The organism is Leifsonia sp. A12D58 (assembly GCF_047530025.1).
Classification (GTDB): domain Bacteria; phylum Actinomycetota; class Actinomycetes; order Actinomycetales; family Microbacteriaceae; genus Cryobacterium.
On the sequence record NZ_JBLJAT010000001.1, the window covers coordinates 1146578 to 1202452 of the forward strand.

The window sequence follows — 55875 nt, forward strand, 5'->3', positions numbered from 1 at the left end:
GGAGATCTGGTTGCTGTCGTAGATGGCAATCAGGTTGCCCAGCTGCTGGTGGCCCGCGAGCGATGATGCCTCGCTGGTGACGCCTTCCTGCAGGTCGCCGTCGCCGGCGATCACGTAGGTGAAGTGGTCGAACGGGCTGGTGCCTGCCGGTGCTTCAGGGTCGAACAGGCCACGCTCGAAGCGTGCGGCGTATGCGAAGCCAACGGCGGAGGCGAGGCCCTGGCCGAGAGGACCAGTCGTGATCTCAACACCGTCGGTGTGGCCGTACTCCGGGTGTCCAGGAGTCTTGGAGCCCCACGTGCGGAGCGCCTTGAGGTCGTCGAGTTCGAGGCCGTAACCGCCGAAGTAGAGCTGGACGTACTGGGTGAGCGAGCTGTGTCCGACGGACAGGATGAAGCGGTCGCGACCGATCCACTCGTTGTCGGCCGGGTCGCGACGCATGACCTTCTGGAAGAGGAGGTACGCGGCGGGTGCGAGGCTCATGGCTGTGCCAGGGTGCCCATTTCCGACCTTCTCAACTGCGTCAGCCGCGAGAATGCGCGCCGTGTCTACTGCTTTGTTGTCAATGGAATCCCACTGCAATGCTGCCACTTGAAATTGACCCTTCTGAGTGCAAAGAGGGCAGGTCGTCTATAACCCGCTCTCTGAATAGAGGTATAGCGCGCCGGTAGACATCTTCGGCATATCAGCGACGCCGCAGAGTGCGCACGAGGGCGCAGCGATCCAGCCGCATGATTGGCGAGCATCTTCAGTATAGGGATCACCGATCATCCAGTGTCGGAATCTGACGAACCGTTGTGGTTCAGCTCTTGTGTGAGAGCGAACACCCAACGGGCTTCCATGGCCTAGAATTAGGGAAACTGCAACGCGTAAGAGGAGCAATGGACGTCGCCGTAGAGCCCCGGACCACAATCGGATCGACAAGTTTCCGGAACACCCTCAAGGCATATCTGTCTTTGACTAAACCGCGGGTCGTTGAACTTCTTCTCGTGGTCACCGCGCCGACGATGATTCTTGCCGAGCGCGGCATCCCTAACCTCTGGCTGGTGCTTGCCACCCTGATCGGCGGAGCGTTCAGCGCAGGTTCGGCCGGCGCCTTCAACTGCTACATCGATCGTGACATCGACCGCATCATGAAGCGCACCAAGGACCGCCCGCTGGTCACGGGTGAGCTGACCGACCGTCAGGCTCTGGTGTTCGCCTGGGCGCTCGGAATCGCTTCAATTCTCTGGCTTCTGGTCTTCACGAACTGGCTCGCAGCAGCCCTCTCGCTGGCTGCCATCCTGCTGTATGTCGTCTTCTACACGATCATCCTCAAGCGTCGTACCGCCCAGAACATCATCTGGGGTGGCGTCGCAGGCTGCATGCCCGTACTCATCGGTTGGGCTGCCGTGACCGGCGACCTGTCGTGGCCGCCATTCATCCTGTTCGCCATCATCTTCCTCTGGACGCCGCCGCACTACTGGCCACTGTCAATGAAGTACCGCGATGACTACCAGGCTGCAGGTGTGCCGATGCTTTCAGTCGTCCGTGGCCGTACCCAGATCGGTCTGCAGGTCATCCTGTACGCCTGGGCAACCGTCGCCTGCTCGCTTCTGCTGATTCCTGTCGCTGACATGGGCCTGCTCTACAGCTTCGTTGCGCTGGTCACCGGTGGCTGGTTCATCTACGAGACGCACCGCCTGTACAACCTGGCAATCCGTCACGAGCACGTGTCGCCGATGCGCGTCTTCCACGGTTCGATCGCGTACCTCACGTTGCTGTTCGTCGCCGTGGGCGTCGACCCGCTCCTGCCGTTCTAATCGGCGCCGCTTCGACAGCAGCTCACTTGTGAATGACTCCCGCACACTGTGCGGGAGTCATTTTTTTGACTCCAGCCACTGGATGCCGCCCAACCGCGGCCGCACTGGTCTGCATAACTCCTGCTCGTTACGGCGTGGGCAGCCCACAGTCGGTGCGTCGCGGCGTGTGCGGTGCGACCAGCAGGAGTTATGCATCAATCACGGTTGTCGTGTCGCAGAGACCGATTGAGCTGGGGTGAACTCGAAGCACAGAAAAGGGCTGGGTCCCGGTGGATGCCGGAGCCCAGCCCTGTGTACGTCTGACGCTGCTAGGCGCGGCTTGACGTCGATTCGATGTTGTATCCGACGCTGCCCGCGGCATCCGTCGCAGTTGCCGTCTGCTTGAGGTTCAGGATCACGGCGACCATCGCTGCAACCAACGTGCAGGCCAGCACCATATGAATGCCGACCAGGAAGGCGGGGAGGCCGAGATTTGCCTGGATCAGGCCAACGGCGATCTGTACGAGTTCGACGGCGAGGAGCAGAGACACCCAGAGGCGCGTCGGCAGCTGCAGCCGGAACGCAGCAACGACCAAAACGAGGGTGAGCGCAAACGTCGTGTATGCGGGCCACGCGTGGATGTGCTGCAGCAGTTCGGAGTCGAGACCGTTGCGCGGCGCGTCAGCATCGCCGGCGTGCGGGCCAGATCCAGTTGTCATGATGCCGACGAGCACGGTGATCGCGACGACAAAACTCGTGAGGTGGGTGACGATGCGGTACCAGCGGGGGACTGCTGAAACCCGCGGCCCCGGTGTGGCGTAGGTGCGCTGGACGAAGGCAGTGCACAGGCCGACCAGAACCGTCGACACGACGAAGTGCAAGCCGACGACGTACGGGTTGAGCTGGGTCAGCACGCTGATGCCGCCGATGACGGCCTGAGCCGGGATGCCGAGGCCGGCGAGCAGAGTCAGCCAGAACAGGTCGGGGCGGGTCTTCCGCACCCGCAGGATGGCGATGAACGCGGCGATCGCGACCAAGCCAAGTGCGACACCCAGCAGGCGGTTACCGAACTCGATGATTCCGTGAATGCCCATCTCCGGGGTGTTCACCAGTGAATCGTCTGTGCATTTGGGCCAGGTGGGGCAGCCAAGGCCAGAACTCGTCAATCTGACAAGCCCGCCGGTTCCCACCAACAGGATCTGGGCAGCGAGGTAGATCCACGCGATTACGCGAAGTCGCACATCAACCCGATCGGGCAGTATCGCCCATAACCTCTTCAACCGTTCCAACTCCTTGTGCTTGAGACATGTGAAATCGCCGTGTGACCACTACTAAACCCTGATCGAACCTGTAGAATTAGGTGTTTCATGGATCGTGCGCGTGATGAGCCTCTTGGGCAACGCGCGACGTAAGTCCTTGAACATCTTAGGTACGCAATGTAGCCGTCCACACAATCCGTTCCCTGACTGGGTCTCCGCATGGAGCCGTGTCCGGGAATGACCGGACTGATATCCGGGTTGTTGTGGATAGGAGAAGAGGTAAGTATGTCGGATGTCCTGCTTGACCGCCCCGAACTCGAAGGGCTGGGTACCTACGAGTTTGGTTGGTCAGACCCTGACGCGGCCGGTGCATCAGCCCGCCGCGGAATTTCACCGGAGGTCGTCGCAGACATTTCGGCGCTTAAGAGCGAACCGGAATGGATGCTGAACCGCCGCCAGAAGGCGCTGCAGCTCTTTGAGCGCAAGCCGATGCCGACCTGGGGTGCAGACCTTTCAGAGATCGACTTCGACAACATTAAGTACTTCGTTCGGTCGACAGAGAAGCAGGCCCAGACCTGGGACGACCTGCCAGACGACATCAAGAACACCTACGAGAAGCTCGGGATCCCCGAAGCTGAGCGCCAGCGCCTCGTCTCGGGCGTCGCAGCCCAGTACGAGTCTGAGGTTGTCTACCACCAGATCAACGAAGAGCTCGAAGCTCAGGGCGTTATCTTCATGGACACCGACACGGCGCTCAAGCAGCACCCGGAGTTCTTCGAGGAGTACTTCGGTACTGTCATCCCCTCTGGCGACAACAAGTTCGCTGCGCTCAACACCGCTGTGTGGTCAGGTGGATCATTCGTCTACGTGCCGCCAGGCGTGCACGTCGAGATTCCGCTTCAGGCCTACTTCCGTATCAACACGGAGAACATGGGCCAGTTCGAGCGCACCCTGATCATCGCTGACGAGGGCAGCTACGTTCACTACATCGAGGGCTGCACCGCCCCGATCTACAAGTCGGACTCGCTGCACTCGGCAGTCGTCGAGATCATCGTGAAGAAGAACGCCCGCGTTCGCTACACGACGATCCAGAACTGGTCGAACAACGTCTACAACCTGGTCACCAAGCGTGCGACGGCTGCTGAAGGCGCAACCATGGAGTGGATCGACGGCAACATCGGTTCCAAGGTCACCATGAAGTACCCGTCCATCTACCTGATGGGCGAGCACGCCAAGGGTGAGACCCTCTCCGTCGCATTCGCGGGCCCCGGCCAGCACCAGGATGCCGGCGCCAAGATGATCCACATGGCTCCGTACACGCAGTCGTCCATCGTCTCCAAGTCGATCGCCCGTGGCGGCGGCCGTGCAGGTTACCGCGGTGAAGTACGAGTGGATGCCGCTGCGCACCACTCGGCAAACACCGTTCGTTGCGACGCGCTGCTTGTCGACACCCAGTCGCGCTCAGACACCTACCCGGCCATCGACATCCGCGTCGACGACGTGCAGCTCGGCCACGAGGCGACAGTGTCGCGCGTGAGCGAAGAGCAGCTCTTCTACCTGATGAGCCGTGGCATGCCTGAAGACGAGGCCATGGCCATGATCGTGCGCGGCTTTATCGAGCCCATCGCCCGGGAGCTCCCGATGGAGTACGCCCTTGAACTCAACAAGCTCATCGAAATGGGCATGGAAGGATCCGTCGGCTAAATGACCGCCGCCTCTGCACCCCTGAAAAACGCTTCTGAAGCAATGCCCACATCTGAACAGCACGGAATCAAGGAGCACTCTGACGGTCGCTTCGGGTTCGTGCCCGTTCAGACTCGCTCCGCACGGTTCAAGAGCACCGACGTCAATGATTTCGAGGCCGTCACCGGTCGCGAAGCAGTCTGGAAGCTCTCGCCCGTCGGTAAATTCACCGATCTGACCGGGGGAGAGCTTGACGGCTCCGCGTACCCGATCCAGTCAACCGACGTCGACGGCATCACCGTCGAGTGGGTGGGCCGCGACGACAAGCGGATCGGCACCGCGGGTGCGCCTGAAGAGCGCGCAGCAGCCAACGCCTGGACCAACTTCGAGCAGGCCATGGCCATCACCGTCAGCGGTGAAGAGGCCAAGGAGATCATGATCGTCCGTGCCGAACTCGGCACAGGCGCCCGCGCTGCCCACACCATTATCGAGGCCAAACCGTTCAGTCGGGGTGTTGTCATCCTGCAGAACAATGGTTCGGCACGCCTGAGCGAGAACGTCGAGATCATCCTCGGCGAATCGGCGAACCTCACTGTCGTTACGCTTCAGGAATGGGACGACACCGCTGTTCAGCTGGCTAACCATTTCGCTTCTGTCGGCCGCGATGCCAGGCTTAAGCACGTTGTCGTGTCGCTCGGCGGCAGCATCGTGCGGGTCAACCCGTCAATCCACCTCGCGGGCTCTGGCTCGGACATCGAGGCACTCGGCCTCTACTTCGCGGATGCCGGCCAGCACCTCGAGCAGCAGGTATACGTCAACCACGACGCACCGCACAGCCGCAGCCGTGTGACGTACAAGGGTGCGCTGCAGGGCGAGGGCGCACGCACCGTCTGGATCGGTGACGTTCTCATCGGCAACAGCGCTCCGGGCACCGACAGCTATGAGCAGAACCGCAACCTGGTTCTGACCGAGGGCACGCGTGCCGACTCGATCCCAAACCTTGAGATCGAGACCGGTGACATCCTCGGTGCAGGCCACGCCAGTGCGACCGGCCGTTTCGATGACGAGCAGCTCTTCTACCTGCAGTCACGCGGAATCACGGAAGACGAAGCCAGGCGCCTCGTCGTGCGTGGCTTCCTCACCGAGATCGTGCAGCAGATCGGTTCACCGGAACTCGAAGCGCGCCTGCAGGACGCAATCGAAGCTGAACTCGTCGGAACGGATGTGAAGTAATCATGGCATCCGTCAAAATCTGTGCACTCGAAGACCTGACGCCCAACGAAGCGGTCAAGGTTGAGATCGATGGTCTGTCGATTGCGGTCGTCCGCGATTCGGCCGGCGACGTCTTCGCTATCGGTGACACCTGTACCCACGGTGACATCTCGCTCTCAGAGGGTTTCGTCGAAGACGACACCCTGGAGTGCTGGGCTCACGGTTCGAAGTTCGCACTGCGCACCGGCAAGCCGATCACCCTCCCGGCGTACGAGCCGGTACCCGTGTACGAGGTTTCGCTTGTCGATGGCGATGTCTACATTGACCCGGCAGTAACGCTGGCTGTCTAGCCCTTCCCCCACTCCTGCGCTTGCGCACCGGCGTCCAGACGCCAATCTTTATACGAAGAAAGTGAATTTCATGTCTGTTCTTGAGATCAAAGACCTGCACGTCAGTGTCGAGACCGACCAGGGCACCAAGCAGATCCTGCGGGGCGTCAACCTGACCATCAACCAGGGCGAGATCCACGCGATCATGGGCCCGAACGGCTCGGGCAAGTCAACGCTTGCGTACACAATCGCCGGACACCCCAAGTACAAGGTCGAGGGCGGTTCAATCCTGCTCGATGGTGAAGATGTACTCGCGATGACTGTTGACGAGCGCGCTCGTGCCGGTGTGTTCCTCGCAATGCAGTACCCGGTTGAGATCCCGGGTGTGTCTGTCACGAACTTCCTGCGCACCGCGAAGACTGCTATCGACGGCGAGGCGCCCCCGATCCGCCACTGGATCAAGGAGGTTCGCGAGTCGATGGCCAACCTGCGTATGGACAAGAGCTTCGCTGAGCGCAACGTGAACGAGGGCTTCTCCGGTGGAGAGAAGAAGCGTCATGAGATCCTGCAGCTCGAGCTCCTGAAGCCCAAGTTCGCTGTGCTCGACGAGACCGACTCCGGCCTCGACGTCGACGCGCTGAAGATCGTGTCAGAGGGTGTCAACCGTGCGAAGGCAAACTCCGACCTCGGTGTGCTGCTCATCACGCACTACACGCGCATCCTGCGCTACATCAAGCCCGACTTCGTGCACGTGTTCGTCAACGGACGCGTCGCTGAGCAGGGTGGCCCCGAGCTGGCCGATCGCCTCGAAAACGAGGGCTACGATCGCTATCTCGAAGCCTCGAACGTAGGCTAGAAGCATGGTTTCAACTCTCAGTCCCACGCGCTACGACGAAATCGAAGAAGCGCTCAAAGACGTCATGGATCCCGAGCTTGGCATCAATGTCGTCGATCTCGGTCTCATCTACGACCTGGGTTGGGATGACGAGAACAACGCTCTCATCATCCACATGACTCTGACGTCTGCCGGCTGCCCGCTGACCGACGTGCTTGAGGAACAGACGGCCGAGGCACTTGACGGTGTCGTCGAGCAGTTCCGCATCAACTGGGTGTGGATGCCGCCGTGGGGTCCCGAAAAGATCACCGATGACGGCCGCGACATGATGCGTGCCCTCGGGTTCGCCATGTAGCAAACGCTTCACCCTGAGCTGGCCTCAGACCAAACGGCGTGTACGTGTGTTTCCAGGAGTCATGGAAATGCAGGTACACGCCGTTTCTTTTTGGGATGTAGTGAGGACTCGGTCGGGCGTGAAGAACCTGCCGAGCGGCATGCGCGTGACATCCATACCAGCCTTGGAGCCGCACTGGAGCGGCAGTCCAATTAGTGGAATGGTATGCTAATGACATGTCCAGTCTTGCGGAATCACGGCCGTCCCGACGCGACATGCAGAGCGCGGTCACTCGCGACGACATCATCACGGCTGCCACGCACCTGATGCTCGACGGTGGCTACATCCAGACATCAATCTCTGCGATCGCTCGTGAAGCGAACGTTGCAGTGCAGACCATCTACAACTCGATCGGCAACAAGGCCGAGCTGCTTTCCGTCGTCCTCGACCGCATTGCCGTCGGTCCGGAAGCGCCCGCCCTCGAACCCGACGTGCTGCGCTTCAGGGTCGCGCAGGCGCGCACGACGAGCCAGGTGATCACGGTGATGACTGATTGGTTCGTCGAGGTCAACCAACGAACTGCCCGGATCAACCAGGTCATCGGCCAGGCGGCATCCGTCGACCCCGACATCGCCGAGTGGGACGAACGGCGCTCGGCCAGACGGCTGCACAACTACGGAGAGGCAGCCTCGACGCTGCGCTCACTGCACGGTCTGCGTAGCGGATTGACCGACCACGAGGCTGCTGCCGCGCTCTGGTCGATCGGCCATCCGGAGGTCTATCGGTCGCTCGTGAACAACATCGGTTGGTCCGTCGGCGCCTACCGAAATTGGGTCAGAACGTCTCTGACTGCGCTGTTGGCGTAAGCACGCGTACCGCGAGGTGCTCGCGGGGAAATATACTAGAGAGTTGGTCCAGTCGGACCCGAACCTCACCACCACCATCCGAACGGACTATTGCTGTGCTCAGTGTGCAAGATCTCGAAATCCGAGTTGGAGCACGCGTGCTCATGGAAGGCGTGAACTTCCGCGTCTCCGCAGGCGACAAAATCGGTCTGGTCGGGCGTAACGGTGCGGGTAAGACCACACTGACGAAGACGCTCGCGGGGGAGACCCTGCCCACCAAGGGCAAGATCGAGCGCATCGGCGAAATCGGGTACCTGCCGCAGGACCCGCGCTCCGGCGACCCGGAGATGCTGGCTCGGACGCGCATCCTCGATGCTCGAGGCCTCGGCTCCATCGCGCTCGGTATGCAGGAGTCCAGCCTCCTCATGGGAGATTCTGATGCAGCTGTCAGCAGCGCGGCAATGCGTAGGTACGGGACGCTGACCGATCAGTTCAACGCTCTCGGTGGATATGCCGCTGAAGCGGAAGCCGCGTCGATCGCCAGCAACTTGAGCCTGCCCGACCACATCCTCGACCAGCAGCTCAAGACGCTCTCCGGTGGACAGCGTCGCCGCATCGAACTGGCCCGCATCCTGTTCTCTGCCGCAGAGACGATGATCCTCGATGAGCCCACCAACCACCTTGACGCCGATTCAGTCGTCTGGCTGCGTGAGTACGTCAAGAACTACCGCGGTGGTTGCATCATGATCAGCCACGACATCGAACTCGTCGGCGAGTCGGTCAACCGCGTCTTCTACCTGGACGCGAACCGTACGGTCATCGACGTCTACAACATGAACTGGAAGAACTACCTGCGTCAGCGCGCTTCGGATGAAGAGCGTCGTCGCAAAGAACGCTCCAACGCCGAGAAGAAGGCGTCCACCCTGCAGATGCAGGCCGCCAGGTTCGGCGCAAAGGCCAGTAAGGCTGCCGCCGCGCACCAGATGGTTGCCCGTGCGGAGAAACTGCTGTCCGGACTCGAAGAGGTGCGCGCCGTCGACCGCGTGGCCAAGCTGCGCTTCCCGGAGCCCGCTCCCTGTGGTCGCACGCCACTCATGGCTACGAACCTGTCGAAGAGCTACGGCTCGCTCGAGATCTTTACCGCTGTCGACCTCGCGATCGACCGCGGTTCCAAGGTCGTCATCCTGGGCCTCAACGGTGCAGGAAAGACGACACTGCTGCGGATGCTCGCCGGCGTCGACAAGTCGGACACCGGCGAGATCATCCCCGGTCACGGACTGCGGATTGGTTACTACGCCCAGGAACACGAGACCATCGACGTGAATCGATCGGTACTTCAGAACATGGTGTCGTCGTCGCCGAACATCACCGAGATGGAAGCCAGGCGTGTGCTCGGTTCGTTCCTGTTCACCGGTGATGATTCGAACAAGCTCGCTGGTGTGCTCTCAGGTGGCGAAAAGACGCGTCTGGCGCTGGCCATGATCGTCGTCTCCGGCGCCAACGTGCTGCTGCTCGACGAACCGACTAACAACCTCGACCCCGCCAGCCGCGAAGAGATCCTCGACGCCCTGGCCAACTACAGCGGCGCAGTCGTCCTGGTCAGCCACGACGAGGGTGCCGTTGAGGCTCTCAATCCCGAGCGCGTGCTCATCCTGCCTGACGGCATCGAGGATCACTGGAACAAGGACTACCTCGACCTGATCACGCTCGCTTAACAGATCACAGCAACGTACGAGGGGCCGGGAATTTGATTCCCGGCCCCTTTTGCGTTGCGGATGCCGGTGGCTCGTCGGTACGTCTGCTCGCCTGCTCGTCTGGCATGATGTCGACATGCGCCGTACACCCCACTACATCGTCACCGACCCAGAAGAAGTCAAGCGATTGATTCGGGAGAACCCGTGGGCGACCATCGTTTCCAACACGGCGAAGGGTCTTGTCGCGTCGCACTATCCGGTCATCCTGGAGGAGGGCCGCGATGGCATCAGCATCGTCAGCCACGTCGGACGTCCGGATGATCGCGCCCTCGAGTTGGGAGAACACGAGGTGATGATCATCATTCAGGGGCCACACGGGTACGTGTCACCGAGTTGGTACGGCGGCGAGCCGGCGGTTCCGACGTGGAACCATGTGACAGCACATTTGTACGGCACCCCGGAGATCCTCAGTGACGAAGAGAACTGGAGTGTTCTCAGCACTCTCGTGCAGCACTTCGAGCACAAGCTTCCAGAGCCCAACCTGCTCGAGGACAACGAAGAGTACGGCAGACGAATCGTGTCTGGAACCATCGGCTTCCGCTTGCTGGTCGATCGGTTCGAAGCGCGAGCGAAGCTCAGCCAGGACAAATCAGACCGGGTCATCGGCAATGTCGTAGCGGAGCTCAGTCACGGAGAGAACTACGCACAGCCTGAGCTCGCCGATGAGATGCGCCGGGTTCACGGCAAGTGAGCGACAGCGGCTGGCTGAGCAGCGCTCAGACTGGTCAGCGACCCGCGACGCCCGGTGCCGGCTTTTCGATGTTTAGCGATGGTTCCCGAGTAGCTCGTCTTCGACGTCTGCGTCGCTCTTTGGCTTCGCAGCCTTCTTGCGGGCTCGTTCTGCAGCGCGATCCTGTTCTTCTGGATCCAGCGCGTTGATCGTGCGATATTCCTGCCTGACCGCCCAGCCCAAGCCGATGAAGCCCATCAGCGCGAAGACGTACCACTGGAAAGCATAAGAAAGGTGAGGGCCCTCGTCCCTGACCGGCCGGGTAACAGCGACGGGGCGTTCAGCTGGGGCGGGATCCTCCGTGACCATCAGGCCGTATGCGCCGGTATACGTCGGCTTGTCGACGCGTCCGGCTATGTCGTCGAGGTTGATCGTCGCGATCTGGTTGCCGCTCGCGCTGCGTCCCGCCAGAGTCGGCTCGCCAGCCTTGAGCCTGACGACAACGGTGACGGGCCCTGACGGAGCTGCAGGAACAACATCCGGAGCGTCCTGCGCTTCGCCGGTCGGTAGCCAGCCACGGTTGACGACGAAGACTGTACCGTCGTCAAGGAGCAACGGTGTCAACACCTCGAAACCCGGGTTGATGTTCAGCGGGCGATTGCGCACCAGGAGCTCGTCGTCGATCAGGTATGTGCCTTTCAGCTCGACCTGAAGCCACTTCTGGGATTCGTCAAACGAATCAAGCTGCGGAAGCGCCTCGTTCACAGGAACCGGGGTCGAGTCGAAGTTCGCATCGACCTTGGCGATCTCGGCCAAGGCCTCTGCGCGCCGATTCAGCTGCCAGGTTCCGAGCCCGCTGCACACGACAGCGAAGACGATGGTGAGCGCCAGATAGCCGGCCCAGCGCCGTGAAAAAACGAATTTCCAGCCGCTCACGCCTTGTCCACCCCAGCCGAGGCAGCAGATGCCGCATCACCGGTGAGGGCACGCACGCCCAGCGGGAAGTCGCGGGCGCTCAGAAATTCGCGCAGGTAGTCGACGTGTGCGTCGCAGGCAAGCCAGGTCTTCACTCTGTCCTCAGTGTGTATGCGGGGATTACGCCAGTCGAGCCGCCAGGTCGCGTGGTCACGGCATCCAGCCCGGGAGCAGGTGTCCTGATCAAGTTGTGCGCCGATCAAGTTCACAGGTGCTCGCCGTTCGTTGGATCATGGGGTCGCTCGCCGGTGGCCGGTCGAACGGGAAGGATCGCTCCGGGCCGTTCGACAGTGCCACCGCGCGGGTCTGAATGCACGTTGGCGATGATGACCGCGAAGTACGGCAACAGGATCGCGCCTGCCGCAGGGATCAGGAGCCACCAGCCCTGGACGAACAACATCATCACGATGCAGACAACGCGAATGCCCATTGCAACCGAATACTTGATCATTCGATTGCGTCGTTCCACCTCGGGAGAGAGGGGGAGTGAGGTGATCGCCTGCTGCTTCATTCCAACTGTCGCTTCGTCAATGTTGTACGGCTGATACCGATGCCTTAAGCCTACGTCTCGCGGCGCTGTTCTGACGTACGCCGTAAGCTGAGCTGATGTGTGTGCGGCTGTGAATCCGCCTAACTCAGATTGGATATAGGCATGACAACGGCCAGAACAGTACTCGTAACCGGCGGAAACCGAGGCATCGGTTTTGCCATCGCCGAAGAATTCGTTGCACAAGGACACCGCGTTGCAGTGACCGCTCGCTCAGGCGAGGGGCCCGCAGGTACGCTCACCGTGCGTGCAGACGTGACGGATGCCGCATCCATTGACGCTGCGTTCACCCAGATCGAAGCAGAGCTCGGTCCGGTCGAGGTCGTCGTCGCAAATGCTGGCATCACCAAGGACACCTTGCTGATGCGTATGTCAGAGGACGACTTCACGTCAGTCATCGACACGAACCTCTCAGGTTCCTTCCGCATCGTCAAGCGCGCATCGAAGGGCATGCTCAAGGCACGCTTCGGTCGCATCGTTCTGATCTCCAGCGTCGTCGGACTCTATGGCTCTGCCGGCCAGGTCAATTACTCCGCATCCAAGAGCGGTCTCGTCGGCATGGCTCGATCCATCACTCGCGAGCTCGGTGCGCGTGGCATTACCGCGAACGTTGTCGCCCCCGGCTTCATCGAGACCGATATGACCGCCGAGCTGCCTGAAGCGCAGCAGGCTGAATACAAGCGCAACATCCCTGCCGGTCGTTTCGCGACGCCGACTGAGGTTGCCCGCGTCGTTACCTGGCTCGCTGGCGATGACGCCGGCTACATCTCTGGAGCTGTCATTCCGGTTGATGGTGGGCTGGGGATGGGTCACTAGGGTCGGTCGCGTCTCGCATGACTCACGGGAAGCGTTCGGCTCTCCGGATCTTCCGACTGCTCTGCTGCCGCCTTTCGCAACGCTTCGCGTTGCGGGGATGGGTCACTAGGGACGCTCGCTAGCCGCTCGCGGCAAAAGAAGAAGCCCCTTCGTTCTAGAACGAAGGGGCTTCTTCTTCTGTAGCTCAGCTAACCGCGCAGGCCGAGCACAGGCAAAAGCTGGCTCAGATCGGCCACGTCGATGACGATGTCGGCTTCTTCCTTCACACGCGGTTTGGCGTTGAACGCGACGGAGAGTCCGGCGACAGCCATCATCTCCAGGTCGTTGGCGCCATCGCCGACAGCAATCGTCTGGGTGAGCGCAACACCGTCTGCAGCCGCCCACTCCTGCAGTGCCGTGGCTTTCGCCGCTGCATCGATGATTGGACCGACCAAACCCCCGGTGAGATGGCCGTCGACGACCTCAAGCCGGTTGGCGCGCCAATGGTCGAGCCCGAGGGCGTCACCCAGCGGGTCAAGCAACTCATGGAAGCCGCCCGACACCACGCCGACACGGCTGCCATTGGCGTGCAGGCCTGCGATGAGATCATGCACGCCCGGCGTCGGACGGATCTTGCGGCCAACCTCAGCGAATACAGATGCGGGCAGGCCAGCCAGGGTCGCTACTCGAGCTCGCAGGCTTTCGGCGAAGTCGAGTTCACCGCGCATCGCACGTTCGGTGACATCGGCAACGAGTTCACGCGAGCCAGCGACATCCGCCAACAACTCAATGACTTCGTCTTCAATCAGGGTGGAATCAGCGTCTAAGACGACGAGGAAAGGGGTGGAGCGGGTCACGGGAGTACTCGAACTCCCTTACCGACGACGGTGATGCCTGAATCGGTCACACTGAACCCCCTGGCAAGATCTCGCTGGAGGTCGACCCCGACCGATGCGCCTTCTTCAATGACTACTTCCTTATCCAAAATTGCGCGATGCACGACGGCATCCGCTTTCACTTGTACACGTTCAAAAATAATGGAGTCGACGACTTCAGCCCCCGACCCGATGGTCACCCACGGTCCGAGCACGCTGCGCTCGATGTGAGCACCCGAGATAACACAGCCGAGTGAGACGACCGAATCGATCATGGTGCCGAGGGCACCTCTGGCATCGCGCACGAACTTCGCTGGCGGCGAGTTGAGCTGACGACTGAAAATCGGCCATGACTGGTTGTACAGGTTGAACACGGGGAGCGCCGAGATGAGGTCCTGGTGCGCCTCGAAGAATGAGTCGATGGTTCCCACGTCACGCCAGTAGTAGCGGTCTCTGTCTGTCGAGCCCGGTACATCGTTGCGCTGCAGGTCATAGACGCCGGCCTGGCCGCGTGCGACGAAGTCTGGGACGATGTCGCCGCCCATGTCGTGGCTCGAGTCGGTCTTCTCGCCATCGCGGAGCACCGCCTCAATCAGCGCGTCGGCGTTGAAGACGTAGTTGCCCATCGAGGCGAACACCTCGTGGGGAGCATCGGCGAGACCGATCGCATCCGTCGGCTTCTCGCGGAACTCACGGATGCGATCGGGCGTCGCCGCATCGACCTCGATGACGCCAAACTGATCGGCCAACCCGATCGGCTGCCTGATTGCTGCGACGGTGGCCTGCGCCCCTGACGCAACGTGTGCTTCGATCATCTGGCTGAAATCCATGCGATAGACGTGGTCAGCACCGACCACGACAACAATGTCGGGCTTCTCGTCATGGATGAGATTGAGGCTCTGCAGGATCGCATCAGCCGAACCGCTGAACCAGCGCTTGCCCAGGCGCTGCTGGGCTGGAACCGACGCGATATACGAGTTGACGAGTCCGGAGACATGCCAGGTTTGGGATATGTGGCGGTCGAGGCTATGGGACTTGTACTGAGTAAGAACCACGATCTGTCCGAGCCCCGAATTGATCAGGTTCGACAGCGCGAAATCGATCAGCCGATAGTGGCCACCGAATGGCACCGCCGGTTTGGCTCGGTCCTCCGTCAGCGGCATCAACCGCTTGCCTTCCCCACCCGCTAAGACAATGCCAAAGATCTTCAAAGGCTTCATGACTTCAGAGTAGGGCCAAGCGGTCGTTCTTAGCATTCCTTTGAAGGTATGTGTCGAGCTCCGGCTGCGCTAGTTTTGCTCCATGCGAGTAGACCTGTTGACGAAAGAGTTCCCGCCGGAGATCTACGGTGGCGCTGGCGTGCACGTGACAGAGCTTGTACGAGCCCTGCGCAGCGACATCGACGTCACCGTGCGATGCTTCGGTGCGCCGAGAGACGAGCCTGGCGCGGTTGCGTATCCGGTGCCTGGTGAGCTCGCGAATGCCAACGGCGCCCTGGCCACGCTCGGCGTCGACCTGCAGATGGCGGATGCCACGGGCAGCGCCGACCTCGTGCACTCGCACACCTGGTACGCGAACGGCGCAGGCCACCTGTCGAAGCTTCTGCACGGTATCCCGCACGTCGTCACTGCGCACAGCCTCGAGCCACTGCGCCCGTGGAAGGCAGAGCAGCTCGGTGGCGGCTACCGCGTCTCCAGCTGGATCGAGAAGACGGCCTTTGAAGCGGCGGATGCCGTGATCGCCGTCAGCGACGGTATGCGCCGCGACATCCTGCGTAGTTATCCCGACCTTGACGCATCGCGCGTTCATGTCGTTTACAACGGCATCGACCTTGAACGATGGAAGCCCGTTGATGACCAGGAACTGGTGCGATCGCTTGGCATCGACCCGGATCGGCCATCGGTTGTCTTCGTCGGTCGCATCACCCGGCAGAAGGGACTCCCATACCTCCTGCGGGCGGCCGCGCTGCTCCCGCCCGAGGTGCAACTGGTGCTCTGTGCAGGAGCGCCGGACACCCCAGGCATCCTGGCAGAAGTCACCGCAGGGGTTGAAGCCCTGCAGCGCGAGCGGGATGGCGTTGTGTGGATCGACCGCCTGCTGCCACACCACGAGCTGTCAGCCGTGCTCACGGCCGGCACAGTTTTCGTTTGCCCGTCGGTGTACGAACCGCTCGGCATCGTCAATCTCGAGGCGATGGCCTGCGGGCTGCCGGTCGTCGGCACCGTTACAGGGGGCATCCCCGAGGTTGTCGTCGATGGCGTTACGGGGCGCCTGGTGCCCATCAATCAGGTGAGCGACGGGACAGGGACACCGATCGATCCAGACAGATTTGTTGCTGATCTCGCTTCTGCGCTGACTGAGGTGGTCAGCGACCCCGAACGGGCAGCTCAGATGGGTGCTGCGGGGCGCAAGCGAGCCGAACTGGAGTTCAGCTGGGCCCAGATCGCCACCCGCACCCAGGAGATCTACCGGTCGCTGCTTCCGAGCTGAGTGTGACCGGGTCGGCGTCGAACGCGTCGCTGAAGCCCGATAACATGGCTGTATGGTCAACGTTCTCGAGCTCTCCGACGTGTCCGTCGTTCGCGGTGGCACACCCATTCTGGATTCAGTGAACTGGAGCGTTGACGATGATCAGCGCTGGGTGATCCTCGGACCGAACGGCGCGGGTAAGACAACCATGCTGCAGATCGCTGCAGCCGTCGGTTACCCGACAACCGGGCAGGCCGAAGTGCTCGGGGAGCCTCTCGGCGGCACGGACGTCTTCGAGCTGCGTCCCCGTATCGGCTTCGCCTCGACGGCACTGGCCCGCAAAGTTCCCGGCAACGAGCGTGTGCTCGATGTCGTGATGACCGCCGCATATTCGGTGACAGGCCGCTGGAACGAAGAGTACGAAGAGATCGACGAACGTCGCGCCTCTCGTGTGCTCTCCGAGTGGAAACTCGAGCACCTCGCAGAGCGCACCTTCGGCACACTCAGCGATGGCGAGCAGAAGCGCGTTCAGATCGCCCGTGCAGTGATGACTGACCCTGAACTCCTGCTGCTCGACGAGCCGGCAGCAAGCCTCGACCTCGGCGCACGCGAAGAACTCCTGCAGCTTCTCGGCGGCTACGCCAGCTCGAAGAGTGCACCGGCCATCATCATGGTCACTCACCACGTCGAAGAAATTCCGCGCGGATTCACGCACGTCCTGCTCTTGAAGCAGGGTCGCATCGTGTCTGCTGGTCCATTGGCAGAGGCTTTGACGTCGCAGACGCTCAGCGACACGTTCGATCTCAACATCGAACTCACCGAAACAGACGGCCGTTATTCGGCACGCGCGCACGAATAGCCCGATCATGGCGGCCAATTCAATCGGCTTCTGCTAAACTCAGTAGCTGGCCCTGTGGCCGGACAACTTTTTCGCCGTGTTTGGCGAGACAGAACTCACCAATCGCAGTTTTCATTCATCAAATCGCAACAAGGAAGTCTTCATGAAGTCTGACATTCACCCCGAGTACGCTCCCGTGGTTTTCCGCGACCTCGCGTCGGGCGCGACGTTCCTGACCCGTTCAACGGTCTCCAGCTCGAAGACCATCGAGTGGGAAGACGGAACGACCTACCCCGTCATCGACGTTGAAATCTCTTCGGAGTCACACCCGTTCTACACGGGTAAGCAGCGCATCATGGACTCCGCCGGGCGCGTTGAGAAGTTCAACTCGCGCTACGCGGGTTTCGGTAAGTAACTCTTCCGCGCGCGCACACCGCGTATCAGAAAGGGCGACCAGCTTCGGCTGGTCGCCCTTTCTGCATGTTTACCCTGTCTGAGTATCTAGGGCTTTCACCTATCGCTCCGGCCATTCGCCCTGGGCGACGAATTCGGGGTCGCGTGCACGGCGCATGTAGTCCTGGAAGCTCGCTGCCTGCTCGGCAGACCAGGTCACTTGGAGTGCGTGCAGTTCGATCGCTGTTGCTGGCAGGGCTGCAGCGTGTGTACGGGCGATGGCCTGCGCCACGCGGCCGGCAGCAATGGCATCCGCACCGGAGTCGTGCGCGTCGTCAAGCGTGACGCCATAGAAGGCGGATGTCACGGCGAGGGTGCGCTTGCCCTTGCGGTAGCGATCAACCGCCTTGTCGATGACCAGAGGGTCGATGACAGGTGAGGGGGCGTGCAACGGCTGGATACCGTGTCGCATGGCCTCCCTGTTGAGCAGTGTGAGGTCGTATGGGGCGTTATACGCCACGATGGGAAGCGAGCGGTCGAGAGCCGACTGCAGGGCGCGCACGATCTCGGCTACGCCGGTAGCGGCATCCTGACCGTTCTGCCTGGCCTGCTCGGTCGAGATGCCGTGTACATTCGTTGCCTGCTCCGGGATGTCGATCACCGGGTCGAGAAGCCAGTCTGCGCGCTCAAGCACATGTCCGTCGGCGTCGATGACGGCAACCGTCGCCGTCACGATTCTGCTCGTCTCTACGTCGATGCCCGTCGTCTCTAAATCGAAGACTGCAAGTGTGTCGCTCCAGGTGCTCATACTGAAAGCCTACGGCGCACTACCGACACTGCGTGCCCGGCGCTGCACAACCTGCAGGCAACGGGCACGATTCACGCGCTGGTGATCAAATCAGCCGCAGTGCAGCCAGTAGAAGCTCTGCGCGCCGAGAGTGAGTGTGAGCGATCCGTCGTCATCGAAGCTCGGGAAGACAGAACCGCCGAAGACGTCGTACAGGCGCGTCCCTGCCATCTCTGCATCCTCGATCTTGAACGCGACCGGGTTGTGAGCGAAGCTGAATACGCAGAGGATTGTCTCCGGCTGATCGCCGTAACGGGTACCAGATCCGTCGTACTCCCGAATGAATGCGAGCACCGACTCATGGTTGGTCGTGAGCACTCTGATGGTGCCAAGCCCGAATACCGGGTGAGCCTTGCGCACGTGAATGACGTTTCGCACCCAGTGCAGCAGCGAGCCCGACTGCGCCAGCTGTGTCTCCACATTCGTCTGGGTGTAGTGGTAGACGAGCGACTGCACGACCGGCAGGTACAGTTTGCCAGGGTCGGCAGCCGAGAAGCCGGCATTCCGGTCAGGCGTCCACTGCATGGGCGTACGCGAGCTGTCGCGGTCGGGCAGCCAAATGTTGTCGCCCATGCCGATCTCGTCGCCGTAGTACAGGAACGGACTGCCGGGCAGCGCGAACAGCAGGGCATGCGCCAGCTCGAGCTCGGCGCGCGAGTTGTCGAGCAGGGGAGCCAGGCGACGACGGATGCCGATGTTGGCGCGCATCCGCGGGTCGTATGCATACCAGCCATACATGGCCTGGCGGTATTCCTCGCTGACCATCTCGAGCGTGAGCTCGTCGTGGTTGCGGAGGAAGACGCCCCACCCGGCGCCGTCGGGAATGTCGGTGGTTTCAGAGAGCACCCGAACCAGCTCGTTGGCCTGCTGGGAGCGCAGCGAGTAGAAGATGCGGGGCATCACGGGGAAGTCGAATGCCATGTGGCATTCAGGCTCTTCCTCCGTGCCGAAGAACGCTGCAACCTCACGCGGCCACTGGTTGGCCTCGGCGATCATGATGCGGCCCGGGTAGTCGCGGTCGACCATCGCACGCAACTTCTTGATGAACTCGTGCGTGGGCGGCTCGCCCTCACCGTTGCCCTCTTCAGATTCGTACAGGTACGGGATGGCGTCGAGCCGGAACCCGTCGACACCCAGGTCGAGCCAGAATCGCACGATCTCAAAAAGGGCATCGTGCACAGCCGGGTTGTCGAAGTTGAGGTCAGGCTGGTGCGAGAAGAAGCGGTGGAAGAAGAACTGGCGTCGCACCGGGTCAAAGGCCCAGTTCGAGTCTTCGGTGTCGGTGAAGATGATGCGGATGTTGGGGTACTTCTCGTCGTCATCGTTCCAGACGTAGAAGTCTCCGTACGGTCCCTCTGGGTTCTCCCTGGACTGCTGGAACCAGTCGTGCTGGTCAGAGGTGTGGTTCAGCGGAAGGTCGATCACGACACGCATGTTTCGCTCGTGCGCCTTCGTGACGAGGTCCTTGAACTCGTCGAGTGTGCCGAACTCCGGCAGGATCGCGCGGTAGTCCGCGACGTCGTAGCCGCCGTCTTTCAACGGAGAGTTGAAGAATGGCGGAATCCACAGTGCATCGATGCCGAGCCACTGCAGATAGTCGAGTTTCGACACCAGCCCTGACAGGTCACCTGATCCATCCGAGTTGCTGTCGACGAACGACCGCACCATCACCTCATAGAAGACTGCGCGGCGATACCAGCGGGTGTCGAGCGCTAGCCCGGGAAGCTGGATGGGTGCGGTAAAGCTCACGTCGATCCTTCCGGCCCGATGACGGGCAGTTTCTGGTTAAAAGCTAATGATTCGAGTCTAGGTCGACCAGCGGAGCGAATGTCCAGTTGCCACGGGCATCTCATGCCTAAACTTAGGCGTGATGATCGTTCCTTCGCCATATGCAGGGCAACTCGCCCGGATTCCCGTTCGCACGGGCTCAGCCTCAGTTCTGGGCAGTTCCACCCACTACTGGGACTATGGCGACCCTGCTGCGCCGACAACAATAGTTATGGTTCACGGGTTCCGTGGCGACCACCACGGCCTTGAGCCCGTCGTGGCCCAACTTTCTGGATACCGGATCATCTCACCCGACTTGCCCGGCTTCGGCGAGTCCGGCCCGCTCACGGAGGTTGCCCACGACATTCCCGGGTACGGCGCGTGGCTGGGCGAATTCATCGCGCAGCTGCAGCTCACCGGCCCCGTGGTCATCCTCGGCCACTCGTTCGGCTCGATCATCGTCTCCGGCGCGGTTGCCGGCGGCTTGCCTGCCGACCGCGTTATCCTGGTCAACCCCATTGCCGCGCCTGCCCTGTCAGGGCCGCGCGGCATCCTCACGCGTCTCGCTGTCTTCTACTACTGGGCTGCCGATAAATTGCCGGAGCGCCTCGGCTTCGCACTGCTGCAGAACCCGCTGATCGTGCGCGTCACGAGCCTGGCCATGGTGAAGACCAAAGACAAATCACTGCGCCGCTGGATTCACAACCAGCACGACAGGTATTTCTCGGCATTCTCCGATCGGCGCGTTGTGCTCGAGGCATTCACCGCCTCGGTTGAGAATGATGTCAGTGAGTTCGCCGCCCAGATCAGCCAGCCCACGCTGCTGATCGCCGCAGAGAAGGATGACATCACGGCCGTGCCTGCCCAATATCGCCTGCAAAAACTCTTCCCTGACGCCGATCTACGGGTCATCTCCGATGTCGGCCACCTCATCCACTACGAAGTGCCTGCGCAGGCCGCAGCCCACGTACAGAGCTTCCTGAGCGCTGTGAAACCCGCATGAAGATCGTCTTCGACTGCCGCTACACGCGTTTCGACCAGCACGACGGAATCAGCCGCTACACCGCCGGCATCGTGACCGAGCTGGCCGCGCTGCATCCGGTCACCATGCTGATCAGTGATCATAGGCAACTCGCGCTGTTGCCGCCGCTGCCGTGGGAGCTCGTCAGCTCTCCGACGAGTGCGATGGAGCCATTCATTGCCCGCACAATCAACCGGCTGAAGCCCGACGTGGTGTTCAGCCCGATGCAGACCATGGGTTCCTGGGGCCGTAAATATGCCCTGCTCTTGACGGTCCACGACCTCATTTACTACAGCAACCGCACGCCGCCGAGAAACCTCGCGTGGCCGATAAGGGCACTCTGGCGCCTGTATCACCTGTCCTGGTGGCCCCAGCGGATGCTGCTCAACCGCTCAGACGGCGTGGTGACTGTTTCAGAGACCACCAAGAAGCTGATCGAGGATCACAAGCTCACCGTCAAGCCGATCACCGTCGTGCACAACGCTGCCACCTCACCCGCGGCGCCGGACATGACGCGGTCGATGCCGTCAGCCGGCATCCTCGTGTATATGGGCTCGTTCATGCCGTACAAGAACGTCGACACCCTGGTGCGGGCCGCCGCCGCGCTGCCCGGCTACACGCTTCACCTCATGAGCAGGATCGACGATGCTGAGCGCACGCGCCTGACGGCTCTTGCCCCGCAGGCGAACCTGGTATTCCACAACGGCGCAACGGATGCCGAGTACCTCGAGCTGCTTCAGGAAGCGACGGCGCTTGTCTCTGCGTCACGCGACGAGGGATTCGGAATTCCGCTCGTTGAAGCGATGAACGTCGGCACGCCCGTGATCACGAGCGACATTGCGATCTTCCGTGAAATCGGGGGAGAGGCGGCGCTCTACTTCGACCCCGACTCCCCTGATGAACTCGCTGCACGCGTTCTGCAACTGAGCATGCCGGCTGAGTGGGCAACTCGCTCGAAGCGCTCGGTCGTGCAGGCGTCCCGGTTCACCTGGGCGCGTTCGGCGAAGACGCTGCTGGCTGCACTGGAAGAGACCGAAGCCGCACGCCGCGGGGCGGGCTCTGGTGCAACGGATGCAGGAGCTGTATCACCGACGACGGCGCGCACCGCAGCGACTGATTAGGCAGACGGCCGGGGGCAGGGGCGCCGTCGCTCTCCAATCATCCGTTCGTGTTCATCGCTGCAGCGTCCGCCGTGTGAAGGCGCATCAACACAGAGTCGTGTCGGCGCTGCGGCACGAGCACGGCTCTCGTGTCTGATTTCCGCCAGACGTGGCGCGCATCCGCTGGTGGAATGTACTCATGAACACCACTCTCGCCGCTCAGGCCCTTCGCTTCCATTCCCTTCATGACACCGCGCGGCCGCTCGCGCTTGCCAACGCCTGGGACGTCGCCAGCGCCCTGGTCGTTGAAGCCGCCGGCGCCCAGGCTGTCGCGACCACGAGCGCCGGCGTCGCCTGGTCCATGGGAATGCCGGACGGCGACCGCCTGGGTCGCGAGCGGGCTTTGGCCGTCATAACGCGGATCGCCGCTGCGGTCACAGTGCCGGTCACCGCCGATATCGAGAGCGGATTTGCTGCTGCAACAGCGGATGTCGCGGTCACCGTCGAAGGGCTCCTTGCTGCCGGCGCTGTGGGCATCAACATCGAAGATGGGGCGTGCGGCGTCGATGAGCTGGCCGCACGCATCGCCGTAGTTCGCACCGTGGCGGATCGGGCCGGGGTGCGGTTGTTTATCAACGCACGCACTGATGTCTTCCTGCGCGGCATCGGAGCACCGGATCAGCGCGTGACAGAGAGCATCAACAGAGCAGCGCGTTATCTGGAGGCAGGAGCCGACGGGATATTTGTGCCTGGCCTTGTGGATGCCACCACGATCGCAGAGCTGACGGCCGGCATAGGAGCGCCCGTGAACGTGATGGCAGGCCCTGGTTCGCTCAGCGTCGCCGAACTCGCTCGCGTCGGGGTGGCACGTGTGAGTGTGGGGTCCGGCGTGGCGGAGGCGGCCTACGCCGTCGTGCACCGTGCGACAGCGGAACTGCTCGCCTCTGGGACTTATGAATCGGTGGCGGGTGGGCTCGAGTACGGCGTGCTCAACGGACTGTTGGACGCGAGCACGCGAGTACTCACCGACCAAGCAGCGCACTGACCTGGCGGAGAGCGAGAATAGAGTCGTGACAACCGACGAACGTGCGCCGCAGACACTCGTCGCAAGCGCAGCCGCTGACGCGCATGGATCGCAGTACGATCCGCTGTTTGACGAGCGGTATCGGGCGATCGACGCCCGCGACACTCGGTTCGACGGCCAGTTCTTCACCGCTGTGTCGTCGACGGGAATCTACTGTCGTCCATCCTGCCCGGCACGCACGCCGAAAGCGCAGAACGTCACGTTCTACCTCACATCGGCAGGGGCGCACGAAGCCGGCTATCGCGCGTGCAAACGCTGTGTGCCTGAGGCGGCACCCGGCACGCCAGAGTGGGATCTGCGTCGGGATCTGGCTGGCCGGGCGATGCGGCTGATCGTCGATGGTGTGGTGGATCGCGAGGGTGTGAACGGTCTGGCGGCGCATCTGGGCTACAGCGAGCGCCAGGTGAACCGCCTGCTTGTGGCCGAGCTCGGCGCCGGACCGCTTGCGCTAGCTCGAGCGCGTCGAGCGCAAACGGCTCGGAGTCTGCTCGTCGGCACCGACCTTCAACTGGCGGATGTCGCCTTCGCGGCCGGCTTCGGATCGATTCGGCAATTCAACGATACTTTTCTGCAGGTGTTCGCCGCGCGCCCTGGAGAGGTGCGGGCGCGGTATCGCGCTGCCAACGCCAGGGCAGCGACCGCGCACAGAGAATCACCCGAAGACGGCGCGGAGATGATAGGCGGCGCATCGGTACGCCTCAGCCTCGTTCTCCCCGTGCGGCAGCCGTTCGATGCTCCAGGCCTCTTTCGGTTCCTGGCGGCGCGCGCGATCACCGGTGTCGAGGCCGCCGAGCTTCCGACTGACGGCCCGCTGCGGTACGCGCGAAGCCTGTTGCTCCCGCACGGAGCCGGTGCCGTCGAGATCATCGCGACACAGGGTGGGGGCTCTGAGTGGCGCCTGCAGGCGCAACTGGAGCTGGCCTCCCTCGCTGATGTCGCGACCGCGGTGGCGCGCGTGCGGCGGATGCTGGACCTGGATGCCGACCCCGTCGCCGTTGACACCGCGCTCAGCGCAGATCCCGCCTTGGCGCTGCTCGTCAACAGAACGCGCGGGATACGGGTGCCCGGCGCGGTTGACCCCCACGAACTCGTCATACGCGCGATTGTGGGGCAACAGATATCCGTGGCGGCGGCGCGAGGACACCTGGGTCGCCTTACGGCCTTGCTGGGCACGCGCTACACGTCATCATTCGCCGGTATTGATCGGTTGTTCCCGACGCCTGGCCAGATTGCAGCTGGGGTGCCAGAACCGATGCCGGGCGATCCGCTGGATCAGGATCGCCCGCTCAGGCTCCCCGGTCGCTCCGTGCGCACCGTAGTCGCTGCCGCCCGTGCTCTCTCCGACGGTGAACTCGTCGTCGATGTGGGCGCAGACCCAGAGGTATTGCGAGAGCGTCTCGTGGCCCGGCCAGGTATTGGACCGTGGACTGCCGCGTACATCTCGATGCGTGTACTGGGCGACCCCGATGCCTGGTTGCACGGCGATGTCGCCCTCGTCGCCGGCGCGATCGCGGTGGGCACGCTCGAGCCCAACCTCTCGAAAACTGGAGCGCACCGTACCCTGGCCGAGAAAGCTGCAGCCTGGGCGCCGTGGCGCTCGTACGCGGCCCTGCACCTGTGGCAGGCAGCTGCCTCCGGTGTCACCACCACCGCGTCAGCGCATCTTTGAGATAGCAGTTGGCGCTCGCTCGGCAACGGATGTGCCCCATCACCATGGTCTCCGCCGCTAGCGAATGGTGTGAAAGGCGTCTCCGAGCTGCCGGATCGTGGAGTCGAAGTGGGTCAGCACCAGCTTTCCGTCTTCCCACGCGAAGTCGTGCACGGATCCATTGGCGATGATCTCATCGTGCCTCGGTCGTTTGCCGTCGGTGAGATGACGGATCAGGGTGCCGATCACTCCTCCGTGGCTGACGACGAGCACTGAATCACCCTCGTGCTCCGTGGCGATTCGCCCGAGCGCGGGGATCACGCGGTCGAGAACCTGTTGTCTGGTCTCCAGCCCAGGTACAGCGACACCGTCGGGAAAGCGGGCTTGTCGCTCCTCGAAGGTCAACCCCTCAATCTGACCGTGGTGACGTTCGGTCAGTTCAGCAATCACGCGTGGGGGAGCCAGCCCGACTTCACCCGCGATGATGCGCGCCGTCTCGTGTGCCCGCTTCAGCGGACTCGTCACGATGGCATCCCAGTCGCGTTCGCGGAGCGCGGAGCCGACTGCAGCGGCCTCGGCACGACCCGTTGCGTTCAGGGGAATGTCGGTGCTGCCCTGGATTTTCTTATGCAGATTCCAGTCGGTTTGCCCGTGGCGCACAATCGAGAGTCTCGTCATGAAAGTCGTTTCCCTTTCGAGGCGATCAACTGGTGGTCCAGCCCCGTCTTTTGTCCGACGCCCAGCCTCGAAGCCAGCCCGGCGAGCGCCTCTGAAGCCCCGGTCTCCAACTTGATCGCGGCACGGGCGTCACCCTTAGTCTGCCCCCGATTAATGATGACGATGGGGAGTTTGCGACGGCGGGCGGCCTCAAGCAAGCGGATGCCAGAATTCACGGCAAGCGAAGATCCGGCAACGAGCAGTGCGTCGGCCGTGTTGACGAGTGCAACAGCTTCGGCGAATCGCTCGGTGGGCACGAACTCGCCAAAGAACACCACGTTGGGCTTCAGCATCCCCCCGCAAACGGTGCACGCCGGAATGCTGAACTCGTCGATGTTGCTGACATCGACGTCACCGTCCGGATTCACCGTGATTCCCTCTGGGGTGAGGATGTCTGGATTTGTCGCTTCAAGTCGGCTCGCCACGCTCTCGCGACTGAACGCCTGACCGCAATCCAGACAAACGACGCGATCCATCGACCCATGCAGCTCAACAAGACGCAGGGAGCCTGCCCGAGTGTGCAGGCCGTCGACATTTTGCGTGATTACACCGGTGAGGGCGCCGTGCGCTTCGAGCGCAGCAAGTGAACGGTGCCCGAGGTTCGGCTGTGCGGCGCTGAACCGACGCCATCCCAAGTGGCTGCCTGCCCAATAGCGCTTTCGCGCGCGCTCATCGGCGACGAACGTCTGGAACGTCATCGGTCTGCGGACAGGGGCGCCTTCACCCCGATAATCGGGGATGCCGGAGTCAGTGCTGAGGCCCGCCCCGGTAAGCACAGCCGTACGACCGCCGCGCAGCAGATCAGCGACAGCATCAAGTGATGCGTCGGGCGCAGCTTCGGCGAGTCCTGCAGTTCCAGCGGTCATACTTCCCTCTTCATACGCGCATCCCTATGACCTGATTCTAAACAACCCGGTTTCCGACTTTGTTTCGCTACTGGCAGTCTTGACAGGCAACCTCCATCGAAAGGCTCCACCGCCGTGCACCTGATCCACATCGACGACCTCACACTGCCGGGGCTTTCCGACTACTCACGATTGACGGATGTCGCTCTGCGCAAGGTGCTCGAGCCCGAGGGTGGGCTCTACATCGCGGAATCGAGCAAGGTGATCACCCGAGCCCTGGCTGCCGGCCACCAGCCGCGCTCAGTGCTGCTGCAGGAGCAGTGGCTGCCCGACATCGAGCCGTTGATGGCTGACTGGCCGGATGTGCCCGTGTACGTCGGCGAACCGGCAGTCCTCGAAAAGCTCACCGGCTACAACCTGCACCGCGGCGCTCTCGCGGCGATGCACCGGCCGGCGCTGGCGGGCGTCGAACACCTGATCACGGATGCCAAGCGCATCGTCATCCTCGAAGACATCGTCGACCACACCAACGTTGGAGCCATCTTCCGCTCGGTCGCCGGTCTCGGCGCCGATGCCGTCCTGATCACGCCGCGCTGCGCCGATCCGCTCTACCGTCGGAGCGTGCGTGTGAGCATGGGCACCGTGTTGCAGGTGCCGTGGACGCGTTTGCCCGAATGGTCGGAAGCGGCGCCCATTTTGCATGCAGCAGGCTTCCACCTTGCTGCTCTGGCGCTTTCTGACACCGCGGTGACGCTCGACGAGTTCGCAGCGAACCAACCGGAACGCATCGCGATTGTGCTCGGCGCAGAGGGTGACGGGCTCAGCCAGCAGGCGCTGGCCGCCGCAGACACCGTTGTCACCATCCCGATGCTGCACGGCGTCGATTCGCTGAACGTCGCCTCGGCCAGCGCCGTGGCCCTATACACGCTCCGCGCGTAAGGCGTCAGCACAGCCAGCCATCGATAGAATTGACGGATGCACCTGACCAGACGCCAGATCTATCGACGTCGACGTATTGCCGCGCTGAGCGTCTTAACCGTCGTTCTCATCGCCATCATTTACGGATTCAGCACCGGACTCGCGCCGTTGCCGGCAAACGCGGCGCAAGTCGCCCCGCCTGTCACGCTCACGCAGCCGGCTGCAACTCCGGAGTGGCCTGGCTACGGCACGAGCGCGATCGGTGCTGTCGGATTTGACGGAGTGCTGGCCTCCGAGGGCGACGCATCCCCAGTGCCGATTGCGAGTATCGCCAAGACCATAACGGCCCTCGTGATCCTTCAGGCCAAGCCGCTCGGCGTCGGCGAGGCCGGGCCGGATATCACCTTCACCGAAGACGACATCGACATCTACTACGAGACCATCGCCGAGAACGGCTCGTCGGCCCCGGTTTCTGTTGGCATGGTGCTCTCACAGCGTGAGGCACTTGAAGCCATGCTGCTTCCATCCGCCAATAACTACGCCAAGTCGCTCGCGATCTGGGCCTATGGCTCTGAGGACGCGTACCTCGCTGCCGCCGCATCCTGGCTCTCCGATCACGGGCTGACCGGCACCACGGTTGTCGACACCAGCGGGCTGTCAGCCCAGAGCGTGAGCACGCCATCTGACCTGGTCGAAATCGGCAAGCTTGTGAAGTCGTCGCCGGTTGTCGCTGAGATTGTCGCGATGAAGACTGCGACATTGCCGACGATCGGTGAAGTCACCAACACCAACAAAATGCTCGGCATCAATGGCGTGAACGGCATCAAGACCGGTACGACCGATGAAGCCGGCGCCTGCCTGCTCTTCTCAGCGGACATCACAGTGGGAACCAAGACCGTGACCCTTGTGGGCTTCGTACTCGGCGGAGAGACCCACTCAGAGCTCAACGAGTCGATTTCAGAGCTGATCGACAGCGTGAAGACCGGCTTCCAGGAGGTTCAGCTCACTGAGCAGGGTGTTTCGTTCGCCACATACACGGCCGAGTGGGGTCAGAGTGCTCACGCTGTCACCGCAGAGGCCGCGTCGACACTCGTCTGGTCAGATACGCCAATCTCCGGTTCTCCGACGGTGAAGGAGATCACCACGGGGGATGCTGGTGAGTCAGTCGGCTCGGTCGACTTCGTCATCGGCACCCAGACGGTCACCGTGCCGCTGGTACTCGATTCAGAGGTGAGTGATCCTGGCTTCGGTTGGCGTCTGACCCACCCGACAAAGCTGGGCTAGCGCCCGCGCGCCCTGTCCCGGACGCTCCCTCAGCGCTCCCTCAGCGCTCCCTCAGCGCTCATCGGGCGTATCGGGCGCTGTAGGCGCTGGCGGGAGATCGAGGCGAGGATCGACGTAACCTCCACCGGCTGCGAATGGTCCGGCATCCGGTCGCTTGGGCAGTACATGATCGCCTGAGGACTGATGGCGGATTCGACGGACTACCCACGGCATGAGATATTCCCTGGCCCAGGCCAGGTCTCCTGTGCGCGCCTGACGCCACGATGCGGCGGGGAGCGGCTCCGGCCGCTGCGGCTCGAGCGAGTTCGGCACGTTGAGGGCCGCCAGCACCATGCGGGCGACGGTGTGGTGCCCGAGTGGATTCAGGTGCAGCCGATCGGGCGCCCACATCCGTGGGTCCTGGATCTCGGTGAGTGCCCACTGATCGGCAACGATGCAGTCGTACCGTGCGGCGATCGCCCGCACGTTCTCGTTGTAGATCGCCACCTTGCCGCGGATGCCACGGAACACGGGGGAGAAGCCCACATCCGTTCCGGTGAAGATCACGACGGTGGCGCCGTCTGCGGCCAATCGGGCGATCGCCGAGTCAAACTGTGCCGCGATCTGGTCAGGATCAGTGCCCGGCCGAATTACATCGTTGCCGCCCGCCGAGATCGTGATGAGGTCTGGGTGAAGCGCGAGGGCCGGCTCGATCTGTTCGTCGACGATTTGACGGATTAGTTTTCCGCGCACAGCGAGATTCGCATAGGAGAAATCATCGTTGCCCTGACTCAGAACTTCAGCGACGCGATCTGCCCATCCCCGGTGGCCGCCTGGGCTCGAGGGCTCAGCATCGCCGATCCCTTCGGTGAATGAGTCTCCCAGCGCCACGTATCGTGACCACGGATGAAGTTGTTCAGTCATGATTTCATTCTCCATCGTCAGGCGGATACCAGCGCAACTTGATAGGTTCTTATGAAGTGAATACTCCGCCAGCCTTCGGTCCCGCTCAGGGCACATCAGCAGCAGAGCATCTCTCGCCGTCATTCCCGGAACGTGCAGCATGGGGTACTGCAAACAAGCTCCGTGCCTGGCAGGCAGAGGCTCTCGACGCCTACTTCCTTACCGAACCCCGAGACTTCCTCGCCGCCGCAACGCCAGGCGCCGGAAAGACCACGTTTGCCCTGCGTTTAGCGGCCGAACTGCGTGCCAGGCGCGTCATCGATCGCATCACGGTCGTGGCTCCGACTGAGCACTTGAAACGTCAGTGGGCCGAGGCCGCCGCCCGTGCCGGCATCCGTCTCGACCCGTACTTCAAGAACAGCGACAGTCGATACGGCAGTCACTATCACGGCATCGCCGTCACGTACGCGCAGGTCGCGACACGCGCGGCATTGCACAGAGACCTGACTTTGTCGCACCGTACTCTCGTCATTCTTGACGAGGTGCACCACGGCGGTGACGCCCTGAGTTGGGGCGACGCGATCCGTGAGGCATACGAACCGGCAACGCGTCGTTTGTCCTTGACCGGAACCCCGTTCCGCTCTGACACGTCGCCCATCCCTTTCGTGAACTACCTGCCAGACCAGCACGGCATCAGGCTCTCGCAGAGCGACTACAGCTACGGCTACGGCCGGGCGCTTGAAGACGGCGTCGTGCGTCCCGTCATGTTCATGGTCTACGCCGGTCACATGACCTGGCGCACCAAAGCCGGCGACGAGATGGAAGCCAAGCTCGGCGAGGGCAACACCAAGGACATCACTTCGCAAGCGTGGCGCACGGCGCTGGATCCTGGTGGATCCTGGATTCCGGCTGTACTGCGTGCAGCGGATCAGCGTCTGACAGAGGTGCGGAACGGCATCCCTGATGCCGGTGGCCTCGTCATCGCGACAGACCAGACGAGTGCGCGTGCCTACGCCTCGATGCTCGAAGACATCTGTGGCGAATCCGTGACGGTTGTGCTCTCCGATGAAAAGGAAGCCAGCGACCGGATCGAGGAGTTCTCACACAACACCAAGCGGTGGATGGTCGCCGTTCGCATGGTGTCCGAGGGCGTCGATGTGCCCCGCCTCGCCGTGGGTGTCTACGCGACGAGCGCATCCACCCCGCTGTTCTTCGCCCAGGCCATCGGCCGCTTCGTGCGTGCCAGACGCCGTGGTGAGACCGCGTCGATCTTCCTACCAGACGTCCCCAGCCTGACCAGCCTCGCCAACGCGCTTGAAATGGAACGCGATCACGCGCTCGATCGTCGCAATCGCGACGACGAGGGCGATGGGATGTACAACCCCGAAGACGCCATGGTCGCCGAAGCCAACAGGCAGGAAAAGGGCTCAGACGGGCTACTCGATGAGTTCAGCTGGCAAGCAATTGATTCGCAGGCGACGTTCGACCGGGTCGTCTTCGACGGTGACGAGTTCGGCCAGCTCGCCGAGCCTGGCACCGATGAGGAGTTCGACTTCATCGGCATTCCAGGTCTGCTTGAGCCTGAGCAAGTCTCTGAGCTCTTGCGGCAGCGCCAGGCCAAGCAGTCCAAGCGGGCTGACGACAGGCGCAAGAACACTCCTGCCGACGAGAAGGGCGAGGAAGAGATTCCGCTGTACCGCACGCTGAAAGAGCAGCGCACGCTGCTCAACAGCCTGGTTGGCATGTGGTCGAAACTCGCGAACGAGCCGCATGGCATGGTGCATGCCGAGCTGAGGCAGCTGTGTGGAGGGCCGGCAGTCGCCCAGGCCAGCGTGACCCAGCTGCAAAAACGGATCGACTTGTTGCGGCGCCGACTCGGCCGAAGTTGAGTTGGGCAAAGGTTGCACAGATTCTGCATGAATTCGCGTCGAATGATGGAGCGTGTGCCGAGTAGGCGCTCGATGTCGAATAAACTTTGAGGGTGAAAGACACCGGGCCCCTCGAATCGAAGAAATCAGACCTCGACAGAGTCGATCGCGCACTTCTCAAAGCGCTCTCGGTCAACGCCCGCGCCTCAGGTGCTGCGCTGGCGACGGAGATCGGGGTGGCTGAGTCGACGGTGTCGCTCCGCCTGCGCCGTTTGCAGCAGCTGGGCCACATCCGTGGTTATCGGGCGAACATCGATCTGGCTGCTCTCGGTGCTTCGCTGCAGGCTCTCATCGCTGTGCGTCTCGCCAAGCACGCCAGAGCCCAGATCGACGACTTCACCAGCGCGGCTCCGCACTGGCCTGGCGTTATCGGCATGTTCCACGTCGCCGGCGCTGACGACTATCTGCTGCACGTGGCTGCAGCGGATGCCTCGCACCTGCGTGATTTCGTGCTTGAGCACCTCGCTGAGCATCCGGCCGTCGCCCACACCGAGACCAACTTGATCTTCGAGTACGTCGACGGTGATGGCTGGCAAGACCTCGTGAAGTAGCCAGCCGGGCGTACTCTGTCGACGTGAGCACTGATGGCACGTCGTGGGGGTCCCTCAGAACCTGGATGCTGAAGGGGCTCGTCGATCCGCGTGGTGCACACGTCGGCCCACACGCTCAGCAGGTGGAGAAGACCCACTCCTGGTGGCGGGTCATGTGCCTGACCGGCGTCGACTATTTTTCGACCCTGGGCTACCAACCGGCAATCGCAGCGCTGGCAGCCGGCCTGCTGTCGCCACTCGCCACCATCGTGCTTGTCGCGCTCACCCTGGCCGGCGCGCTGCCGGTCTACCGACGCGTCGCCTCTGAGAGCTTCCAGGGCTCCGGCTCAATCCATATGCTTGAGCGCCTGTTGCCGTGGTGGGGCGGAAAACTGTTCGTGCTGGTGCTGCTCGGTTTTGCTGCCACCGACTTCATGATCACCATCACCCTGTCAGCAGCGGATGCCTCTGCCCACGCCATCCAGAATCCGTTGGCACCGGCCTGGGTCGAAGACGGCCAGCTCGTTGTCACGCTGGTGCTCATCGCGCTGCTCGGAGCTGTCTTCCTGCGCGGCTTCACCGAGGCCATCGGCATCGCAGTGGTGCTCGTTGGGGTGTATCTGGCGCTGAATCTCATCGTTATCGCAGTCAGCCTCGCGCAGGTGGCCGAGGAGGCGACACTCGTCTCCGACTGGTGGGGCGCACTGAACGCCCAGCATGGCAATCCGCTCGTGATGGTCGGCATTGCCCTGATCGTGTTCCCGAAACTGGCGCTCGGGCTCTCCGGCTTCGAGACAGGTGTTGCGGTGATGCCGCAGATCACGGGTGACGCAGCGGATACGCCTGACAACCCACGCGGACGGATCAGGGGCGCGAAGAGACTGCTCACCACTGCCGCCATCATCATGAGCGGTTTTCTCATCACCTCGAGCATCGTGACGACGTTGCTGATTCCGCAGGCGGAGTTTCAGCCAGGCGGTGAGGCGAACGGGCGTGCTCTTGCCTACCTCGCTCACGAGTACCTGGGCCCGGTGTTCGGCACGGTATATGACATCAGCACCATCTGCATCCTCTGGTTCGCGGGAGCCTCCGCCCTGGCCGGGCTGCTGAACCTCGTGCCGCGCTACCTGCCGCGATATGGCATGGCGCCGCAGTGGGCACGAGCTGTTCGACCTCTGGTGCTGGTCTTCATCGCTATTGCCTTTCTCATCACACTTGAGTTTCAGGCCAGCGTCGATGCGCAGGCCGGGGCCTATGCCACCGGCGTCCTGGTGGTCATCACCTCGGCATCGGTCGCAGTCACCCTGTCGGCCAGGCGCAAGAAGCAGCGGTGGGCCGCTGTCGGGTTCGCAGCGATCGCCCTGATCTTCCTGTACACGACCATTGCGAATGTGATCGAACGGCCCGATGGCGTCCGGATCGCCACGCTGTTCATTCTCGGTATCCTCGCAATCTCGATCCTGTCCCGGTTGCGTCGCTCCTTTCAGCTCAGGGCGACCTCGGTCATCCTTGACCCGACCGCGCGCGACTTTGTCCTGCAGGATGCAGAGGAATACGGCGTGCTACGGCTGGTGTCTCACGAGCCGAACACCGCGAGTGCCGCCGAATATCAGCAGAAGAGCAAGGACGAACGCCGCTATGGCAATCTTCCGCAACGATCGCCCGTGATCTTTCTCGAAGTACACGTCTCCGATTCCTCGGATTTCGAAGAAGACCTCGTCGTGCAGGGTGTTACGCGGCACGGGTATCGGGTGCTTGAGGTCACGAGTGGCAATATCCCGAGCACCATTGCGGCAGTGTTGCTGGAGATCCGGGATGAGACGGGGCTGGTCCCCGAGATCTATTTCGAGTGGACAGAGGGCAACCCGATCTCGAACATGTTCAAATATCTGATCACCGGGGGAGGCGAGGTCGCTCCGGTCACGCGTGAGGTGCTGAGGGAGGCCGAACACGATGCGTCCCGGCGTCCCAGAGTGCACGTCAGCTAGCTGGGGTTCCCAGCCGGCCGCGCAGGAGTTATGCAAGCTCCAAGGCAGTGAATGCCTGACCTGTCACCACGACCTACACCTGAGGGAGCGGTGTTGCTGCACCGATGTTTGGCTGAACTGACGCCCGGCTGAACAACGCAACGCGGGTTAACAAAGCAACGCCCCTGCCGAAGCAGGGGCGTTGCGGTTAGTTCGTAACGAACTATGCGGTTCTAGAAGATCCGCGCGGGCTCTATTTAGAGGCCGCGGATGTTCTCAGCCTGGGGACCCTTGGGGCCCTGGGTGACCTCGAACTCAACCTTCTGGTTCTCGTCGAGGGACTTGTAGCCGCTCGAAGCAATTGCCGAGTAGTGTGCGAACACGTCAGCGCTTCCGTCATCGGGTGCGATAAAGCCGAAGCCCTTTTCAGCGTTGAACCATTTCACGGTACCTGTTGCCATTTTGAAACTCCTCCAGGAGTGTTAGATCGGTTCCGACTGTCGGAACCGTTCGTCGCGGTATTCGTCGTCCGCTTCCGAAAGGAATGTGGCGCATCAACCGAGATCGATGCGTTTTAAGACGTGCAAGCACTACAACTTCTTTACAAACCCTAGCCCACGAAGCTGGTTTTTCACCGGTTTCTCTCAAGAATCTATTTCAAAGCGTTACCTTCGGGCATCTGGGACGGTCACAAAATCGATCAATTGTTCGACTCTTCCCAGCAATTCAGGCTCTAAATCGACGAACGATCGCACCTGTCCGAGAATGCGCTGCCAAGCCCTCGCAATGTCGGCTTGCTCGGCGTGTGGCCATCCGAATGACTCGCAGATCCCGTGTTTCCACTCAATATTGCGGGGAATTGTCGGCCAGGCGGTGATGCCGAGGCGCTGGGGTTTGACCGACTGCCAGACGTCTACGAACGGATGTCCGACAACTAGAACGTGTTTTCCATGCGGACCGCGCGCGACGGCATCCGCGATTCTGCTCTCCTTGGATCCGGGAACCAGATGATCGACCAACACGCCGATGCGGCGTGTCGGACCTGGCTGGAATTCTCTGATCAGTTGGTCGAGGTTGTCGACACCCTCGATGTATTCGACGACGACTCCTTCGATCCGCAGGTCGGCACCCCAGACCTTTTCGACGAGTTCGGCATCGTGGCGTCCTTCAACGAAGATGCGGCTGGCCCTGGCGACTCTGGCCGGGGCGTTCGACACCGCCATCGATCCAGAGGCTGTGCGCGCCCTGCCCGTCGGTGCCGTTGCCGTCGGCCTGGTGAGCACGACTGGCTCACCGTCGATCAGAAAGCCGGGACCGAGAGGGAACAACCGCAGCTTGCCGTTCCGGTCTTCTAGCGTGACGATGTTCTTTTCAATTCGGATCACCGCGCCACAGAATCCGGTCACGGCCTCTTCGACGACGAGATCGCGGGTGGCCTCGTGCGTGGGAATCGTCTTCTTGCCGACATCGCGCCAACCGGCAGCGAGTACGTCTTGTCCATAGCGGTCATCCATCACCCTTCGACGTTAGTCGAATGTCTGCGTGTGGCAGGCAGGGTGGCGGGACATCAACAGGTCGTGGTTGCAGTGCCTTACTGGAAGTCTCGTGACCGGGTCTGAGCACTCAGGGTGAGGCTCTCGAATTTGTCGGCGATCAAGTTGGTGATGCCTTCAGGGGAGCGCTCCAGGATGCCGCGCACCACCAGTGCAGGCGACTCCCTGGCGACACGTCGGTACCGATTCCAGACGCCGACTCCCGCGATCACATTGAGCGTTCCGGTTTCGTCCTCCAGGTTGATGAACGTCACTCCGCCAGCCGTCGAGGGGCGCTGCCGGTGCGTCACCACACCTCCGACCTGGATGCGGCGGCCTGATTCATGGGTCGCCAGCTGATCAACCCGCAGCGCACCTCTGGCCTCGAGCTGACTCCTGGCATGCCGCACCGGATGATCGTCGGTCGAGATCCCGGTGGCCCACAGGTCGTAGACCACCTGCTCGGATTCGCTCAGCAGCGGCAATAGCGGAGGCTGCACGAAGACGACTGAGCCGCTGAGGTAGCTTTCCTTATCTTGTGCTGCATCGCCGGCGTTCCACAGTGCTTCCCGGCGTTCCAGGCCGAGCGAGTCGAATGCTCCGGCTGCGGCGAGCGCTTCCAACTGTTCTGTGCTGAGTCCGACGCGACGGGAGAGGTCTGCCATCGACGTATACGCACCGAATGCCACACGCTCGGCAACTATACGTTCGGTGAGCGCTTGGCCGATTCCGCTCACCTCGGCCAGGCCGAGCCGGACGGCAAAGGCGCCGTCTCGTCGGTGATCTCTGACGCGAGAGGGCAAAGAACGATCGAAGACGGGTACGGGAGGCTGCTCGACCGCCAGACAGCTATCGAGGGCGCCGTCAAGAGGCGTCGCTCCCGCGCTCAACTCCAGGCCCGCGTCTGCGCCGGAGAGGGCGATATCAGGGCGGAGTACCTGCACGCCGTGTCGTCTGGCATCTGCGACCAGCGTCTGCGGCGAGTAAAAGCCCATGGGCTGGGCCCGCAGCAACGCGGCGAGGAAGGCGCCGGGGTAGTGCAGCTTCAACCAGGCGCTGGCATAGACCAGCAGGGCGAAACTGATGGAGTGGCTCTCAGCGAAGCCGAAGTTGGCGAACGCTTCGATCTTCTCGTAAATCGAATCAGCGACGTCGCCGGTGATCCCGTTGCCCTCCATCCCGACGTAAAGCTTGGCTTTCAGCGAGGAGATCTTCTCGATGCCTCGCTTGGACCCCATGGCCCTCCTCAACAGATCGGCGTCTTCGCCCGTGCAGCCACCGACCGCCATCGCCATCTGCATGAGCTGCTCTTGGAAGAGCGGCACCCCGAGGGTGCGTTCAAGCACAGGCTCAAGCTTGGGGTGCAAATAGGTCACCTCTTCTTGTCCCAGTCGGCGGCGAATATACGGGTGCACGGCACCGCCCTGGATCGGACCGGGACGGATGAGGGCAATCTCGACAACCAGGTCGTAGAAGCGACGGGGCTGCAGCCGGGGGAGCGTGCCCATCTGCGCCCGGCTCTCCACCTGGAACACGCCGATCGAGTCGGCGACGCAGAGCATGTCGTAGACGCCCTGCTCTTCCCGTGGGATGGTGCTGAGATCCCAGTGTTCCCCCATCGATTCTGCGACCAGATCGAAGGTGTACTGCAGAGCGGCCAGCATGCCGAGTCCGAGCAGGTCGAACTTGACCAGTCCCATCCAGGCGCAGTCGTCTTTGTCCCACTGCAGCACGGTGCGGTCTTCTTTTCTGGCGTGTTCGATCGGGCAGACCTCTCCGACCGGGCGATCGGTGAGCACCATGCCACCCGAGTGGATGCCGAGATGGCGCGGAAACTTCAGCACCTGCGTGGCCAGATCGATGACGGGCTGTGGGATGTCGTTGTCTTCGCCGCCGACGACGCTGCCCCAGCGCTCCATCTGCTTGGACCAGGCATCCTGTGCCCCCGCGCTGTAGCCGAGCGCCTTGGCCATGTCGCGCACAGCGAACTTGGGCCGGTAGGTGATCACGTTGGCCACCTGGGCGGCGTTCAGTCGCCCGTAGCGCCGATAGACGTACTGGATCACCTCCTCGCGCCTGTCTGAGTCGAAGTCCACGTCGATGTCGGGTTCTTCTTCCCGCAGGCTGGAGAGAAAGCGCTCGAACGGCAGCCGGTAGAAGATCGAGTCGACTGCGGTGATACCCAGCACGAAACAGACTGCGGAGTTGGCGGCAGATCCACGACCCTGGCAGAGGATGCCCCTGCTCTTCGCGTACTGCACGATGTCGTGCACGATGAGGAAATAGCCGGGAAAGTCTTTGGCCTCGATGACGGCAAGTTCTTTTTCGATTCGCTCGCGCACATTGTCGTTGTATCCCGGATACTTCTCGGCAGCTCCCTGCCAGGCCAGCGTGCGCAGCCAACTCATCGGGGTGTGTCCCTCAGGCACATCCTGCTTGGGCAGTTTGGGCCTGGCCCTCCGCAGCGAGAACGCCAGTTCATCGGCCAGCGGAACTGTATTGCTTACAGCGTCGGGGAACCGGGCGAACAAGGCAGTCATCTCAGCACCGCTGCGCAGATGGGCACTCGGGCTCGCCGGAAGCCAGCCGTCCATCTCATCAAGGCTGCGCCTGGCCCGAACAGCAGAGAGCGCTGCAGCCAGTCGATGCTCGGACGGAGTCGCGTAGTGCACGTTGTTGGTGGCGACGACGGGCAGACCGGCATTCTCGGCAAGCACGGCAAGCGCGTCGTTGATGGCACTGTCTTCGGGATGCCCGTGGTCAAACAGCTCGACGTAGACGTTGTCGTGGCCGAACAGCGTCACCAGCCGAGCGAGCTCGATGGCAGCGGCTTCCGGGCCTCCACTCTCCAGCGCCTGTCGAACCGCGCCCTTGCGGCATCCGGTCAGAATGACCCAGTGCCCGTCGGCGCGTTCGGCGAGCTCATCGAGGTCGTAGAGCGGCTTGCCCTTCTCTTCTCCGGCCAGCTGGGCATGGGTCAGTGCAGAAGCGAGGCGGTAGTAACCCTCCTCCTGGCGGGCCAGAACCACCAGGTGGGTACCCTCAGGGTCTGCGATGCCGTTCTGAGGGGTACTCAACCCCAGTGACAACTCGGCACCGAAGACTGTCCTGATCTCCGGGTAGCTTTCAGCTGTCTCTGCGAGGCGCACCACACCGTAGAAGCCGTCGTGGTCGGTGAGTGCGAGCGCGTGCAATCCCAGCCGGGCGGCTTCCTCCAGGAGCTGTTCGGGCGAGCTGGCGCCGTCGAGAAAGCTGAAGTTGGAGTGCGCGTGCAACTCGGCGTACGGGATGGCTGGCGCGGCACTGGCCAGGGGAGCGGATGCTGGTGGGGCCGGTGCTTCGTACTTCGGGCGCTTTCGAGACCAGGCGGGGCTATCGCCGCCGTCGCCCTGTAGTTCGTCACCGCCAGCGCCGCCTCCCGAGGGAGAATCAGGACGGCGTCGGTCGGAGAGCTTGCGTTCGAGCTCCGACCAGGGGATCGGCGGGTTGTTCCAGCCCATCAGTCGTTACCTTCTTCTGTGTGCTCAGTTATGTCGGATGTCCTCAGTCGCAGCGGGGCCTTAGTCATAGCGGGCCTCCGCCCACCAGCGGTGGTTGTCGAGGGCAAGCAGCCAGGCGTTGCCCTCAATGTCGACAAGCTGAAAACGGTGCAGTGCGGTGGAGCGCTCGGCATCCCACCAACGCTCGGTGACCGGCCAGGGTCCGGCCCACGCCTCGACCTGGAGGTAGTCGGCTGCGCGTCCCGTCGACGAAAACCATTCCGGTTCGCCGTGCACAGCACCCCGCTCATCAACATCGACCTGGTCGCCGGCTGTCGTCACTACGGCCACCGGCCGCCTGGTTCGAAACACCGTTGCGGGTGCAGTGCCGCGCAGGCTGCCTGGCCAGGGCTGCGCCTGAGCTCGTTCAAGCACCGCGCCGTCTCCCTCGGGGCGATCGCCCCAGGGCACGAAAATCTGCCTGTCGGCCAGCAGCCGACCCCCACCGATCACTGCGGTGAGTACGCCCTCGTGGCCCAGCATGCCCTGCACCCGCGTCAGCCCGTGATGGATGCGTTCGTCCGGGCCCTGCCCCCACAGTCCCGCCTCATGGTTGCCGGCGCCATCCACCCGATCCGGCGACAGCCGCACCCGGGCGATTCCGGAGCTCAGGCCGCTGTCGATGGCCTGGGAGCCCTGCAGTTGCCAGCGCACTCGGTCGACGACATCCGCGGCACTGAACCAGCGCGGATGCAGCCAGCCGCGCTCGGAGATCTCTCCCGATTCGGTCGTCACCTCGATGCGGAGCGCGGTACACACCAGTTTTGCCTGGCTAAGTGCGTCGATGAAGTCATCGGCAGTCGCACGGATGGCAAAGGTGACCTGGTCTGTGCGATCAAGCGCCGGCTCGAATTCGATCGTCCTGTCGAAGACCTTCGGGGGGATACGGGCCACCACCCCGGAACGCTCATAACCACTTGCCTTCTCATGTGCCTGGGCGCCGGCAGCGCCGAACCGTCTGACCACGTCGAGGGCTGGCAAAGCGGCGAAGCTACCCAGGGTGTGTACTCCGAGGCGATGCAGCAGCGTGCTGAGCCTGTCGTCGACGAGGATCTCGATCGGTAATGGAGCGAGAAAACGGGGCGTGTCGCCGATGGGTACGATCCGGATGCTGTCGCCTGGAGCGCCGCTCGTGCTTCTCGCCACCTGTTCAGCAGCAAACGGTCCATCGGCGATTCCGACGCGTGCGCCGTCGATACCCAGGTCTTCAAGGCTGCTGATCAATGCTGAGGCCGCCTGTTCTTCGCTGCCGTAGTAGCGCTCAGGTCCCCTGGCCCGAACAGCACAGGTTCCGGGGCGGATGAGCTGGACGCCGGGAACCATCTCTTCGATGCGGGTGATCACCGGTTCGAACGCACGGCTGTCGTGCACAGGATTGTAGGGAAGTGCCACCAGATCGGTGCAGCGGTGTTGGGCTTCGCGAAGCTTCAGGCCGCGCTTCACGCCCTGGCTCCTGGCTGCCGCCGAGCAGGCGAAGACCAAGCCCTTCTCGATGAGCGCGAGCGGAATATCAGCCTCAATCTCTTCGCTCCGGCACGCGGCGATGATTGGCCAGTCGGGACACCACAACACGATCGTGCGGGTGAGGGGGATGGCCATGTCAGCCCGCCACTTCGCGCAGCGGTGGGAAGGCGCGCTGCGGGAACGCGCGCTCGGTGGTCACGCTCTGGAACCCGTTGTCCTGGTCGGGTAACCAGACTGTGGCGCTCCGCCCGCGTGCAGCAAACGAACGCCCAGACGAGCTGATCGTGACCTCGCGACCGGTGAGGGAGCCGTGACCGCGGCCGAGTCCGCTCCAGTTGCTCTCTTTCACGCGCAGTTCGGCCTCGCACTGCGGCCAGTCACCGATGACGATCAGGGTGCTGCCGCGCTGACGCAGGCGTGCTCCCAGTCGGGCAACATCGGCGTCGCTGGTGCGCAGCGGCGGGCGCATGACCACAACTGAAAGCACGTCGACGAGTGCGGCTGTCACGGTCAGCCATTGGTCGCCGGGGGAGGGAACGAACACGAGTCGCTCCAACTCGATACCGAAGCGACTGGCGGCCTCTGCCCCGAAGTCAGGCATACCGACAACTCCGCACCATGCCCCGCTTTGCGAGGGTCCGGCCAAAAGAGCCATCACCAGGGTGGTCGATCCACTCACAGAATAGGCGGCACCCTGCTTCAGCGCTCCGCCGGGTAGTACCTCGGCCAGGGCAGCGAGTGTCGGCAGTGTTTTCGTATCGAGTTTCGTCGCCTGCATACTCGAAATCCGCTGTTGTAAGGCAGCGATCTGTTCCTTCGCCGAGGCGAGAGGAGGTTCGACCATGGCTGACAGGGACATATATTCATGATCGAACACATGTTCGAATTAGTCAATCGGGGTATCGCCGATCCGGCGTGTCGTGCCGGCTATCTCGAAGCGGTTTGAGGCACCACAACACGACCCCATGATGACCGTATTATCAGGCAGAAACAGGCACGGGATGCGGTCCAGGTGATCCGTCAGGCTCGGTGGTTCCGCCGTCATCATCTTCTCGACTCGCAGCATCTTCTCGGGCAAGGAACGCGCCGAGCTCGCCGATCGTACTCATCAGTGGGGCGGGGAAGACAACGATGGTGTTCTTGTCGACGCCGATCTCCACGAGCGTCTGCAGATTGCGCAATTGCAGGGCAATCGGGTGGGCCATCATGGTGTCGGCAGCATCGCCCAGCGCGGCAGCCGCCAGCGACTCGCCTTCGGCGTTGATGATCTTGGCGCGCTTCTCGCGTTCGGCCTCCGCCTGTCTGGCCATCGCGCGTTTCATCGACTCGGGTAGCAGGATGTCCTTCAGCTCGACAAGAGTTACTTCAATGCCCCAGTCGAGAGTCTGGCCGTCGAGAATCTCGCGAATGTTCACGTTGAGGATGTCGGTTTCCGCCAACGTCTCGTCCAGGCTGTGCTGGCCGACAACCTTCCGCAGCGTGGTCTGGGCGATTTGGTCAATCGCCGCTTGCACACTCTCGATGGCGATCACCGACTTGGCCGGGTCCATCACACGGTAATAGGCAACTGCAGACACACCGACGCTCACGTTGTCTCTGGTGATGATGCCCTGAGACTGGATGGGCAGGGTCACGATCCGCAGCGACACCCGGTGCATGACATCCACGAACGGGATGATGAATCTGAGGCCCGGTTTCCTGAGGCCGATCAAACGCCCGAAGCGCAGCACCACACCCTGTTCGTACTGCTTCACCACCCGAATGGAGGCGAAGAGCAGAACGATGATCACGATAGCCACGATCACCAGAACAACAATTAGACCAATCATGAGCGGTTCATCTCCACGGCATGCACAACCGGCGTGCCCCACTTTCATTGTCTCTCTGAACAGGCACGCTGACCAGCATCCGCATGGCTCTCACGGCGCACGCACAACCGACACAAATCTGTGGAGAAACACCAATGCGCTGTGCGGGCCGACTTTGCCGTCGTACGATCGCTTCATGTGCGGCAGGTTTGCGATGGACAGTTCGGTGAACGAGATGATCACCGAGTTCGTGGAGGCGACGGGTCGGCCGCCAGAGCAGTGGCAGCTCGACTGGAAGCCGTCGTACAACGTGCGTCCCACCGACCCGGTCCCGGTCTTGCTCGAGACCCCGGTCGACAGGGCAGACCCGCTTGGCCCGACCATCAGGCGCGCTGAGCTGGCCCAGTGGTGGCTGACGCCGCCGTTCGCGAAGGAGCTCAAGGGCCGTAACCCCACGTTTAATGCCCGCAGCGAGACAGTCACCACGCTTGCTTCGTTCAAGGGGTCGGTGACCAAGCAGCGAGCGATCATCCCGGCCATCGGCTACTACGAGACGAAGACAGAGGGCTCGAGCAAGACCCCGTATTTCATACACCCGGAAGACGGCCTGCTCTATTTTGCCGGCTTGTACTCGTGGTGGGTGGATCCTACAAAGGATCGCAGCGATCCGTCGCGGTGGCACCTGACGGCAACTATCTTGACGCGGCCTGCCGTTGGCGAGATCGCCGACATACACGACCGCACGCCGGTGACCCTTCCCTCCGACATGATCGACACCTGGATCGATCCCAAAACAATCGGGGACAAAACGCTTGTCGACGCAGCAGTTGCCGCGGCTACACCGGTTGCACAATCACTTCAGTTCCATCGGATCGCCTCACCCATCAGGGGAGACTCGCCGGAGATGATTGCGCCGGTGTAGCCGCGGCAACTAGTGCCGAGACGACGAACGCTTAGCTGCGCGGCTTTGCGTTCTCGGAACCAACCATCCAGATGTACTTCTCCAGCGTCAGGATGATGGCGTGAAGCAGGTCCGCTGTCGCGGGATCTTCGTCGTCGACCTCATCGTGGACTGCGCGGATGTTGTCGGTCGTCGCCGTCATCAACTTGACCGTCAGATCCACTGCCTTGGTTGTGTCAATCTCACCGAGAGGAAGTTTGGGAAGAGTCGTCGTCGCGGCGACAGTCTCGGCGCGGCCGTCGGGAATGGCGTGCAGTGCCCGCATCCGCTCGGCGATCTCGTCTGAATGCTCCCTGGCTGCGTCGATGATTTCATCGAGTTGCAGGTGCAGGTCACGGAAGTTCTTTCCGACGATGTTCCAGTGCACCTGCTTGCCCTGGACGTGCAATTCGATCAGGTCGACCAGGATTGACTGCAAATTCGAGCTTAGTTTTTTAGACGCTTTCATGGCTTCCTTTCGCACATTCTGGGGCGCGTGGTAGGCGAAAAAAGCGGACCAAACGCCCCTCTGTTTGGTCATCGACACTAGCATGTGGGACATGAGCGCTGTCGCTTCAGAATCAGGCATGCCCGATGCAGTTCCGGGCGACGGGCGCGTGGAGAGTGAGAACGAACGACTTGACCGCAACTGGAATTCGTTGCTCCAGGAGGTGCGGGTCACGCAGACGGGAACTCAGGTTCTCAGCGGTTTCCTTTTGGCCGTAGCGTTCCAGCCGCGGTTCGCCGAACTCGACCAGTATCAGATCACCATCTACCTGATATTGGTGAGTGTCGCGGCATTGACGACGGCGATCGGATTGGCGCCGGTCAGTCTTCACCGCATCCTGTTCCGCCGCCACGCAATGGCCAGGGTGGTCAGGATCGCGAGCATTCTGGTCCGTGCAACCCTGATTGGCGTTGCTGCGGTACTCACGGGGACTGTTCTGTTGATCTTCGACGTGGTGGTCGGTAGAACCGCGGGTTTCATCAGTGGTGGCGTGATGCTCGTGATCACGGTCCTGATCTGGAATGTGGTCCCTCTGCTGATGAGGCCGCTGCCGCCGAACTCCCCGAAGTCGTAGCACCCGGCTACGCTCGCAGCAGCGATTGCGAGTTTCACTTCACGAAAAGGATGTCGCCATGCACGTAGTCATGTTCATCATTTCGTTCGCCATCCTGCTCTTCGGCTTCTGGCTGTTCGGCTTGGCGTTCACCCTTACCGCCTTCCAGGCCCCCGTCTTCTTTGCCGGGATCCTCTGTTGCGCCCTGGCCTACTTCATCCCGGTTCAGCTTCTGCGCGACTAGCCGGGCTGCTACGACGGCAGGCCGGCCAACAAGTTGATGAGTGATGCCAGGATGACCGAGCCGAACAGGTACGAGAGCAGCGAGTGTTTGAGCGCGGTGATTCGGATCTCGTGCGTCTCCAGGTTGGTGTCAGAAACTTGGAACGTCATGCCGAGCGTGAACGAAAGATACGCGAAGTCGCTGTAGACCGGCGGCTCGTCCTGGTTGAAGCCGACCCCACCGTCGACCCCCGTGTAGTAGAGCCGTGCGTAGCGCAGCGTGAACAGTGTGTGCACGAGAAACCATGACAGCGCGACGCTCGCGACGGCCAGTACGGCCGTCCACACCTGTTCGGTGTTCGAGGCATGTCCTTGCGCTGCGATGAGCAGCACGACGACGGCCCCCAGGCTGGCGAGACTCGCGAGCAGCACGAGCAGGTCTGTCGCGCGCCGTGTCGGGTCCTCCCGAGTCGAGTGTTGCGCCGTGGTTTCGGCATCCATTGATCCGATCAGTACCCAGACCAAGATCAGGTATGTGATGCACGAGACCCCCCAGCCGACAACTGCCGAGACGACCCATTGTCCGGTCCAACCCGTGATCAGGGCGGCAATAACCCCGAACGCGAACATGATTGAAACGCGAAATGCGGAGTGATGACGACGACTGATCGATTCGAAACTCTTCACCCCGCGATAGTTGCACAGAAACGCCCGGTATCTTGATGTACTGACCTTTTTGATCACCACATCGAGAGAGATTGATGCCAGATAGCCCGGCCGCGTCCACCCCGTACGAGATCCTGGGCGTGGCAGCATCCGCCAGCGACGACGAACTGAAACGCGCGTATCGTCGCCTCCTGAGGCAGACCCATCCGGATGCCGGCGGTGACGTCATCGCGTTCCATGCGGTGCAATTAGCGTGGGAACGGATCGGCACCCCTGACCTCAGGGCCGCATACGATCGTTCGCGGTATAGCGCCGCAGAAACAGCGCCTGAAACATCGTTCGCAACGGGTTCCTCGGGTACCCGCCGCGGACAGTCAGGTCCCAAGACTCGGATGCACGGACACCCGGGCGGTTGGTCCCGGCAGCGTTATCTGCAGTTGATGCGCGAGTGGTCAGGGCGTGGCACAACGCTGACCGACCCTTACGCACCTGATCTCGTTCGTTCGGCCCCGCGAGAAATCCGTCACCTGCTTGCCAAGGCGAGTGCTGAGGAGACGACGGCCCAACTGATTTCGGGCCTTGGTATTGGTTATACCGCGTGGCATGACGTTGCAACCGGCGCGTCAACAGGCAAGCTCGATCACATCGTTCTCGGCCCTGCCGGACTGTTCGGCATCGTGTCTGAAGACTGGGGCTCGACCGTGCAGGTTCGTCGGGGCGAGATCGCCGGAGATGTGCTTGCGCCGGACGAAGAGCCGATCGACGCACTGCAGGCGAGCGCGAGGGCCTTCTCGAAGGCGCTGCGCCTCCGTTTCACCGCACTTGTCATCGTGTTGCCGGATGGCGCGATCTCCGAGCCCGAGATGGTGCCATCGCGTGGTCGTCGTCCGGCCGTGGTGGTCATCACCAGGTCACGACTGGTCGACCTTCTGCGGAACGGCGTCCCCGGCATGCAGCGTGGAAGCTTCGAGAAGGTGTTCGAGCTGCGTTCTCAGCTGCAGAACGGCATCCAGTTCGTTGCTGACTAGCTTGCCAACTTGCTAGCTGAACCGGATGCCGACGGCCCGCCGACGCGGCTCAGCGTTAGCCGCGATCGATACCGAGCTTGTCGACCCAGTAGTCAAGGAACGTCGCGCCGGCCTCGTCGTGGATCTCCTCACCGATCACGATGACCGGGTACGGGCGTTCGAGCACCCCATCGGCCGGTCGAACGTCGATGTGGGCGACGTCGTAGCCGGCTGCGTGCAGGTGGTCGGCCATCAAGTAATCGCTGCGGGAGTCTCCGACCGATCGCCAGAGCGTGGGGAGGTCACCGGACTGCGCGAAGAATGCGAGTGCGCGCTCGGCCGCGTGGTCCTTGTCGAGTCGAACCGATTCAATATCGGTCGAGATGATGGTGGGATCGATGCGGAATGGCAGTTCTCCGGCGGTGTTCGGCATTTCGCGCTGTCCGAAGCGCACTCCGACCCCTGCCTCGACCAGGATCTCGTATGCCCTCTCGTTGAACGAGTGCTGCGCCACCAGGAAGTCGGCGTGTGCGACATCGGTGCGCTGCTCCACTGACACCATGGCTTGCTTGGTCTCGTCGAAGAACATCGTGTCGCTGTAGTCGGTCGCGATCAGCTGCCTGAAGCGTTCGACGAGCGAGGCCGGGAGTGCAACTGACTCATCGACGACGACGTCACCCATGCCGCCGGCTGTGATCGGAAACCAGACAGCGCCCTTTTCGCAAACCCCGTACATGCGCATGTCGGCGGGCAGGCCCTTCGCCATGAGCGGCGTGATCACCTGTTCGCTGATGAATTCAGCGCTTCGTCCAGTGATGAACGCGATCGGCACGTTGGCTGAGGCCAGTGCGATCAGGTCGGTGATGATGCTCGGTGTCGATATCGTGCGGGTGACCGGGCTGGCAATGGGGCCATCGACATCAAGCAGGAGGCCGAGGGGCGAAGCGTTTTCTGGCATGCCCCATTCTTTCACGGCGCCAATCGGAGCAGAGCGCCGCACAAGAGTCCGAAGTGAAATATACTGTCGTGAAGACGGTTATTTGATTCAAAAGAAAGCGTGAATATGTTGTTCGAAGAAAAAGTTGCACTCGTCACCGCCAGCGGAGCCGGAATCGGTGCTGCGGTGGCCAAGCGTCTGGCGGCAGAGGGTGCATCTGTTGTCGTTTCTGACGTGAATGATGCCAACGGCCAGGCAGTTGTCGACGAGATCGTGGCGGCCGGGGGAGTAGCCGCATACAAGCGTGCCAATGTCGCCGACCCCGATGAGGTGGCCGCACTTGTCGAATTTGCCTCTGCGACCTTTGGTGGTCTGCACCTGGCCGTGAACAACGCTGGCATCGGAGCCATGCCGAAGCGCCTCGACTCTGTCACCACCGATGAGTGGGACCGCACGATGAACGTCACCCTGCGGGGCACCTGGCTCTCGATGAAGTTCGAGGTTGAGCACTTCCTCGCCAATGGCGGCGGAAACATCGTGAACATCGCATCCATTGCCGGCCTGAACGCCACCCCGAACCTCACGCCGTACGGTGCGAGCAAGCACGGCGTGGTGTCACTCACCCGCAGCGGTGCTATCGAGTACGCGCGCGATGGAATCCGTATCAACGCTGTTGCCCCCGGAGCGATCGAGACTGCAGCGCTTGCATCGCTTCCGGCAGAGGCCAAGGCCGGCTACGCAGCGGAGATTCCCATGGGACGCCTCGGCCAGCCCGACGAGATTGCGAATGCCGCTGTCTGGTTGCTGTCCGATCAGGCCGCGTTTGTTACCGGTGTGATCCTGCCTGTTGATGGGGGCACTCAGTTTGCCTGATTCTGAGAACGATGCGTCTGGGCTCCATTACAGCTCGCAGCCTCTGGCCGCGTTGCTGCGGGTCTTCTCCAACTGGGGCTCAGAGCAGTTCATGACGTCGCTTGCTGCCGGTGCCGGGTACGAGCTTGACTCGACAAGCATTGTGGCTATCACCGTGCTCGGACAGGAGGGCGCTGTGCGCCCCTCAGCGCTTGCTGAGCGGCTACGAGTGGGTTCGTCGAACGTGAGTAAGATCGCTGCGCGGCTGATCGATGCGGGATTGGCCATTCGCATCCCGGATGCGACGGATGCCCGTGCCAACCTGCTCACGCTCACTGTTGCGGGTGTTGCCCTAATGGATGATCTTGTTGCAGCTGGGGATCGCATGATGGCTGAAATCCTCACCCGCTGGAGTGAAACCGACCGTGGGGAGTTCACACGCCTCGTGCAGCGGTTCGAACGGGATGTTGCCACCTATCGGCCAGACGCCGGCCGTTGGAATTCGGGACGCTAAACGCCAAATAGACGTTGACGACCGAGGCGAACAATCGTTCGCCTCGGTCGTCGTCGTGCCGCTCGTGCGGTCTGGACTGGTAACTCTGAACCCGAGGGCGACTACGAGCCAGTGTGGGCCAGCGCCTTCGCCTTGATTTGCTCAAACTCCTGCTGCGTGATGGTGCCAGCGTCGAGAAGCCCCTTTGCCTTGGCGATCTCATCTGCAGCGCTGTGGCCAGCTACCGTCTTGATGTAGGTATCAGTTTCCTTCTGCGCCTGCTGAACCACTTGTGCCTGACGTTCCGCCATTCCGTTGCCCCTGGCAATCAGGTAGACGAGCACAGTGATGAACGGCAGGAAGATCAGGAAGATGATCCAGACGGCTTTCCACCATCCGTTCAGTTTGTGATCCCGGAACAGGTCACCGATCACTGCGAAGAGAGCGAAGAGATACGCGATGAACGCGAAGCTCCAGAAGAACAGCCAGATGATGTTCCAGACATTGTCCCAAAAGTCCATGATTGCCTCCCCAGCGGCGGCACGGTGCCTCCGTGTGATTAGAACCTATCCGCCAGAGACCCCGAGGGATAGATCTGGCGTAATAGTGTTCCCATCGGGGAGAATGCAGACCTGCACTATTGCGCACCCCTCTCCTCTGCCGCGCATCTCCGTATTAGCGTGGTGAGTTCACGGCAGGTGTGGTTACTGAGCTCCTAGCAGTCATGCGATGCCACGACCCTGTGGGGAGATGTGAGACGGTGTGTGAACTGTTTGAGCGTCAGCAGCGGTTGAACCGATGAGCCAGCCGCAGCAACACCGAGTTACCGCCAGCCGCTGGCTGTTTCCCACGCTCGTGGGCTACCAGCGTTCGTGGCTGCCGGCCGATGTCATAGCCGGTCTCTCTGCCGGAGCCGTCGTGGTGCCGCAAGCGATGGCCTATGCCACAATCGCCAACCTCCCGGTGCAGATCGGGCTCTATACCTGCATCGTGCCCATGGCCGTCTATGCGCTGCTGGGAGGATCCCGTGCAATGAGCGTGTCGACGACGTCGACAATCGCCACATTGACGGCGACCACCTTGGTCAGCTCGGGGGTGGCAGCGGGCTCAACCGACGCTGTGAGAGATCTGGTCGCTCTAACCATGCTCGTGGGCGCGATTTTGTTGATTGCGCGGCTGCTCCGCATCGGTTCGCTGGTCGAGTACATCAGCAACTCCACCCTGATCGGGATTAAAGCTGCCGTGGGCGTAACAGTTGCGATCGGCCAGTTACCGCGGCTGCTGGGAGCGGATGTCGCAGTGTCAGGCCACGGATTCCTCGCGTCAATCGAATCTGTCGTCAAGGCGCTTCCCGAGGCGAATCTGCCGACAATAGTTCTGTCGGTCTGCTCGCTGGCTGCGTTGGTGGTGTTCGAACGCTTTCTTCCCCGGCTACCTGGTTCGCTGATCGTCGCCGTCGTCGGCATCCTGCTCACGTCGTTCACTGGCATCACGTCACTGGGGGTTTCGCTCATTAGCGCTGTGCCCGAGGGCTTTCCAGCCCCCGTGCTCCCGTCGTTCGACCACGTTCCCGGGCTGATTCCAGGCGCACTCGGAATCGCGGTGCTCGCATTCCTCGAGACGGCCGCCGTCGCCCGCAGCGTCAGAGTGGCCGGTGAGCCTCGCGTCGACAGTAATCAAGAGTTGTTGGCAACCGGGGCAGCAAGCTTCATCGGTGCGTTCTTTCACACCATGCCCGCGGCTGGCGGCTTCTCACAGAGCGCCGTCACGAGAACCGCCGGTGCCAAGTCGCAGGTGGCTACGCTGACGACAGCTGCCCTGGCGGTTGTCATCGCCCTCTTCCTCGGACGCGTCATCAGCCAGTTGCCCCAGGCGACGTTAGCCGCGATGGTAATGATTGCGGTGCTCTCGTTGATCGACGTGCGCGGATTCATCCGTCTCGCGAAGTTGAGTCCTCCGGAGTTCGCTGTCGCGGTAATCACCACGGCACTGGGGCTGACATTCGGCCTGCTTCCTGCTCTGGGGGTCGGCGTCTTCCTGACGATCTTCATCGTGCTGTCAGAGCTCAACCGGCCGCGAGTCAGCGTTGGAGCTGCTGGCAAGCGCTATGTTGTCATCCGCCTCAATGAACCGCTCTATACAGCGAACGTCGTCGGCACGATCCAGAAGGTCGAAGAGGATGCCGCGCACGCCGGACGGCCGTCGTGGGTGATTCTTGACGCCACCGCTTTGGAATTTCTCTCAGTCACGGTCATCGACAACCTAGCCGAACTGGACTCTGAGCTCGCCGGGCTAGGGAGCAATCTCTGTATCGCCGCGTTGCCGGACGAGGCCAACAAGCTGGCCCAGAAAACCGAGTGGTTCAGGTCGCTCACGTCGTCGGGTCGAGTGTTTTCGAGCGTAGACGCCGCTGTTGCGGCTGTCGAGTCGCAGGGCAGTGGATCGGCGTCGAACCAGCAGGGGTCGTGAAGCGCCTATCGTTGATCACGATGATTACGCGACGAGAAGCAGCGCTACGACTGGACATTCCCCTAGAAATGGCCACGCGCCACGGAATTCCATCGCGCCTGACGGATGAACAACTTGCTGAGATCGAAAAGAATCCGCCGGCCTGGCTGGTGCAGTCTCGCGCCAATCGCACGGGAAAGAAGCCGGTATGGGTGCAGCTGACCTGTGATGTGTGCGGATTCACCGAGGCGGCCAGGCCCAAAAAATGGTGGCCGGAGTTCAGCTATCTCACCTGCAACCACCATGGGTACGACGAGCTCCCCGCAGCCGTAGCCGGCATGCGCCGTACCGAGTACGACGGCGTCGGCAGCCGATTCATCGGAATCGTCGACGACGAAGTGTAGAACTGCTACTTACCGCACCAAGTCTGAAGGCCCAGGACAGTGATGTCCTGGGCCTTCAGTGCACTGTCTCAACCAGCGCTCGTCCGAACCCGCAAAGGTTCGGAAGTCCCTTCAAGTATACGGCCGCTCCAGGGTGCATCCCACCCGCGTGAGGCGTAGTCTCGCACTATGGAACGGCACGCAGGGGTGTACTTGTGACGAAACGCGTATGGACTCGATGGCTGCCTGCGGTGGTGGTTCCCGTTGTCGTGGTTGCCGGTGTGGCGTTCAGCCAGACGATGGCCGGAGCTGCAGTGAACCTGCCCGACAAGACCCCGGCAGAGGTACTGACCCTGGCGGGCGAGAGCAACGTACAGGATCTTTCAGGGACCATCGAGCAGACATCTGAACTTGGTTTGCCCCAACTGGATTTGGGCACGTCGCAGTCTGAGGCCGGGGCCGCATCCGCTCTTGAGCTATTGACGGGTTCGCATACTGCTCGGGTGTACCTCGATGGGCCGTCAAACGCCAGGGTGCAGGTCATCGATCAGCTCGCTGAGCGCGACGTGATCGTCAACGGCAGTGATGTGTGGTTGTACAGCTCGAGTGACAACACCGCAACTCAATTGACGGTGCCCGCTGGCAGCACGGGAAAGCCCGACGCAGCCGGACGCGCCACGATGACGCCTGCCGAACTCGCAGATTCGCTGCTGGCACAGATTGACCCGAGCACTACAGTCACCGTCGGAACAGACGCCGTCGTGGCCGGAAGAAGCACATACGAACTGGTGCTCACCCCCAAGACGACTGACACATTGATCGGTTCGGTATCCATTGCAGTCGATTCGGAGACCGGGTTACCCCTCAGTGTTGTCGTGCAGGCGCGCGGCCAAGACACGCCTGCATTCACTCTCGCATTCACACAACTGACACTTGCGACCCCGGATGCCGCGCTATTCAACTTCACGCCCCCGCCTGGAGCGACAGTTGAGCAGGAGTCCCTGCCCGCCTGGCCGGCCGATGGATCCCATTCACACACGTCGGACAACCCCACCGGGGTGGTGACGAGCGGAACCGGCTGGACGACAGTTGGCGAGATACCAGCCGGTGCTATTCCTGCCGACATCAGCAATTCGCCCCTGTTCGCACAGGCGACTAAGCCAGTGGAGGGCGGCCGCCTGATCTCTACAGCGTTGCTCAACATCTACGTCACCGACGACGGACGCGTCCTGGTCGGCTCAGTGCCCTTTGAGACGCTGCTCGCCGCAGCCACGGCTCAGTGACGGTCGGTTCAGTGACGGCCGGTTCGTCAGTCTCTGAGCTGGCGATCGAGACCAGGGGCCTCAGCAAGCGATTCGGCCACCAAGATGCGGTGGCCGAACTCGATTTGTCGGTTCCACGCGGTGCAGTTTTTGGATTCCTCGGCCCGAACGGCTCTGGTAAGACCACCACGATTCGCATGCTGCTCGGGCTGGCATCGGCAACGAGCGGTTCGATCAATGTGTTGGGCCTTGCCATACCAGACCGGTTGCACGATGTTCTGCCGTGGGTCGGTGCCTTGGTCGAAGGACCGGCGTTCTATCCGTTTCTGTCTGGGGCCGACAACCTACATCGCCTTGATACTGCAGACCCGCGAGCTCCGGCATCCACTCGCACGGCCAGAGTGGCACGAGCGCTTGACCGGGTGGGCCTCAGTCATGCGTCTCACAAGAAGGTGCGTGCATACTCGCTCGGGATGAAGCAGCGTCTGGGTATTGCCAACGCGCTGCTCGTGCAGCGGGAACTGCTGGTTCTCGACGAACCCACCAATGGGCTTGACCCGCAGGGAACCAGAGAGGTGCGATCGCTGGTGCGCACCCTGGCTGCTGAAGGAACCACGGTGTTTCTCTCGACCCACCTGCTCGCCGAGGTTGAACAGATCTGCACGCACGCCGCAGTGATGAGCGCCGGTCGGTTGGTCGCACAGGGCACCCTCGACGAATTGCGGTCAGGGAAAGCTCGCTTGATGTTGCACACGCCGGATGTCGTCAGCGCGCGCCAGGTGCTGATCTCGCTGGGCATCGAACCCGATATGGCGGGTGATGGCATCGTGAGCGCGGCCCTGCCCGAGTACCAGGGGGAGCCGGAGTCGATCGTGGCAGCCTTGGTTGCAGCGGGCATCAGGGTGCGTGGATTCAGCGTCGACAGCGCCACCCTCGAAGACCGATTTGTGGCGCTCACTGGTGAGGGGTTCAACGTTGTCCAGTGACACCGAGGTCGTTGACACCGAGGTCGTTCGCAGGCGCCCGGCCGTCGGTTGGGCGTTGCTGGGTTCAGAACTGTCGATACTCTTCCGGCGACGTCGAACGTGGGCAATGCTGTTGGCCCTGGCGGCGATTCCCATCCTGATCGCCATCGCGGTGCGCGTCACCGAGAGCACCTCGTCGGGGAGGGGACCGGCGTTTCTTGACCGGATTACCCAGAACGGCCTGTTTGTCGGCATCACCGCCCTGGTCGTGTCCATTCCGCTGTTCCTGCCGCTCACCGTCGGTGTGGTTGCAGGGGACACCATTGCGGGCGAAGCGGGGCTCGGCACCCTCCGCTACCTCCTGGTCGCTCCAGCAGGGCGGGCTCGATTGCTCGTGGTCAAATACGTGGGAGCCGCTGTGTTCTGCGCGGCAGCAACCCTGTCGGTCGTGATCGCAGGAACTGTGGCCGGCTTGGCCCTGTTTCCGATCGGGCCAGTGACGCTGTTGTCTGGCGACACCATCGGTGTCGCCGATTCGGTGGTGCGCACCCTGCTGCTGGCGGGATACGTCACCGTCTCATTACTCGGGCTGTCAGCGATCGGACTGTTCATTTCGACACTCACCGAGGTGCCAGTCGGCGCCATGGCCGCCACCATCGTGTTGTCGGTGGTGTCCCAAGTGCTCGACGCTCTACCGCAGCTTGACTGGCTGCATCCGTGGCTGTTCAGTCACTACTGGCTGGATTTCGCCGACCTGTTGCGCCAACCCATCGATTGGACTTCATTCGGTGACAACGCGCTGCTGCAGGCCTGCTACGTGCTCGTTTTCGGCTCGCTGGCGTTCGGCCGGTTCCTCACCAAGGACGTGCTGTCTTAGGCCTCACCGAAGAAAGCGATTGCGGCCTCTCTGAATGCCCTCGATGTCGGAGCGTTGAAATGATTGCGTCCGGGAATCTCGAAGAACTGCCCGTGCGGCGTGACGGCGGCAAGTGCCCTCGACGCGTCGATGATGCGGTCGTCGCTGCCGGTTGCAAACAGGAGCGGCTGAGCGGGAGCGTTGTCCGGCCCCGGCTGAGTGCCGCCCCGCAGCCCTTCGACCACAGCAACGAGCGCTGACAGGTCGTTACCGGGTACGGCTTTTGCCATCGTCAGGTAGGCGCCGGTGAGGCGGTCTGTCACTTCAGTTCCCTGTTCTATGTGCTCGCGGGCATCAGCGACCTGGAACCGCTTGAGCGGGTCGCCATCCGGGATGCCACCGAGCACGGCGCGAGAGATCCGCTCAGGGAAACTGTCAGCCGCCTGCCATCCCACCCTGGCGCCGAGCGAGTATCCCGCGTAGAACACCTCGTCGAGCAGATAAGCGTCGAGCACCTGGCGCACATCGTCAGCTAATGCTTCCATCGAATACGCGGCGGGGGAGTGCGGCTTGTCGCTGGCGCCGTGGCCGCGCTGGTCAATGGCCAGTACCCGGTATCCGGCTCGGGTCAGATCGCGAGTCCAACCGGTCAGGTGCCAGTTCGCCAGTGCGCTCGATGCAAAGCCATGCATGGCGAGTACAGTCGGCGCCGTCGGATCGCCGAACTCATAGGTGGCAAGTTTCAGGCCATCGGTTGAGTACACGGACCGGGGCGCGGGGGCAGTGAGGGGTGACATCACTGACCATTGCACCATGGTCGGGCGGATTCAGTCATACCCCGTACTCGTCAGTCGAATTCGTGCTTGTCATCCAGCACATCGACAACAACCTCGTTCCGGCGGAGAAACCATGGGGTGAGCGGTGGATTAAACCGAGCGAACCGGGGCGTGCCAACGGCAGTCAGTCCGGCCGTGGCGACCTGCTCCAATAGTTGTTCACAGTGCTCGTCGTAGCCTTTCTCATTCCATCGACCTGAGTACGTACTGACGGCGCTGAGTGCCTCGGGAATTGTGCGCAGAGTAACCGCCGAATTTGTCGGGCGAGGAGCTGATTCTTCGGTGAGCGAGGCGGGAAGAACGAAGGCGATGACATGAGTGTCGGCATCCGTTCCTGGCCGCTGCACTACGGGGGCAGTCATCGCGATAGAAGAACCGGGGGATTGCACGACAGGTGCGGTCATCGCGATCTTGCGACTGCCTGAGTTTTCTCCACTGATGTACCTGAAGAGATATTGAAATGCGCGGTTGC

At 62.2% G+C, this 55875-nt stretch carries 57 protein-coding genes (2 of these 57 only partly in view); 33 read left to right on the forward strand and 24 right to left on the reverse strand.

What is annotated here, in order from left to right:
• Positions 1-591, reverse strand: the 5' portion of a protein-coding gene (gene tkt, locus ACMT3I_RS05545) for a transketolase (protein ID WP_414803431.1). It extends 1503 nt beyond the left edge of the window; 591 of the gene's 2094 nt are visible here — the first part of the coding sequence; the start codon lies at positions 589-591; its stop codon lies off the left edge, out of view.
• A 290-nt stretch (positions 592-881) separates the two neighbouring features.
• Between tkt and ACMT3I_RS05550 the strand changes: the two genes are divergently transcribed.
• Positions 882-1802 (forward strand): heme o synthase, encoded by a 921-nt coding sequence (locus ACMT3I_RS05550; protein ID WP_414803432.1) that lies wholly within the window; start codon positions 882-884, stop codon positions 1800-1802.
• A 308-nt stretch (positions 1803-2110) separates the two neighbouring features.
• On the opposite strand, the gene ACMT3I_RS05555 is transcribed toward ACMT3I_RS05550, so the two are convergent.
• Positions 2111-3061, reverse strand: coding sequence for a COX15/CtaA family protein (locus ACMT3I_RS05555; RefSeq protein WP_414803433.1), 951 nt, complete (start codon positions 3059-3061; stop codon positions 2111-2113).
• A 264-nt stretch (positions 3062-3325) separates the two neighbouring features.
• Between ACMT3I_RS05555 and sufB the strand changes: the two genes are divergently transcribed.
• From sufB to ACMT3I_RS05595, 8 genes are all read left to right on the forward strand, one after another.
• Positions 3326-4744: a Fe-S cluster assembly protein SufB gene (gene sufB, locus ACMT3I_RS05560; RefSeq protein ID WP_414803532.1), complete on the forward strand. Its 1419-nt coding sequence runs from the start codon at positions 3326-3328 to the stop codon at positions 4742-4744.
• A gap of 42 nt (positions 4745-4786) precedes the next feature.
• Positions 4787-5956 (forward strand): Fe-S cluster assembly protein SufD, encoded by a 1170-nt coding sequence (gene sufD / locus ACMT3I_RS05565; RefSeq protein WP_414803434.1) that lies wholly within the window; start codon positions 4787-4789, stop codon positions 5954-5956.
• 2 nt (positions 5957-5958) lie between these two features.
• Positions 5959-6285, forward strand: coding sequence for a non-heme iron oxygenase ferredoxin subunit (locus tag ACMT3I_RS05570; protein WP_414803435.1), 327 nt, complete (start codon positions 5959-5961; stop codon positions 6283-6285).
• Between the two features lie 70 nt (positions 6286-6355).
• Entirely contained in the window at positions 6356-7120 is a 765-nt protein-coding gene (sufC, locus tag ACMT3I_RS05575; RefSeq protein WP_414803436.1) for a Fe-S cluster assembly ATPase SufC, read from the forward strand.
• Positions 7121-7124: 4 nt separating this feature from the next.
• A complete protein-coding gene (locus ACMT3I_RS05580; RefSeq protein WP_414803437.1) occupies positions 7125-7454 on the forward strand; it encodes a metal-sulfur cluster assembly factor in 330 nt (109 codons plus the stop codon).
• A 215-nt stretch (positions 7455-7669) separates the two neighbouring features.
• Positions 7670-8299: a TetR/AcrR family transcriptional regulator gene (locus ACMT3I_RS05585; RefSeq protein ID WP_414803438.1), complete on the forward strand. Its 630-nt coding sequence runs from the start codon at positions 7670-7672 to the stop codon at positions 8297-8299.
• A gap of 95 nt (positions 8300-8394) precedes the next feature.
• Positions 8395-9993: an ABC-F family ATP-binding cassette domain-containing protein gene (locus ACMT3I_RS05590; protein ID WP_414803439.1), complete on the forward strand. Its 1599-nt coding sequence runs from the start codon at positions 8395-8397 to the stop codon at positions 9991-9993.
• A gap of 115 nt (positions 9994-10108) precedes the next feature.
• Positions 10109-10723 (forward strand): FMN-binding negative transcriptional regulator, encoded by a 615-nt coding sequence (locus tag ACMT3I_RS05595; RefSeq protein WP_414803440.1) that lies wholly within the window; start codon positions 10109-10111, stop codon positions 10721-10723.
• 72 nt (positions 10724-10795) lie between these two features.
• Here ACMT3I_RS05595 and ACMT3I_RS05600 read toward each other — a convergent pair whose 3' ends face one another.
• Genes ACMT3I_RS05600 through ACMT3I_RS05610 form a run of 3 tightly spaced genes read right to left on the reverse strand, consistent with a single transcriptional unit; the run spans position 10796 to position 12188 of the window.
• The gene (locus ACMT3I_RS05600) at positions 10796-11638 is read right to left on the reverse strand and encodes an SURF1 family protein (protein WP_414803441.1); all 843 of its coding nucleotides are present in this window, start codon (positions 11636-11638) and stop codon (positions 10796-10798) included.
• Positions 11635-11877 (reverse strand): hypothetical protein, encoded by a 243-nt coding sequence (locus tag ACMT3I_RS05605; protein WP_414803533.1) that lies wholly within the window; start codon positions 11875-11877, stop codon positions 11635-11637. The genes ACMT3I_RS05600 and ACMT3I_RS05605 overlap by 4 nt, the downstream gene beginning before the upstream one ends.
• A gap of 5 nt (positions 11878-11882) precedes the next feature.
• The gene (locus ACMT3I_RS05610) at positions 11883-12188 is read right to left on the reverse strand and encodes a DUF3099 domain-containing protein (protein ID WP_414803442.1); all 306 of its coding nucleotides are present in this window, start codon (positions 12186-12188) and stop codon (positions 11883-11885) included.
• A gap of 141 nt (positions 12189-12329) precedes the next feature.
• Between ACMT3I_RS05610 and ACMT3I_RS05615 the strand changes: the two genes are divergently transcribed.
• Positions 12330-13040: a beta-ketoacyl-ACP reductase gene (locus ACMT3I_RS05615; RefSeq protein ID WP_414803443.1), complete on the forward strand. Its 711-nt coding sequence runs from the start codon at positions 12330-12332 to the stop codon at positions 13038-13040.
• 188 nt (positions 13041-13228) lie between these two features.
• Here ACMT3I_RS05615 and serB read toward each other — a convergent pair whose 3' ends face one another.
• Both serB and glgC read right to left on the reverse strand, forming a co-directional pair.
• On the reverse strand, positions 13229-13876 hold the full coding sequence (gene serB / locus ACMT3I_RS05620; RefSeq protein ID WP_414803444.1) for a phosphoserine phosphatase SerB: 648 nt from the start codon (positions 13874-13876) through the stop codon (positions 13229-13231).
• Positions 13873-15114 carry a glucose-1-phosphate adenylyltransferase gene (gene glgC / locus ACMT3I_RS05625; RefSeq protein WP_414803445.1) on the reverse strand — a complete coding sequence of 414 codons (1242 nt, stop codon included), beginning with the start codon at positions 15112-15114 and terminating at the stop codon, positions 13873-13875. The genes serB and glgC overlap by 4 nt, the downstream gene beginning before the upstream one ends.
• Before the next feature lie 82 nt (positions 15115-15196).
• On the opposite strand from glgC, the gene glgA reads away from it, so the two are divergent.
• The 3 genes from glgA (at position 15197) to ACMT3I_RS05640 (ending at position 17616) form a co-directional block, all read left to right on the forward strand.
• Positions 15197-16384, forward strand: a complete 1188-nt coding sequence (gene glgA / locus ACMT3I_RS05630) for a glycogen synthase (protein ID WP_414803446.1) — start codon at positions 15197-15199, stop codon at positions 16382-16384.
• A 52-nt stretch (positions 16385-16436) separates the two neighbouring features.
• Positions 16437-17222 (forward strand): ABC transporter ATP-binding protein, encoded by a 786-nt coding sequence (locus tag ACMT3I_RS05635; protein ID WP_414803447.1) that lies wholly within the window; start codon positions 16437-16439, stop codon positions 17220-17222.
• A 142-nt stretch (positions 17223-17364) separates the two neighbouring features.
• Complete coding sequence (locus ACMT3I_RS05640; protein WP_414803448.1) at positions 17365-17616, forward strand: type B 50S ribosomal protein L31; 252 nt, start codon at positions 17365-17367, stop codon at positions 17614-17616.
• A 99-nt stretch (positions 17617-17715) separates the two neighbouring features.
• On the opposite strand, the gene ACMT3I_RS05645 is transcribed toward ACMT3I_RS05640, so the two are convergent.
• Together ACMT3I_RS05645 and treS are read right to left on the reverse strand one after the other, a co-directional pair.
• Positions 17716-18402: a 3'-5' exonuclease gene (locus ACMT3I_RS05645; protein WP_414803449.1), complete on the reverse strand. Its 687-nt coding sequence runs from the start codon at positions 18400-18402 to the stop codon at positions 17716-17718.
• Between the two features lie 90 nt (positions 18403-18492).
• On the reverse strand, positions 18493-20190 hold the full coding sequence (gene treS / locus ACMT3I_RS05650; RefSeq protein ID WP_414803450.1) for a maltose alpha-D-glucosyltransferase: 1698 nt from the start codon (positions 20188-20190) through the stop codon (positions 18493-18495).
• A 121-nt stretch (positions 20191-20311) separates the two neighbouring features.
• Between treS and ACMT3I_RS05655 the strand changes: the two genes are divergently transcribed.
• The 4 genes from ACMT3I_RS05655 to ACMT3I_RS05670 all read left to right on the forward strand — a co-directional run bounded on the left by ACMT3I_RS05655 (position 20312) and on the right by ACMT3I_RS05670 (position 25082).
• A complete protein-coding gene (locus ACMT3I_RS05655) occupies positions 20312-21211 on the forward strand; it encodes an alpha/beta fold hydrolase (RefSeq protein ID WP_414803534.1) in 900 nt (299 codons plus the stop codon).
• On the forward strand, positions 21208-22350 hold the full coding sequence (locus ACMT3I_RS05660; RefSeq protein WP_414803451.1) for a glycosyltransferase family 4 protein: 1143 nt from the start codon (positions 21208-21210) through the stop codon (positions 22348-22350). The genes ACMT3I_RS05655 and ACMT3I_RS05660 overlap by 4 nt, the downstream gene beginning before the upstream one ends.
• Positions 22351-22528: 178 nt before the next feature.
• Positions 22529-23374 (forward strand): isocitrate lyase/PEP mutase family protein, encoded by an 846-nt coding sequence (locus ACMT3I_RS05665; protein ID WP_414803452.1) that lies wholly within the window; start codon positions 22529-22531, stop codon positions 23372-23374.
• 103 nt (positions 23375-23477) lie between these two features.
• A complete protein-coding gene (locus tag ACMT3I_RS05670; RefSeq protein ID WP_414803535.1) occupies positions 23478-25082 on the forward strand; it encodes a DNA-3-methyladenine glycosylase 2 family protein in 1605 nt (534 codons plus the stop codon).
• A 57-nt stretch (positions 25083-25139) separates the two neighbouring features.
• Here ACMT3I_RS05670 and ACMT3I_RS05675 read toward each other — a convergent pair whose 3' ends face one another.
• Together ACMT3I_RS05675 and ACMT3I_RS05680 are read right to left on the reverse strand one after the other, a co-directional pair.
• On the reverse strand, positions 25140-25739 hold the full coding sequence (locus tag ACMT3I_RS05675) for a histidine phosphatase family protein (RefSeq protein ID WP_414803453.1): 600 nt from the start codon (positions 25737-25739) through the stop codon (positions 25140-25142).
• Positions 25736-26644: an NAD-dependent protein deacetylase gene (locus tag ACMT3I_RS05680; RefSeq protein WP_414803454.1), complete on the reverse strand. Its 909-nt coding sequence runs from the start codon at positions 26642-26644 to the stop codon at positions 25736-25738. The genes ACMT3I_RS05675 and ACMT3I_RS05680 overlap by 4 nt, the downstream gene beginning before the upstream one ends.
• A 114-nt stretch (positions 26645-26758) precedes the next feature.
• Between ACMT3I_RS05680 and ACMT3I_RS05685 the strand changes: the two genes are divergently transcribed.
• A complete protein-coding gene (locus tag ACMT3I_RS05685) occupies positions 26759-27562 on the forward strand; it encodes a TrmH family RNA methyltransferase (protein ID WP_414803455.1) in 804 nt (267 codons plus the stop codon).
• 36 nt (positions 27563-27598) lie between these two features.
• Positions 27599-28825: a D-alanyl-D-alanine carboxypeptidase family protein gene (locus ACMT3I_RS05690; RefSeq protein ID WP_414803456.1), complete on the forward strand. Its 1227-nt coding sequence runs from the start codon at positions 27599-27601 to the stop codon at positions 28823-28825.
• Between the two features lie 51 nt (positions 28826-28876).
• Here the strand turns inward: ACMT3I_RS05690 and ACMT3I_RS05695 are convergent, their stop codons facing one another.
• The gene (locus tag ACMT3I_RS05695; RefSeq protein ID WP_414803457.1) at positions 28877-29728 is read right to left on the reverse strand and encodes an SGNH/GDSL hydrolase family protein; all 852 of its coding nucleotides are present in this window, start codon (positions 29726-29728) and stop codon (positions 28877-28879) included.
• A gap of 56 nt (positions 29729-29784) precedes the next feature.
• On the opposite strand from ACMT3I_RS05695, the gene ACMT3I_RS05700 reads away from it, so the two are divergent.
• The 3 genes from ACMT3I_RS05700 to ACMT3I_RS05710 all read left to right on the forward strand — a co-directional run bounded on the left by ACMT3I_RS05700 (position 29785) and on the right by ACMT3I_RS05710 (position 34153).
• On the forward strand, positions 29785-31596 hold the full coding sequence (locus tag ACMT3I_RS05700; protein ID WP_414803458.1) for a DEAD/DEAH box helicase: 1812 nt from the start codon (positions 29785-29787) through the stop codon (positions 31594-31596).
• 92 nt (positions 31597-31688) lie between these two features.
• Complete coding sequence (locus ACMT3I_RS05705) at positions 31689-32186, forward strand: Lrp/AsnC family transcriptional regulator (RefSeq protein ID WP_414803459.1); 498 nt, start codon at positions 31689-31691, stop codon at positions 32184-32186.
• A gap of 65 nt (positions 32187-32251) precedes the next feature.
• Positions 32252-34153, forward strand: a complete 1902-nt coding sequence (locus ACMT3I_RS05710; protein ID WP_414803536.1) for an amino acid transporter — start codon at positions 32252-32254, stop codon at positions 34151-34153.
• Between the two features lie 236 nt (positions 34154-34389).
• Here ACMT3I_RS05710 and ACMT3I_RS05715 read toward each other — a convergent pair whose 3' ends face one another.
• The 6 genes from ACMT3I_RS05715 to ACMT3I_RS05740 all read right to left on the reverse strand — a co-directional run bounded on the left by ACMT3I_RS05715 (position 34390) and on the right by ACMT3I_RS05740 (position 42496).
• The gene (locus tag ACMT3I_RS05715; RefSeq protein WP_026851477.1) at positions 34390-34593 is read right to left on the reverse strand and encodes a cold-shock protein; all 204 of its coding nucleotides are present in this window, start codon (positions 34591-34593) and stop codon (positions 34390-34392) included.
• Positions 34594-34797: 204 nt separating this feature from the next.
• Positions 34798-35646: a DUF3097 domain-containing protein gene (locus ACMT3I_RS05720; protein ID WP_414803460.1), complete on the reverse strand. Its 849-nt coding sequence runs from the start codon at positions 35644-35646 to the stop codon at positions 34798-34800.
• Positions 35647-35723: 77 nt separating this feature from the next.
• Entirely contained in the window at positions 35724-39164 is a 3441-nt protein-coding gene (locus ACMT3I_RS05725) for an error-prone DNA polymerase (protein ID WP_414803461.1), read from the reverse strand.
• A gap of 60 nt (positions 39165-39224) precedes the next feature.
• Positions 39225-40802, reverse strand: a complete 1578-nt coding sequence (locus ACMT3I_RS05730; RefSeq protein WP_414803462.1) for a DNA polymerase Y family protein — start codon at positions 40800-40802, stop codon at positions 39225-39227.
• A 1-nt stretch (position 40803) separates the two neighbouring features.
• Entirely contained in the window at positions 40804-41445 is a 642-nt protein-coding gene (locus ACMT3I_RS05735; protein WP_414803463.1) for a hypothetical protein, read from the reverse strand.
• A gap of 202 nt (positions 41446-41647) precedes the next feature.
• Positions 41648-42496 carry a slipin family protein gene (locus ACMT3I_RS05740; protein ID WP_414803464.1) on the reverse strand — a complete coding sequence of 283 codons (849 nt, stop codon included), beginning with the start codon at positions 42494-42496 and terminating at the stop codon, positions 41648-41650.
• Positions 42497-42671: 175 nt separating this feature from the next.
• On the opposite strand from ACMT3I_RS05740, the gene ACMT3I_RS05745 reads away from it, so the two are divergent.
• Complete coding sequence (locus ACMT3I_RS05745) at positions 42672-43397, forward strand: SOS response-associated peptidase (RefSeq protein WP_414803465.1); 726 nt, start codon at positions 42672-42674, stop codon at positions 43395-43397.
• Positions 43398-43428: 31 nt separating this feature from the next.
• Here the strand turns inward: ACMT3I_RS05745 and ACMT3I_RS05750 are convergent, their stop codons facing one another.
• A complete protein-coding gene (locus ACMT3I_RS05750) occupies positions 43429-43884 on the reverse strand; it encodes a Dps family protein (RefSeq protein WP_414803466.1) in 456 nt (151 codons plus the stop codon).
• Between the two features lie 91 nt (positions 43885-43975).
• Between ACMT3I_RS05750 and ACMT3I_RS05755 the strand changes: the two genes are divergently transcribed.
• Both ACMT3I_RS05755 and ACMT3I_RS05760 read left to right on the forward strand, forming a co-directional pair.
• Positions 43976-44497: a DUF6328 family protein gene (locus ACMT3I_RS05755; protein WP_414803467.1), complete on the forward strand. Its 522-nt coding sequence runs from the start codon at positions 43976-43978 to the stop codon at positions 44495-44497.
• 58 nt (positions 44498-44555) lie between these two features.
• The gene (locus ACMT3I_RS05760) at positions 44556-44720 is read left to right on the forward strand and encodes a hypothetical protein (protein WP_414803468.1); all 165 of its coding nucleotides are present in this window, start codon (positions 44556-44558) and stop codon (positions 44718-44720) included.
• Positions 44721-44728: 8 nt separating this feature from the next.
• Here the strand turns inward: ACMT3I_RS05760 and ACMT3I_RS05765 are convergent, their stop codons facing one another.
• Positions 44729-45385: a DUF1345 domain-containing protein gene (locus ACMT3I_RS05765; RefSeq protein WP_414803469.1), complete on the reverse strand. Its 657-nt coding sequence runs from the start codon at positions 45383-45385 to the stop codon at positions 44729-44731.
• 74 nt (positions 45386-45459) lie between these two features.
• Between ACMT3I_RS05765 and ACMT3I_RS05770 the strand changes: the two genes are divergently transcribed.
• Positions 45460-46392 (forward strand): DnaJ domain-containing protein, encoded by a 933-nt coding sequence (locus tag ACMT3I_RS05770; protein ID WP_414803470.1) that lies wholly within the window; start codon positions 45460-45462, stop codon positions 46390-46392.
• Between the two features lie 55 nt (positions 46393-46447).
• Here the strand turns inward: ACMT3I_RS05770 and ACMT3I_RS05775 are convergent, their stop codons facing one another.
• The gene (locus tag ACMT3I_RS05775) at positions 46448-47329 is read right to left on the reverse strand and encodes a hypothetical protein (protein WP_414803471.1); all 882 of its coding nucleotides are present in this window, start codon (positions 47327-47329) and stop codon (positions 46448-46450) included.
• Between the two features lie 105 nt (positions 47330-47434).
• Between ACMT3I_RS05775 and ACMT3I_RS05780 the strand changes: the two genes are divergently transcribed.
• Together ACMT3I_RS05780 and ACMT3I_RS05785 are read left to right on the forward strand one after the other, a co-directional pair.
• Positions 47435-48181 carry an SDR family NAD(P)-dependent oxidoreductase gene (locus ACMT3I_RS05780; protein WP_414803472.1) on the forward strand — a complete coding sequence of 249 codons (747 nt, stop codon included), beginning with the start codon at positions 47435-47437 and terminating at the stop codon, positions 48179-48181.
• Positions 48174-48674 carry a MarR family winged helix-turn-helix transcriptional regulator gene (locus ACMT3I_RS05785; protein WP_414803473.1) on the forward strand — a complete coding sequence of 167 codons (501 nt, stop codon included), beginning with the start codon at positions 48174-48176 and terminating at the stop codon, positions 48672-48674. The genes ACMT3I_RS05780 and ACMT3I_RS05785 overlap by 8 nt, the downstream gene beginning before the upstream one ends.
• 101 nt (positions 48675-48775) lie before the next feature.
• Here ACMT3I_RS05785 and ACMT3I_RS05790 read toward each other — a convergent pair whose 3' ends face one another.
• Complete coding sequence (locus ACMT3I_RS05790; RefSeq protein WP_414803474.1) at positions 48776-49174, reverse strand: SHOCT domain-containing protein; 399 nt, start codon at positions 49172-49174, stop codon at positions 48776-48778.
• 277 nt (positions 49175-49451) lie between these two features.
• Between ACMT3I_RS05790 and ACMT3I_RS05795 the strand changes: the two genes are divergently transcribed.
• The 5 genes from ACMT3I_RS05795 (at position 49452) to ACMT3I_RS05815 (ending at position 54588) form a co-directional block, all read left to right on the forward strand.
• On the forward strand, positions 49452-51122 hold the full coding sequence (locus ACMT3I_RS05795) for a SulP family inorganic anion transporter (RefSeq protein WP_414803475.1): 1671 nt from the start codon (positions 49452-49454) through the stop codon (positions 51120-51122).
• Between the two features lie 20 nt (positions 51123-51142).
• The gene (locus tag ACMT3I_RS05800) at positions 51143-51505 is read left to right on the forward strand and encodes a hypothetical protein (RefSeq protein WP_414803476.1); all 363 of its coding nucleotides are present in this window, start codon (positions 51143-51145) and stop codon (positions 51503-51505) included.
• Positions 51506-51699: 194 nt separating this feature from the next.
• Entirely contained in the window at positions 51700-52767 is a 1068-nt protein-coding gene (locus ACMT3I_RS05805) for a LolA family protein (protein WP_414803477.1), read from the forward strand.
• Positions 52764-53732, forward strand: coding sequence for an ABC transporter ATP-binding protein (locus ACMT3I_RS05810; RefSeq protein WP_414803478.1), 969 nt, complete (start codon positions 52764-52766; stop codon positions 53730-53732). The genes ACMT3I_RS05805 and ACMT3I_RS05810 overlap by 4 nt, the downstream gene beginning before the upstream one ends.
• On the forward strand, positions 53722-54588 hold the full coding sequence (locus ACMT3I_RS05815) for an ABC transporter permease (protein WP_414803479.1): 867 nt from the start codon (positions 53722-53724) through the stop codon (positions 54586-54588). Before ACMT3I_RS05810 ends, ACMT3I_RS05815 begins: the two co-directional genes overlap by 11 nt.
• On the opposite strand, the gene ACMT3I_RS05820 is transcribed toward ACMT3I_RS05815, so the two are convergent.
• Both ACMT3I_RS05820 and ACMT3I_RS05825 read right to left on the reverse strand, forming a co-directional pair.
• The gene (locus ACMT3I_RS05820) at positions 54585-55364 is read right to left on the reverse strand and encodes an alpha/beta fold hydrolase (protein ID WP_414803480.1); all 780 of its coding nucleotides are present in this window, start codon (positions 55362-55364) and stop codon (positions 54585-54587) included. The genes ACMT3I_RS05815 and ACMT3I_RS05820 overlap by 4 nt on opposite strands.
• 50 nt (positions 55365-55414) lie before the next feature.
• Positions 55415-55875 carry the 3' portion of an SOUL family heme-binding protein gene (locus ACMT3I_RS05825; protein WP_414803481.1) on the reverse strand. 115 nt of this gene lie beyond the right edge of the window, so the window shows 461 of its 576 coding nt (coding positions 116-576); its start codon lies off the right edge, out of view; the stop codon is at positions 55415-55417.

Bases quoted from the DNA above. Each gene is read 5' to 3' on its own strand.
- ACMT3I_RS05550 (WP_414803432.1), top strand. From the start codon at position 882: ATGGACGTCGCCGTAGAGCCCCGGACCACAATCGGATCGACAAGTTTC.
- sufB (WP_414803532.1), top strand. From the start codon at position 3,326: ATGTCGGATGTCCTGCTTGACCGCCCCGAACTCGAAGGGCTGGGTACC.
- sufD (WP_414803434.1), top strand. From the start codon at position 4,787: ATGCCCACATCTGAACAGCACGGAATCAAGGAGCACTCTGACGGTCGC.
- ACMT3I_RS05570 (WP_414803435.1), top strand. From the start codon at position 5,959: ATGGCATCCGTCAAAATCTGTGCACTCGAAGACCTGACGCCCAACGAA.
- sufC (WP_414803436.1), top strand. From the start codon at position 6,356: ATGTCTGTTCTTGAGATCAAAGACCTGCACGTCAGTGTCGAGACCGAC.
- ACMT3I_RS05580 (WP_414803437.1), top strand. From the start codon at position 7,125: ATGGTTTCAACTCTCAGTCCCACGCGCTACGACGAAATCGAAGAAGCG.
- ACMT3I_RS05585 (WP_414803438.1), top strand. From the start codon at position 7,670: ATGTCCAGTCTTGCGGAATCACGGCCGTCCCGACGCGACATGCAGAGC.
- ACMT3I_RS05595 (WP_414803440.1), top strand. From the start codon at position 10,109: ATGCGCCGTACACCCCACTACATCGTCACCGACCCAGAAGAAGTCAAG.
- ACMT3I_RS05610 (WP_414803442.1), bottom strand. From the start codon at position 12,188: ATGAAGCAGCAGGCGATCACCTCACTCCCCCTCTCTCCCGAGGTGGAA.
- ACMT3I_RS05615 (WP_414803443.1), top strand. From the start codon at position 12,330: ATGACAACGGCCAGAACAGTACTCGTAACCGGCGGAAACCGAGGCATC.
- glgC (WP_414803445.1), bottom strand. From the start codon at position 15,114: ATGAAGCCTTTGAAGATCTTTGGCATTGTCTTAGCGGGTGGGGAAGGC.
- glgA (WP_414803446.1), top strand. From the start codon at position 15,197: ATGCGAGTAGACCTGTTGACGAAAGAGTTCCCGCCGGAGATCTACGGT.
- ACMT3I_RS05635 (WP_414803447.1), top strand. From the start codon at position 16,437: ATGGTCAACGTTCTCGAGCTCTCCGACGTGTCCGTCGTTCGCGGTGGC.
- ACMT3I_RS05640 (WP_414803448.1), top strand. From the start codon at position 17,365: ATGAAGTCTGACATTCACCCCGAGTACGCTCCCGTGGTTTTCCGCGAC.
- ACMT3I_RS05645 (WP_414803449.1), bottom strand. From the start codon at position 18,402: ATGAGCACCTGGAGCGACACACTTGCAGTCTTCGATTTAGAGACGACG.
- ACMT3I_RS05655 (WP_414803534.1), top strand. From the start codon at position 20,312: ATGATCGTTCCTTCGCCATATGCAGGGCAACTCGCCCGGATTCCCGTT.
- ACMT3I_RS05660 (WP_414803451.1), top strand. From the start codon at position 21,208: ATGAAGATCGTCTTCGACTGCCGCTACACGCGTTTCGACCAGCACGAC.
- ACMT3I_RS05665 (WP_414803452.1), top strand. From the start codon at position 22,529: ATGAACACCACTCTCGCCGCTCAGGCCCTTCGCTTCCATTCCCTTCAT.
- ACMT3I_RS05675 (WP_414803453.1), bottom strand. From the start codon at position 25,739: ATGACGAGACTCTCGATTGTGCGCCACGGGCAAACCGACTGGAATCTG.
- ACMT3I_RS05680 (WP_414803454.1), bottom strand. From the start codon at position 26,644: ATGACCGCTGGAACTGCAGGACTCGCCGAAGCTGCGCCCGACGCATCA.
- ACMT3I_RS05690 (WP_414803456.1), top strand. From the start codon at position 27,599: ATGCACCTGACCAGACGCCAGATCTATCGACGTCGACGTATTGCCGCG.
- ACMT3I_RS05695 (WP_414803457.1), bottom strand. From the start codon at position 29,728: ATGACTGAACAACTTCATCCGTGGTCACGATACGTGGCGCTGGGAGAC.
- ACMT3I_RS05710 (WP_414803536.1), top strand. From the start codon at position 32,252: ATGCTGAAGGGGCTCGTCGATCCGCGTGGTGCACACGTCGGCCCACAC.
- ACMT3I_RS05715 (WP_026851477.1), bottom strand. From the start codon at position 34,593: ATGGCAACAGGTACCGTGAAATGGTTCAACGCTGAAAAGGGCTTCGGC.
- ACMT3I_RS05720 (WP_414803460.1), bottom strand. From the start codon at position 35,646: ATGGATGACCGCTATGGACAAGACGTACTCGCTGCCGGTTGGCGCGAT.
- ACMT3I_RS05725 (WP_414803461.1), bottom strand. From the start codon at position 39,164: ATGGGCTGGAACAACCCGCCGATCCCCTGGTCGGAGCTCGAACGCAAG.
- ACMT3I_RS05730 (WP_414803462.1), bottom strand. From the start codon at position 40,802: ATGGCCATCCCCCTCACCCGCACGATCGTGTTGTGGTGTCCCGACTGG.
- ACMT3I_RS05735 (WP_414803463.1), bottom strand. From the start codon at position 41,445: ATGCAGGCGACGAAACTCGATACGAAAACACTGCCGACACTCGCTGCC.
- ACMT3I_RS05740 (WP_414803464.1), bottom strand. From the start codon at position 42,496: ATGATTGGTCTAATTGTTGTTCTGGTGATCGTGGCTATCGTGATCATC.
- ACMT3I_RS05745 (WP_414803465.1), top strand. From the start codon at position 42,672: ATGTGCGGCAGGTTTGCGATGGACAGTTCGGTGAACGAGATGATCACC.
- ACMT3I_RS05750 (WP_414803466.1), bottom strand. From the start codon at position 43,884: ATGAAAGCGTCTAAAAAACTAAGCTCGAATTTGCAGTCAATCCTGGTC.
- ACMT3I_RS05755 (WP_414803467.1), top strand. From the start codon at position 43,976: ATGAGCGCTGTCGCTTCAGAATCAGGCATGCCCGATGCAGTTCCGGGC.
- ACMT3I_RS05760 (WP_414803468.1), top strand. From the start codon at position 44,556: ATGCACGTAGTCATGTTCATCATTTCGTTCGCCATCCTGCTCTTCGGC.
- ACMT3I_RS05770 (WP_414803470.1), top strand. From the start codon at position 45,460: ATGCCAGATAGCCCGGCCGCGTCCACCCCGTACGAGATCCTGGGCGTG.
- ACMT3I_RS05775 (WP_414803471.1), bottom strand. From the start codon at position 47,329: ATGCCAGAAAACGCTTCGCCCCTCGGCCTCCTGCTTGATGTCGATGGC.
- ACMT3I_RS05780 (WP_414803472.1), top strand. From the start codon at position 47,435: ATGTTGTTCGAAGAAAAAGTTGCACTCGTCACCGCCAGCGGAGCCGGA.
- ACMT3I_RS05790 (WP_414803474.1), bottom strand. From the start codon at position 49,174: ATGGACTTTTGGGACAATGTCTGGAACATCATCTGGCTGTTCTTCTGG.
- ACMT3I_RS05795 (WP_414803475.1), top strand. From the start codon at position 49,452: ATGAGCCAGCCGCAGCAACACCGAGTTACCGCCAGCCGCTGGCTGTTT.
- ACMT3I_RS05800 (WP_414803476.1), top strand. From the start codon at position 51,143: ATGATTACGCGACGAGAAGCAGCGCTACGACTGGACATTCCCCTAGAA.
- ACMT3I_RS05820 (WP_414803480.1), bottom strand. From the start codon at position 55,364: ATGTCACCCCTCACTGCCCCCGCGCCCCGGTCCGTGTACTCAACCGAT.